The organism is Stutzerimonas chloritidismutans, from assembly GCF_051486945.1.
Lineage (GTDB): Bacteria > Pseudomonadota > Gammaproteobacteria > Pseudomonadales > Pseudomonadaceae > Stutzerimonas > Stutzerimonas chloritidismutans_B.
In genome coordinates, this window is the sequence record NZ_JAHVDX010000006.1 from 1 (window position 1) to 56,462 (window position 56,462).

Below are 56,462 nucleotides of genomic sequence, written 5' to 3' on the forward strand. Positions count from 1 at the left end.
GGGTTTGCGCGGCACAGCCAATCTTCGGAGCGATGGCCTCAATGGCTGCCCACTCGGACGGATAGTCGTTCAGGTGTTCCAGAACCATGCGCACAGCACGTTCACGGACTTCAGGGGAGTAGGTAGTAGTCTTTCTCATGGCCTCATCTCTCAAGAGCTGAGGCCTCCACGAAACCCGGGGCGATTCAGAGTCGCTTCCTGCGACCGGCTGTAAGCCGCTCAGGAAGCGCAGTGGAACATCACCCAGTATCGGACATCATCACAGTACCTGACCGTCGTTACAGCTGGATCAGCAAGCATCAAGTCATTCATGAGCTAAATCTGAGACGGCCGAAGCAAGCTTGACTCTCTGTCCAATATAGGTTGACCGCTAAAAAGCAACCATCTTCAAGAGGGCCTCGGTCGCGGGGTGTAAGAGGGGGATGTTAAGTAAGTCATCCAGTGGGAGGTTCTGTTGGTCGCATTTCCAGAATCCGGGAATGTCTCGAATGAACTCTACTGAGACCACCGCTAAGGTGTGGGTGACAAGAGTAATGGGCGAGCCCGGCCCGATATTGGCTCGCTCTTTCGTACCGCGCGATACCCAGATTAAACATCAATCGCCGATATACTCGCAGCCACTCGTGCAAGTCTCATGGATTCGTATACGAGAGAGTTCAGGTAGCAAAGGCTTTAATTGCTGCCAGATCCAGCGTGCCAAGTTTTCGCTGGTTGGATTCTCCAGGCCTGGCAGATCATTTAGATAGTTGTGATCGAGCTGCTCGTAGAGTGGCCTGAAGATTTCCTTGATTTCGCTGAAATCTCGAATCCAACCAGTATGCGGGTCTACATCGCCTTTTATATACAGTGCGACCCGGAACGAATGCCCGTGCAGGCGGCCGCACTTATGGCCGGCGGGTACATGGGGCAGGCGGTGTGCTGACTCGAAAGTAAACTCTTTGAAGATTTCCACGAAACAATCCGGCCGAGCTGAGTAAAGATAAGCCCGGATTCTACGCTGTTTGAGCTTGCATTGCTGCTGTCAGCGCGCTCGTCGTTTTTGACAGTACTTCACCGTTAGGGCAAAGTACTGCGCTTTTTGCAGCCGACTAGGGAATCTGAATGAACGCGGTAGTGGCAGCAGTCGGCATTATGCTGATCTTGAGTTTGTGTCGAGTACACGTGGTGGTGGCGCTCATCGCAGGCGCGATTGCTGGGGGGCTGGTAGGTGGTCTGGGCCTGGAGGGTAGCTTGGCAGCTTTCAATAAAGGCCTCGGGGGAGGCGCGACGGTCGCCCTCTCGTACGCGCTTTTGGGCGCGTTTGCCGTTGCGATTGGCAAGAGTGGGCTGGCCAACGCGCTTGCTGATCGTGCACTTGCGATGGTGGGGTCGCAGGATTCGCAGGCGGCCGGCTCAGTCAAATGGATCATGATCCTCCTGCTGCTCGTTGTTGCGGTATCTTCGCAGAACATTCTACCTATCCATATCGCGTTTATTCCGCTCCTTGTACCGCCACTGCTGTGCGTACTGAGCAAGCTTCAGATCGATAGACGTTTGATTGCTTGCGTATTGGCTTTCGGGCTCGTTACTCCGTACATGTTCCTTCCGGTTGGTTTCGGCAGCATTTTTCTTAATGAAATTTTGCTTGCCAATGTCGACCAGAACGGAGCAGACATCAGCTCCGTCAATGTAAGTCAGGCGATGCTTATTCCGGCGATCGGGATGTGCACTGGGCTGCTTGTAGCCTTATTCAGCTATCGCAAGCCTCGAAAATATGAGCTGGCGAAAATCGAGAAGGTCGAGGCGCGCGGTGCGCGCTACAGCGGCTTGACCTTGATGGTAGCTGCCATTGCTGTCGGGGCTGCTTTCATTGTTCAACTATGGCTCGACTCGATGATCCTGGGTGCCTTGGTTGGTTTTGTTATCTTTTCCGTATCTGGCGTGGTGCGCTGGAGAGAGGCCGATGATCTGTTCACGGAAGGTATGAAAATGATGGCCATGATCGGTTTCATCATGATCGCGGCCGCAGGTTTCGCAGAGGTCATGCGTGCTACTGGAGAAGTGAAAGCTCTGGTGGATGCATCGACGGCCTGGATTGGTAGCAGCAAGGCTGTCGGAGCGCTGATGATGCTGTTGGTAGGCCTTCTGGTCACCATCGGTATCGGTTCGTCGTTCTCCACCGTGCCGATCATCGCGGCAATCTTCGTTCCACTAGGCCTGGAGTTGGGGTTTAGTCCCTTGGCCATTGTCAGTCTCGTAGGCACCGCCGGCGCGCTCGGTGATGCAGGATCACCAGCTTCGGACTCGACACTTGGTCCAACCGCAGGTTTGAACGCAGACGGGCAACATAACCATATCTGGGACACGGTCGTCCCGACGTTCCTGCATTACAACCTGCCCTTGCTAGGTTTCGGCTGGATTGCCGCGATGGTGCTCTAAACCTGGGGGCTGGCTCCGCAGCCCCTCATTGCTCCAGCACTCCTGAGCGCAATCGCTGACTAATGAACAGTCCCGTCAGCGATAGGAACATCACGAGTGAATACGACCCTGGAGCAAAAAGTCTTTCTGGCGCTGTTGCTCGTCGTATCCGTCGCATTTGGCTGGATTCTTTACCCGTTCTATGGCGCAGTGTTCTGGGCCGTAATTCTCGCCATTATCTTTGCGCCGCTGCAGCGTTGGCTTTACAAGCGACTCGGCAACCGGCGCAACCTGACTGCTTTAATCACGCTGCTGGTCTCGCTGATGGTCGCCGTTCTGCCAGTGATCTTCATCACGGGGTTGTTAGTTCAGGAAGGCGCATCGCTATATCGGCAGATCGAAAGCGGTGAGTTGGATATCGGCGGTATTGTGGAAAGTGCGAAAGATCTGTTGCCTGCTTCGGTACAAGGCCAGATGCAGCGCTTTGGGTTTGGCGATATCGATCAAATACGGAATCGCCTAGCCAGTGGCGCGTTGGAGGGGAGCCAGTTCCTTGCGACCAAGGCGTTCAGCTTCGGACAGGGTACGTTCCAGTTCGTAATCAGCTTTTTCGTCATGCTCTACCTTCTATTCTTCCTAATTCGCGACGGACGCGAACTGGTCGGCAAGGTACGCCGTGCACTGCCATTAAGTGATACGCAGAAGCGCAGGCTTTTCAGCAAATTCACACGAGTGGTGCGAGCGACAGTCAAGGGCAACATCGTTGTCGCCGCTACACAGGGCTTCTTAGGTGGGGTGATTTTCGCTGTTCTGGATATTCCAGGCGCGTTGCTCTGGGGCGTGCTGATGGCGTTTCTTTCGTTATTGCCGGCAGTGGGGGCTGGCATCATATGGACCCCCGTCGCCATCTACTTTCTCATGCAGGGCATGGTCGTTCAGGGTGTCGTGCTGACACTCTACGGAATCTTGGTGATCGGGCTAGTGGACAACATTCTTCGGCCGATTCTGGTGGGCAAGGATACGAAGATGCCTGATTACGTAGTGTTGATTTCAACGCTCGGTGGGCTTGCGTTGTTCGGTCTGAATGGCTTCGTGATTGGGCCGTTGATCGCGGCACTCTTTATCTCAGCCTGGGGTTTGTTCACCTCTCCTGAAAACGATTCACCGGTTTAGGTGCGCCGGCTGGGCGCACCTGGTTTCCCGAAGGTCAGAGCACCCGGCCACCGTCCGTGCGACGGATGATTACAGTCGCCGAGCGTGGGCGCCGTCCGGGGCCGTCCGGCCAAACGCTGGTGAACTGGGTTGGCGTCGAACCCTCGCCCGGGTGCTGAACGTTGACGAAGACCGTCCGGAAGTCCGGCGTCGACGTGATACCCGTGATTTCAGCTCCAAGCGGGCCAACCAGGAAGCGCTTCGTCTCGCCGGACTTCGGATCGGATACGAGCATCTGATTGTTACCGAATGGACCCGAGCGCAGTTGGCTGCCACTCATGTCAGTCTGGATCCACAGACGACCTTCATCATCGAACCAAAGCCCATCGGGGCTTGCCAGGATGTTACTGGCGTCGAGCGCATTGCCGCGCGGATCGCGGCTGTCGCTTTCCGGTCCGGCGAGCAGGTAGAGATCCCAGCTAAACCGCGTACCGATGTTATTACGGCCGTCCTCACGCCAGCGGATGATATGTCCGTACGGGTTTGGCGAGCGCGGATTGGCTGCGTTCGGCTCCTGACGGGCCGAGTTATTGGTGAGTGTGAAATACACTTCGCCTGAATCAGGGTGCACGGCTCCCCACTCGGGGCGGTCCATTTTTGTTGCGCCGACGATATCCGCAGCAAGCCGGGTGTTGATCAGCACCTCTCCTTGATCGCGAAACTGTACGCCAGCGGCCAAACACGCCTGCTGGAAGTTCGTGTCCTCGATATCCAACGCAAGCCAGTCGCCGCTACCGTCCGGATTGAAGCGCGCTACGTACAGCGTCCCTTCATCGAGCAGGCGGCTGTCGCCACGAAGTGGGCGGTACTTGTCTCGGCTGATGTATTTGTAGATGTACTCGTTCTGGGAATCGTCGCCGGAATAACACACGACCGGCCAACCGGCTTTGGCCGGCGCAAAGACCAACCCTTCATGGGCGAAGCGGCCAAGAGCAGTGCGCTTCACCGGCGTGGAATCCGGGTCGAATGGATCGATTTCTACAATCCAGCCAAAGGTGTTGGGCTCGTTTCTATAGTCGGCGCGAGGATCGTTGCCGGTGATGGTCGCATCGAAACGCTGGAATTCGTCCCCCGGTACGGTTTCCCATCCATAGCGGCCGGTCGATTGCACACCATAGCGATCGAGGTGTCTGGGTAATTCGGTGTCGCGGCTGGCAAAGTAACCCGCCCAGTTCTCCTCGCAGGTCAGATAAGTGCCCCACGGGGTATAGCCGTTAGAGCAGTTGTTCAGTGTGCCTCGAGCGGTAGTACCGCTTGGGCTGTAGCGTGTTTTCATGAGGTCATGGCCGCGCGCTGGGCCTTCGATGCGCATCGGCGTCGCACCGGTGATGCGGCGGTTGCGAGCAGAAGGCAGCACCGCCCAGTCGCCGCGTGCGTTGCGCTTGATTTCAACGACCGAGACGCCATGGGCATTGATTTCCTTGCGAACTTCTTCCGCTTTTGTGCGCTTGCCATCCTGGACCGTCGGTCCGTTCGGATGCAGCAACGCACTATCGACGTACTCGTGGTTCAGAGCCAGCAAACCATGGTCGCTCTTTCGTCCCTTGAATCGCGCGTCCATTGGAAAGAAGTGCATGCCGTCGTGGTGCATGCCGGTCTGCTGTGCCTGATCTTCGGCGCTGTTGCTTGCGTCCTCGAGATAAGCAGGATAACTACCGCAAATGGGCGTACCCCACGGAATGAATACTTCTGCGGTATAGCCTTCTGGGACCGTGATAGCGTCAGCGCGCGTAACCCCTACGGCACCAAAGGGGAGACGGCTGCGGCGTTGAAAGGCCGGCGCTTTGCCTTGAGGTGCGGCGGCTTGAGCGATCGCCGGCATCCCGCCCAGGAACGCCAGTGCACCCAGCGCGGCGCCGCCGGCGAGGATTTGGCGTCGCCCTAGGGCGATCACATCCTGGATATGCGGGTTGGTGGAACGGTTGCTGGGGCGTTCATCACCATTGCCGAACATGATGCTGTGATTATCGTCAGTCACGATTGAGGCTCCATTAGGCTAATCGACGGAGCCATGACGCTATAGGGTGCACGCGACAAGTTAATGACAGGCTTGCGCCGGCCGACGAGAGGTTTGCTGACGCAAAAAAAAGCCCCGGCACAAGGCCGGGGTTGGGAAATTTATCCGGCCCGGCTCACCCGGGCCGGCACCATGATCAGTGGAATTGGTTCATGGTGTTGTCTTTGCCGCTGGCCTTCAGAGCCGCTTCGCCAGCGAAGTACTCTTTGTGGTTATCACCAATATCGGAACCGGCCATGTTCTGGTGCTTGACGCAAGCGATGCCCTGGCGAAGCTCCTCACGCTGGACGCCCTTGACGTAGGCCAGCATGCCTTGGTCGGCAAAGTAGCCCTTGGCCAGATTGTCGGTGGAGAGTGCGGCAGTGTGGTAAGTCGGCAGGGTGATCAGGTGGTGGAAGATACCGGCGTGGGCCGAACCGTCGCGCTGGAAGGTACGGATCTTCTCGTCGGCAACCTGGGCGAGCTCGGTCTCGTCGTATTCAACGCTCATCAGCTTGGCGCGGTCGTAGGCGGACACGTCCTTGCCCTCCGCAACGAACGCATCGAACACCTGTTGACGGAAGTTCAGGGTCCAGTTGAACGATGGGCTGTTGTTGTAGACCAGCTTGGCGTTCGGGACGACGTGGCGGATGCGGTCAACCATGGCCTTGATCTGGCCTACGTGCGGCTTCTCGGTTTCGATCCACAGTAGGTCAGCGCCATTCTGCAGCGAGGTGATGCAATCCAGGACGCAGCGATCTTCGCCGGTGCCCTTGCGGAACTGGAAGAGGTTGCTCGGCAGGCGCTTGGGCCGCAGCAGCTTGCCTTCACGCTTGATGACCACGTCGCCATTACCCAGTTCGGCTTCGGAGATCTCTTCACAATCCAGGAACGAGTTATACAGGTCGCCGAGGTCGCCCGGCTCCTTGGTCACGGCGATCTGCTTGGTCAGGCCGGCCCCCAGCGAGTCGGTACGTGCAACGATCACGCCGTTGTCGATGCCCAGCTCGAGGAAGGCGTAGCGGACGGCCGCGATCTTGGCGAGAAAGTCAGCGTGCGGAACGGTAACCTTGCCGTCCTGGTGGCCGCATTGCTTTTCGTCAGAAACCTGGTTCTCAATCTGGATGCAGCAGGCGCCTGCTTCGATCATGCGCTTGGCCAGCAGATAAGTGGCTTCAGGGTTACCGAAGCCGGCATCGATGTCGGCAATGATCGGGACAATGTGCGTTTCGTGATTGTCGATCTGGTTCTGGATCTCGTTGGCCTTGGCGGTATCGCCAGCGGCACGGGCAGCGTCCAGAGCGGTGAACAGCAGGTCCAGTTCACGAGAGTCAGCTTGGCGCAGGAACGTGTACAGCTCCTCGATCAGGTCGGAGACAGCCGTTTTTTCGTGCATCGACTGGTCCGGCAGCGGACCGAACTCCGAACGCAGAGCCGCAACCATCCAGCCGGACAGGTAGAGGTAGCGCTTGTTGGTGGTCTTGAGGTGCTTCTTGATAGAGATCAGCTTCTGCTGGCCGATGAATCCATGCCAGCAACCAAGCGACTGCGTGTACAGCGACGAGTCCGCATCGTACTCGGCCATATCCCGGCGCATGATGTCCGCGGTGTATTGAGCGATTTCCAGGCCAGTCTTGAAGCGGTTCTGGGCGCGCATGCGGGCCACGGACTCAGGGTTGATCGCGCTCCAACTGCTTCCAGCTGCTTCTTTCAGCGCGGCAACGGCTTTGATGTCGTTTTGATAAGCGGACATGGTCAATCCTTTCGAGAGAAATTCGTGTTTGGTTGAGCACCGACTGTTCCCACCGAAACCTGCATGCTGGGCTCATCATGCGAGCAACATGCGGCAGAGCGTCGAAATACCGACCGAGACGAGATTGACCAGGAGGAGGGTGTGCAGTTACGACCGCAAGAAGAGCAAGGCAACTAAGGGAATGGTCGTGGCATTCCAACACACTGGCAGGCGCCATGAGTGGCTTAGCGGACTGATCTTCATGCTGTACGTCAATCGCTTCCCCGTCCCTCAGGACGACTCGTTCCAGTCGCAACCTCGTCAGTCCGCCTTGTGGGCAGTGCAGTCACGGAACGCTTGCTGGTTGGCCGAGCGATCCGGAGACCCTTTAAGGGCCCCTGGTTAGCGGGAGCGGGGCCATGATGCGCCGGGCACATTGCTTCGTCAAATGTTTTGTAGTGGTTTTTTTAAGGCACTACATATTTCGCGGAAGGAAGATGGGAGGGGACGTTAATCGAGGCGTTCGACCTTGAGGCGAAGCGAGTGGTCCTGCTGCCCGTTCGTGGAGTAGCGACGCAGCGAGCCTCGCTGCTCGGAGGTAGCGCTTTCGTTAACGCCGCCTAGCGAAATCCATTCGCCCAGCCGGCCGCTGACCCGCGTATCAGTTTCCTGAATGTCGATCACATCAGGGTGGGCACTGTTAAGGCGGTCGTTGTGGCTGCTGATGGTAACTTGGACGCGCTCGCCCTGAACCGTGGCGGTCGCATAGAAGCCACGAGACACGTCGCGATATTGAGTTTGTTGGTAGATCTGGCCGTAGCCGTCGGTACTACGCGTAGTGATCGGAACGCTCTGGCCGACCTGAATCAACGCCGGGTAGCCCTCGGTTGCCTGCACTTGCTGGATGCCGCCCCCTTGGCTTTGCGTGCTGTGCCGAATGATGCGGACCTCGTCCCGCCCCCTGCGCTCGCCCTGGCCTGTCTCGATGCTGACATTGCCGCCACGAATCGCCCCATCGACCTGATAGCCGCTGCCGGCATCGCTCGCGGTGTTCTGAGTGTCGACGCTGATCAGTAGGCGCTTCGGCTCGGTGTCCAACTGTGACAGTACCTGCCGAAGCTCACCAATCACCTCATCGGGGGCATTCACGATCAATTGGTTGCCATAAGCGTTGACCTTCCCCTGATTGCCTACCACCGACTGGGCGATGGGCAGAACGTCTTCGGCCATTCGGAAGTCCAGCGGAATCACTTCGGTTGCCGCCTGGGTGGACAGGCTTATCAGAAAAACTGAAATCGCAGCAAGGCGGCACCGGCTCATAGCAAGAAGCTCCTCAGGTCAGGGTCCGGCAGGCTGTGGGCCCAAGCGGAGTCGAACATCTGCTGGCGTTGGCGTGCCCGGGCTGCGTCCTGGTACACCGCGTATCCGGCAAATAGCTCAGGGCTTGGCCGGATCAGCACACCCTGTTCATCAACGATCAGGAAAGTGCTTTGCTCGATCGGATAATCCGGGTTGAGTCGGCGAATATGCAAGTTGCTTGTCAGCCTTCGTGACAGGGCAAGCAGGCGATGGCTCTCGCGTATTGCCCGAGACGAGTCGGCGAGCAGGATGCGCATACGATTTCGCGGATGCGCGCGCAGCAAGCGGGCGCAGGCTTGCTGGATTTCCACTCGGCTGTACAGCCAGGATTCTAGGTCCGTGCTGTACAGGGCAAGGTTGCGACGCGCCTGTTGCATCAGGCTTAGCGCATGGTGCCTGGCCTGTTCAGCCGTCTCGAAGGGGTGGCGCTCAGCAGAACGATCGGCCAGTGCGCTAGCGGGTGCCGAAGCGGGGAGTGTGGCTCCGCGCGGGAAGCGACCCGGCGAATCGAACTCTATCGCCGGCAAGTCGCTTGTGTCCTCGCTTCGATCCGGATCGCCTCCGCTCATGTCATTGGCTCTTGCGTAGCATGTCGACGTGGGGAATACCCGCCTCGAGGAACTCGTCGCTGGTCACCTCGAAGCCCAGCCGCTCGTAGAAAGAGGTTGCGTGGACCTGTGCCGTCAGATGTTGCTCATCGAGCCCGCGCCGTTCGGCCTCGCTGATCACTGCGCGCATCAACGCCTCGCCGACATTCAAGCCACGCCAGTCCCTTAGTACTGAGACGCGGCCAATGTGCCCATCGTCCAGCAGGCGCGCGGTGCCAATGGCATAGCCATCTTCCAGCGCCAGGAAATGCACCGCGTCGGCATCGTCAGCGTCCCATTCAAGCTCCGGAGGGACAGACTGTTCGGCAATGAACACCGTTTCTCGAATCCGGCGCAGTTCGGCGTTGTCTCGCTGCCAGTCGGCGATACGTACTTCAATCTCACTCATCAGCGAACTCCAGACTTCCTTGTTTGACCAGTTGCCAGATCAGGTTACGCCCATCCTCATCGGCGAGCCACGGGCTGAGGTTGTCTTCATGCAGCGCGTCGGCCGAGCATATCAGCTTGAGCAAATCCTTCAGGTGTGCCGGTAGCAGGCGGCTCTGACCACTTGCGAACAGCAACAGCCCGATGTCAACCTCGCTCCAGGCGAGGCGGGCACTGAGGTTGCGAACCAGCACGGCGCCATCGCCTAAGTTGTCCAGCAACTCGTCCTGCTCGAGCTCGTTGTTCTGTACTCGCTCAGGGTAGCGTGGTTCGGTCATGAACTGGCCGAACCAGGTCAGCAGCAGGCGCTCATCGCCCATGTGTTCGGTGAGCATCGCACGAAGGCGATCAAGGGCGTCGCTCTGGATCTGATAAGGGTCATCCGCGGGTTTCAGGTCAGGATCGCTGTAGCGTTCCTCGTCCGGTAGGAATTGCGCAAGAAAGTCGGTGAAATGCGTCAGAACCTCAGCTGCGCTCGGTGCTCGGAAGCCGAGGGAATAGGTCATGCATGCGTCTTCCGCTGAGCCGTAGTGGGCCAGGTGAGGCGGGAGGTAAAGCATGTCGCCGGGCTCCAGCACCCATTCGTCACCGCACCGGAAGTCGGCGAGGATGCGCAGATCCTGATGAGGCAGCATCGCACTGTCCGAGTCGCACATTTGGCCGACACGCCAGCGCCGCTTGCCGTGCGCCTGCAGCAGGAATACGTCGTAGTTGTCGAAGTGCGGGCCAACACCACCGCCCGGTGCGGCATAGCTGACCATCACGTCATCGATACGCCAGTTCGGTAGGAAGCGGAAGTGCTCGATTAGCTGCGCTACCTCAGGAACGAGCTGATCGACGGCTTGAACCAATAGCGTCCAGTCCTGTTCGGGCAGATCCTGATAGGTGGTCTCGGTGAAAGGGCCCCGCCGCAGCTCCCACGGACTTTCGCCGTGCTCGATCACCAGTCGCGATTCGACTTCTTCCTCCAGCGACAGCCCGGCCAGCTCATCGGGCGAAACTGGACTTTCGAAGCCTGGGATGGCCTGGCGGATCAGCAGCGGTTTCTTCTGCCAGTAGTCCCGAAGAAATTCGCGCGCGCTGATACCGCCAAGGATTTGCAGAGGGATGTCGGATGTCATGAGAGCACCTTGCTCGATGGGCGAGCGGCCAATAAAAACGCCCGGCACAGCCGGGCGCGTACTAGAGAGAAAAGGTTCAGATTCGCTTGGCTTGTGCTGCCGCATTTCCAATGTAGGACGCAGGGGTCAGCTTGCGCAGTTCCTGCTTTGCCTCGGCCGGAATGTCGAGATCGTCGATGAACTTCGCCAACGCATCAGGGCTGATGCCCTTGCCGCGGGTTAGCTCCTTGAGCTTCTCGTAGGGGTTCTCTACGGCATAACGGCGCATGACCGTCTGGATGGGCTCGGCCAGCACTTCCCAACACGCGTCCAGGTCTTCAGCGATGCGAGGCGCATTGAGCTCCAGCTTGCTGATGCCTTTCAACGTTGCTTCGTAAGCGATCACGCTATGGGCGAAGCCTACACCCAGGTTGCGAAGGACCGTCGAGTCGGTCAGGTCGCGCTGCCAGCGTGAAATGGGCAGTTTGCTGGCAAGGTGCTGAAGCAAGGCATTGGCAATGCCCAGATTGCCCTCGGAATTCTCGAAATCGATCGGGTTGACCTTGTGCGGCATGGTCGAGGAGCCAATTTCGCCGGCAACGGTGCGCTGTTTGAAATAGCCGAGCGAGATGTACCCCCACACGTCCCGATCGAAGTCGATAAGGATGGTGTTGAAGCGCGCCACCGCATCGAACAGCTCAGCGATGTAGTCATGCGGTTCGATCTGAGTCGTATAGGGGTTCCACGTGAGGCCCAGGTCGCCCTCGATGAACTCACGTGCGTTGGCTTCCCAATCGATGTCCGGATAGGCGGACAAATGAGCGTTGTAATTGCCCACCGCACCGTTGATCTTGCCGAGCAGCGGCACGGCTTCGACCTGGGCAATCTGGCGCTCGAGGCGATAGACCACGTTCGCCAGTTCCTTGCCAAGCGTGGTCGGTGAGGCTGGCTGGCCATGCGTGCGGGACAGCATGGGCACATCCGCATGATCGACCGCCAGTTGCCTGATCGCATCGGCGAGCTGCCGCATCAGCGGCAGCAGTACCTGATCCCGGCCTTCACGCAGCATCAGCGCGTGAGACAGATTGTTGATGTCTTCGCTGGTGCAGGCGAAGTGGATGAACTCGTTAACCTTCGCGAGCTCCGGCAATTGCTTGGCCTGCTCTTTGAGCAAGTATTCGACCGCCTTCACGTCGTGGTTGGTTGTGCGCTCGAAGGCTTTGACTCGCTCGGCGTGCTCGATCTGGAAGTCTTCGGCGAGCTTGTTCAGGAGCGCATTGGCTTCGGCGGAAAACGGTGCGACTTCGGGAACGCCATCATGCGCGGCCAGGCGTTGAAGCCAGCGCACCTCTACCAGAACGCGGCAACGGATCAGACCGAACTCGCTGAAGATCGGGCGCAACGCGCTGGTTTTGCCGCCATAGCGGCCGTCGACAGGGGATACGGCGGTGAGCGAGGAAAGCTGCATAGAGGGCATTCTCGGACGTTCGAGCACTAAAAAGAGGGCGACGATTATACATGAATCCCACCCGGGGAATTTTACCGGGCCGTGATCGAAGGACGGCCGTTCAACCCGCGCGCACCAGCGGATAGAGAGCGTCGAGCATCTTTCTACGGCTGAATATCATCTGCCAGCGATGCCCGCCTAGCTGGCGCCAGAGCCGCGCAGCTCGGATACCCCCCAGCAGTAACGCACGAATTTTCGCGGCGTTGTTCGGCTGCTGCAGATGACGCATGTCGCCCTGCACCTGGATGCGTTGGCGGAACGTGCTAAGCGTGTCTTGATAGAGGCCTCCGAACGAGGCGATCACGTTTTCATGGGTCAGGCCGAAATGGTCCGCTTGCGCCTGTATCTGGTCCAGTCGGCTGCCGATGACTTGAAGCATGTCGCGGCGCTTGTCCAGTTGACGTTCGAGCCCGATCATCGCCAGCGCATAGCGCAGCGGTTCGCGTTGCAGGCTGCTGGTGTCTCGCTCGAGCGCGCCGACTAATGCCCGATACCCTTCCCGCAAGTTAAGATCGTCGCCGCCGTAGATGTCCAGCGCGGGCAGTTCTTCACGGATGAGCAGGCTACCCAAGAGGCTGGAGAGCGCTGCATTGGGCGCTTGCCCGGTGCGCGCGATGCGGTCGACGAGCGCCGCCGCTTCGAATACGGCGCCGAGCGCAACGAGTTGTTCCTGTAGCGGCGTCATGGGCGCGCTCCGGTTTGCCAAGGCTCGGCGGTCTCGATCACGCCGCCGCCCAAGCAGACATCGCCGTCATAAAGGACGACCGACTGCCCCGGTGTCACTGCGCGCTGCGGCTCGTCGAACACGACGCGATAGCCCGTTTCGGTGCGTTCGAGCGTGCATGCTTGGTCGGTCTGGCGATAGCGCACCTTGGCACTAAGCCGCTTCGGCCCGCTCAGCTCGATTGGATTGACCCAGTAGATGTCCGAAGTTAGCAGGGCGCGCGAGAAGAGCAGAGGGTGGTCGTTGCCCTGGCCTACGATCAATGTGTTTCGCGTCAAATCCTTAGCGAGGACATACCACGGGTCGTCACCGGCATCCTTGAGCCCTCCGATACCTAGCCCCTGGCGTTGGCCGATGGTGTGATACATGAGGCCGTGGTGGCGGCCAATCAGCTGCCCATCGACCGTTTCGATGTCGCCGGGCTGGGCTGGCAGATACTGCTTGAGGAAGTCACTGAACCGGCGCTCGCCAATGAAGCAAATACCAGTCGAGTCCTTCTTCTTGGCAGTAGCGAGCCCATGCCGTTCGGCAATGATGCGAACCTCCGGCTTCTCCAGCTCGCCGACCGGAAACAGCGTTCTACTGAGCTGCGCTCCACCGACAGCATGAAGGAAATAACTCTGGTCCTTGTTCGGGTCGAGCCCCTTGAGCAGCTCGCTGCGACCGTGGCTATCCCGACGCCTTACGTAGTGGCCCGTGGCAATGAGGTCGGCGCCCAGTGTCAGCGCATAGTCAAGGAAGGCCTTGAACTTGATCTCCCGGTTGCAAAGGATGTCCGGATTGGGGGTTCGCCCAGCCTTGTATTCGGCCAGGAAATGCTCGAACACATTGTCCCAATACTCCGCGGCGAAGTTGGCGGTATGCAGCGGGATGCCAATCTTGTCGCAGACTGCCTGGGCGTCCGCTAAGTCTTCCTTAGCCGTGCAGTATTCGGTGCCGTCATCTTCTTCCCAGTTCTTCATGAACAGGCCTTCGACCTGGTAACCCTGCTCCATGAGCAGCAAGGCTGAGACCGAGGAATCGACGCCGCCGGACATGCCGACGATGACGCGCAGGTTTTCGGGGGTGGGGCTGGCGGAGACAGGCATACGGGCTCAGGGCGAACGATGAAAGGGCGGAATTCTAGCAGGCTTGGCGCGTTTCGCGCGCGGCGCCCCGGTCAGTCGCGAATGACCGCCAGGGCGTGGATCGGCCCGGCGAGATAATCGTCAATGCAGCGCAGAATCAACTCGCTGCGCCAGCGAGCGCGCTGCGCGAGCAGTTCCTCTCGGGTGAGCCAGCGAGCAGCGACGATGCCTTCGTCCAGCGGCCGCGCGGCGTCATGGTGAAGCGCGGTTGCGGCAAAGCACACGCGTTGATAGGTCACGCCGTTGCTCGGTGCGGTATAGAGATAAACGCCGACCACGCCGGTCAGCTCGACGCTCCAGCCGGTCTCTTCGAGGGTTTCACGAATCGCGGCCGCCTTGAGCGTTTCATTTGGCTCCAAGTGGCCGGCGGGTTGGTTAAAGACCAGTTGACCGCCTTTGGATTCCTCCACCATGAGGAAGCGGCCGCCTGCTTCGACGATGGTGGCTACGGTTATATGGGGTTGCCATGTCATCTTGGTGGCGCCTTGAGTTGAGTAAAACAAAAAGCCCCGACAGTGCCGGGGCTTCTTTGGGTGCAGCTTATGCCAGGCTGATCAGCCGAGCGAGGCGAGGGCGCTGTTGAAGGTCGTGCTCGGCCGCATGACCTTGCTCGTCAGCTCGGGGTTGGAGCGGTAATAGCCGCCGATATCAACCGGCTTGCCCTGGACCTCTGCCAGTTCCGCAACGATTTTTTCCTCGTTTTCGCTCAGTTGCGTGGCCAGCGGCGCGAACTGTGCCTGCAGGTCCAAATCCTCGGTCTGCGCGGCCAGTTCCTGTGCCCAGTACAGCGCCAAATAGAAGTGGCTGCCGCGGTTGTCCAGCTCACCTGTGCGGCGCGACGGCGACTTGTTGTTGTCGAGCAGCTTGCCGGTGGCAGCATCCAGGGTCTTGCCCAGCACCTTGGCCTTCGCGTTGTCGGTCTTGATTCCTGTTTCCTCGAGCGATACCGCCAGTGCCAGGAACTCGCCGAGCGAATCCCAGCGCAGGTGGTTTTCCTCGATCAGTTGCTGGACATGCTTGGGAGCCGAACCGCCCGCGCCGGTTTCGTACATGCCGCCGCCCGCCATCAACGGAACGATCGACAGCATCTTGGCCGAGGTGCCGAGTTCCATGATCGGGAACAAGTCGGTCAGGTAGTCGCGCAGCACGTTGCCGGTCACGGAAATGGTGTCCAGGCCACGAACGAGGCGCTCCATGCTGACGCGGATGGCTTCGTTGTAGCCCATCATGCGAATGTCCAGACCGGTCAGGTCGTGATTCTGCAGGTAGGCTTCGACCTTCTTCTGCAGCTCGCGGTCATGCGCACGCTCTGGATCGAGCCAGAAGATCGCAGGGGTGTTGGACTGGCGTGCACGGGTGACGGCCAGCTTGACCCAATCGCGGATCGGCGCGTCCTTGGTCTGGCAGGCACGCCAGATGTCGCCGGCTTCGACCTGATGCTGCATGAGCACGGTGCCGTCAGCGAGCACGACGCGCATCGTACCGTTGGCGGTCATTTCGAAGGTCTTGTCGTGTGAGCCGTATTCTTCGGCCTTCTGCGCCATCAAGCCGACGTTCGGCACGGTGCCCATGGTGGTTGGGTCAAACGCACCGTTGGTTTTGCAGAAGTTGATCATCTCTTGATAGATTCGGGCGTAGGTGCTTTCTGGCATCACCGCCTTGGTGTCTTTCAGCGTGCCGTCCTTGCCCCACATCTTGCCGGAGCTGCGGATCATCGCTGGCATCGAGGCGTCCACGATGACGTCGCTCGGGATATGCAGGTTGGTGATGCCCTTGACGGAATCGACCATCGCCATTTCCGGGCGGTGGCTGTAGCAGGCGTGAATGTCGTCCAGGATCTCTTCCTGCTGCGAGGCGGGCAGGCTCTTGATCTTGTCGTGGACGCTAGACAGCCCATTGTTCGGGTTGACGCCGAGCTCCTTGAACAGGTCGGCGTACTTATCAAAGACTTCCTTGTAATAGACGCTGACTGCATGACCGAACACGATCGGGTGCGACACCTTCATCATGGTCGCCTTGACGTGCAAGGACCACATGACGCCAGTTTCCTTGCAGTCCTGCAGGGTTTGTTCGAAGAACTGGCGCAGTTTGTTGCAGCTCATGAACATGCTGTCGAGCACTTCGCCCTTTTCAAGCGAAAGCTGCTTCTTGACCTCAACCTGGCCATCGTTACCCACGAACTCGATGCGGACGTCGCCAGCTTCGGCCATGGTGATGGACTGTTCGCTGGAAAAGAAATCGCCGCCGCGCATGTAGTCGGCATGGGACTGCGAGGCCATGCTCCATTTGCCCATCGAGTGGGGATGCTTGCGTGCATACGCCTTTACGGCCGCAGGGGCCCGGCGGTCGGAGTTGCCTTCGCGCAGAACAGGGTTTACGGCGCTGCCGAGTACCTTGCTGTAGCGGGCGCGAATGTCCTTCTCCTCATCCGTGCGAGGATCTTCAGGGAAATTCGGTACATCGAAGCCTTGCGCCTGGAGTTCGGCGATGGCGTTGCGCAGTTGGGGAACCGAGGCGCTGATGTTCGGCAATTTGATGATGTTGGCTTCAGGAGTGGTGGCCAACACGGCCAGCTTTGCCAGGTCGTCTTCGATGCCCTTGTCGGCACCCAGGCGGTCGGCGAAGGCGGCAAGGATGCGCCCCGCAAGAGAGATGTCACGTGTTTCGACGGCGATGTCTGCGGCACCGGCAAATGCCTCAACGATAGGCAGGAGCGAATAGGTGGCCAGCGCCGGGGCTTCGTCGGTGAAGGTATAGATGATCTTCGAGCGGGTGGACATGTAGGGTTAACTCTCTCTTGCTGAGCGTACACAGATCCTCGATATGCGCAGGTAGGCGCTCTGGCAGCTGTCTGGCATGCCAGAACTCGAGGATTCGCCGCGATGATGTTGGTTGCACCACTAGAGTGTCGAGCATTCGAGCCGTCCGGCTGCGATGGCAATCGAACGGTTTCAGGACAGGAGTCTCTATAGTTGACCGCCTGGGACCTATGACTCGTTAGTCACCTAAGCAGTATATCACCGCACGTCATGTACGAAGAATGGCCTGCCTCTAAGACCAATGAACATCTGGTTTCGGCGAAATCAACTAGGTTACCCTCCGAGAGGATGACCACTGTTTTTAACCAACAAAACGGAGTCCAGCATGGGATACCAAAAGATCCAGGTGCCTGCCGGCGGTGACAAAATCACCGTCAATGCCGATAACACCCTGAATGTGCCAGACAACCCAATCATTCCTTATATCGAGGGAGACGGGATCGGCATCGATATCAGTCCGGTGATGATCAAGGTAGTCGATGCGGCCGTCGAGAAGGCTTACGGTGGTCAGCGCAAGATTTCGTGGATGGAAATCTATGCCGGGGAGAAAGCGACGCAGGTTTACGACCAGGACACCTGGCTACCGAAAGAAACGCTCGATGTGGTGCGTGATTATGTCGTTTCGATCAAGGGGCCGCTCACTACCCCCGTTGGGGGCGGCATTCGCTCGCTGAACGTAGCCTTGCGTCAAGAGCTTGATCTGTACGTCTGCCAGCGCCCTGTTCGCTGGTTTACGGGTGTCCCCAGCCCTGTGAAGAAGCCAGCTGATGTGGACATGGTTATTTTCCGCGAAAACTCGGAAGACATTTATGCCGGCGTCGAGTGGAAGGCTGGCTCCCCTGAGGCGGAAAAGGTCATCAAGTTCCTCACGGAAGAAATGGGCGTCAAGAAAATTCGCTTCACCGAGAACTGCGGCATTGGTGTGAAGCCCGTATCGCTAGAAGGCACAAAGCGCCTGGTTCGCAAAGCGCTTCAGTATGCCGTGGATAATGATCGCCGCTCTGTCACCCTTGTGCACAAGGGCAACATCATGAAGTTCACCGAGGGGGCCTTCAAGGAGTGGGGGTACGAAGTGGCGCGGGACGAATTCGGTGCTGAGTTGCTCGATGGCGGCCCGTGGATGCAGTTCAAGAACCCCAACACTGGGAAGAACATTGTCGTCAAGGATGCGATCGCTGATGCGATGTTGCAGCAAATTCTGCTGCGACCAGCAGAGTACGATGTCATCGCCACCCTCAATCTGAATGGCGACTACCTGTCCGATGCGCTGGCTGCTGAAGTGGGTGGTATCGGTATCGCGCCGGGCGCCAACCTATCGGATACCGTCGCCATGTTCGAGGCCACTCACGGTACGGCGCCCAAGTATGCGGGGCAAGATAAGGTCAACCCCGGTTCGCTGGTCCTATCTGCCGAGATGATGCTGCGGCATATGGGGTGGGTGGAGGCGGCTGACTTGATCATCAAGTCGACCGAAGGCGCCATCGCGGCAAAAACAGTGACCTATGACTTCGAGCGCTTGATGGACGGGGCAACGTTGATGTCGTGCTCCGAATTCGGCGACGCCATGATTTCCCACATGTAAAAAGCAGAGCAGCACAAAAAGGCCGATCGAAGATCGGCCTTTTTGTTTATTGCATCAGGCGTCGACAGTCGAATTCTGCGAGGCGGTCGCAGTCACTTCGGCAGTCGTCGGCAACGACCTGATATTGGTTGCGTGCAGGCCCTTCGGACCTTGCAGGATATCGAACATGACCGCCTGGCCGGCTTTGAGCGTTCTGTACCCGTCCATCTGGATAGCCGAGTAGTGGGCGAACAGGTCCTCATCGCCGCCGTCTGCTACGATGAATCCATAGCCCTTGGCGTTGTTGAACCACTTGACCTTACCGCTTAGCATGCTGTTGTCCCTCTGCAAAGGAGTCCATCACTGGAGTAACATCCATTTCATTCCGCGCTGATGCAGCACATAGGCCCCATGCGCGCAACCTGTTGCCGTTGTGGCAATTACTGTTTGTATCATCGTTTTGCCGTTAGTCAAGGCGACTCGTCAGGTGGCTGTGAAGCCTTTCCACTTACCCGGCCTCGGCGCCCCGATCCAGAACCGTTATCCGCATGCGTGCATTCCCCGAGATTCGACTAGTATTCAACCAGGATCGTCCCAGTAGAGCTGACGATGATTCGTCTGGGCTGGCCGTTGAAGAGGCCAAGCCAGCGCTGAAGGCACCTCCCATGTTCAAAGTTGTCATGTTTAATGATGACTACACGCCGATGGATTTCGTCGTCGAGGTGCTCGAAGGAATTTTCAACCACAATCGGGAGCTCGCCACCAAGATAATGCTGGCGGTTCATACCGAAGGGCGAGCCGTTTGCGGCATCTACACCAGGGATGTCGCGGAAACCAAAGCAATGCAGGTCAATCAATATGCACGGGAGTGTCAGCATCCGTTGCTTTGTGAGATCGAGAAAGACGGTTAACCCCCGACTGTTGGGTAAGAGGTGAAAGCTATGTTGAACCGTGAGCTCGAAGTCACTCTGAATCTGGCTTTCAAGGAGGCACGCACCAAGCGTCATGAATTCATGACGGTCGAGCATCTCTTGTTGGCCTTGCTTGACAACGAGGCCGCCGCAACGGTGCTGCGCGCCTGTGGTGCCAGCCTGGACAAGCTCCGTCACGACCTTCAGGAGTTCATCGACTCCACCACTCCATTGATTCCGCAGCACGACGAAGAGCGTGAGACCCAGCCGACGTTGGGTTTCCAGCGCGTGCTTCAACGGGCTGTGTTCCATGTCCAGAGCTCCGGAAAGCGCGAGGTTACCGGCGCAAACGTGCTCGTGGCGATCTTTAGCGAGCAGGAAAGTCAGGCGGTGTTCCTTCTCAAGCAACAGAACGTCGCGCGAATCGATGTCGTCAATTTCATTGCTCACGGAATATCCAAGGTTCCAGGCAGTAACGGCAATCCGGAAAGCGATTCGGACATGCAGGACGAAGAGGGTGGTGATGCGTCAACCGCGGGCAACCCCCTCGACGCCTATGCGAGCAACCTGAACGAGTTGGCCCGCCAAGGGCGTATCGATCCTCTGGTAGGGCGAGAGCACGAGGTTGAGCGTGTCGCTCAAATATTGGCTCGACGCCGTAAGAACAACCCGCTGTTGGTCGGCGAGGCCGGTGTCGGCAAAACAGCCATTGCCGAAGGCTTGGCGAAGCGCATCGTCGATAATCAGGTTCCCGAACTACTCGCCAATGCGGTGGTTTACTCGCTCGACCTGGGCGCTCTACTCGCCGGAACCAAATATCGCGGCGATTTTGAAAAACGGTTCAAGGCCCTGCTGGGTGAGCTCCGCAAGCGCCCGCAAGCGGTGCTCTTCATTGACGAGATTCATACCATTATCGGCGCAGGCGCTGCCTCCGGTGGCGTGATGGATGCGTCCAACCTGCTCAAGCCGTTGCTTTCGTCGGGTGAGATACGCTGCATAGGGTCCACTACTTTCCAGGAGTTCCGCGGCATATTCGAAAAGGATCGTGCGCTGGCTCGGCGCTTCCAGAAGGTGGATGTCTCGGAGCCATCGGTTGAAGACACGATCGGAATCTTGCGTGGTCTCAAAGGGCGCTTCGAACAGCACCACAATATCGAATACAGCGACGAGTCCCTTCGAGCTGCAGCGGAGCTGGCATCGCGCTATATCAATGATCGCCACATGCCCGACAAGGCGATAGACGTCATTGATGAAGCGGGGGCTTTCCAGCGCCTACAGCCGGAAGACAAGCGTGTATCGCGCATCGACGTGGAGCAGGTCGAGGATATCGTGGCGAAGATCGCGCGTATTCCGCCGAAGCACGTCAGCACTTCGGATAAGGAGTTGCTGCGCAATCTCGAACGTGACCTGAAGCTGACGGTGTTCGGTCAGGATGATGCAATCGATTCGCTTGCAACGGCGATCAAGCTATCCCGTGCCGGACTCAAGGCTCCCGATAAGCCGGTGGGTTCGTTCTTGTTCGCCGGACCGACGGGTGTTGGCAAGACGGAAGCGGCCAGGCAGCTGGCCAGGGCCCTGGGTATCGAGTTGGTGCGCTTCGATATGTCAGAGTACATGGAGCGTCACACCGTATCTCGTTTGATCGGGGCTCCGCCTGGCTATGTCGGGTTTGACCAGGGTGGTCTTCTGACAGAAGCGATTACCAAGCAGCCGCACTGTGTGCTGCTGCTGGACGAGATCGAAAAAGCGCATCCCGAGGTCTTCAACTTGTTGCTGCAAGTGATGGATCACGGCACGCTGACAGATAACAACGGCCGCAAGGCTGACTTCCGTAATGTCATTCTGATCATGACCACTAATGCCGGTGCCGAGACGGCTGCCCGTGCTTCGATCGGTTTTACCCATCAGGACCATGCATCTGACGCCATGGAGGTTATCAAGAAGAGCTTCACCCCCGAATTCAGGAACCGCCTGGACACGATCATTCAGTTCGGCCGGCTCAGCCATGAAGTCATCAAGAGCATCGTCGACAAGTTCCTCATCGAGCTCCAGGCTCAGCTGGAGGACAAGCATGTCACGCTCGAGGTGACGGACGCGGCGCGCAGTTGGCTGGCGGAGCGGGGGTATGACGTTCAGATGGGCGCTCGCCCCATGGCGCGTCTGATCCAGGATAAGATCAAGCGCCCGTTAGCTGAGGAAATTCTCTTCGGCGAGTTGGCGGAGCACGGCGGTGTCGTTCACGTCGATGTGCGTGACGGTGAACCGTTCTTCGAATTCGAAACGACTGCCGAGCTGGCTTAACGACTACGAGCCAGCTTGATGTACAAACGCCCGGCTTGCCCGGGCATTTTTTTGTCTATGCAACTAACTCTGAGCACAAAAAAGCCCGGTCGGACCGGGCGTTCTTCTCGCGACCCTTTAGCGGGCGCGGTAGGTGATGCGACCCTTGCTCAGGTCATACGGTGTCAGTTCCACGCGAACCTTGTCACCGGTAAGAATCCGGATGTAGTTCTTGCGCATTTTTCCAGAAATATGCGCAGTAACGACGTGCCCGTTTTCCAACTCCACACGAAACATGGTGTTAGGCAGGGTGTCGACGACAGTACCTTCCATTTCGAAGCTGTCTTCTTTCGACATTCAGTAAAGTCCTCGGTATTCAAAAATTGACCCGGCGCCAGGGTGCCTGGGTAAAAGCGGCAAGCATTGTGCCTGAAAGGGCCTCTTGAGCCAAGGGTTCAGCTAAGAACAATCCAGCGTTGATTCACCAACAGTTCGATCGGCCGATATTCGGTCTTGTAATTCATTTTCCGGCAATTCTTGATCCAGTAGCCCAGATAGACTGCGTTCAAGCCCAACCGGGACGCTTCACTGATTTGCCAGAGAATGGCTAAGCGGCCCAGGCTGCGACGTTCTTCTCGTGGATCGTAGAAGGTGTAGACGGCAGACAACCCATTCGGCAGCACATCGGTCACCGCGAGTGCCAGCAGCCGTCCCTGAAGGCGGAACTCATAGAAGCGCGAAAAGGGAAGGTCCCGTACGAGAAACGTATGAAATTGATCTCTGCTAGGCGGGTACATGTCGCCATCGGCATGGCGTTGCTCGATATAAGTTGCGTATAGCGCGTAATACTCTTCGGTGAACGCCGGGCGCGTCGCAGTAACAGTGAGGTCGGCGTTCCGCTTTAGTATGCGCTTCTGCTGGCGATTGAGCTGAATGCCCTCGGCCGGGATGCGCGCCGGTATGCATGCAGTACACCGCTGGCAGTGAGGGCGGTACAGGTGGTCGCCGCTGCGCCGGAAGCCAATCTCTGACAGCTCCGCATAAACCTGGACGTCCATGGGCTGGCTCGGGTCGAGAAAAAGAGTCGTAGCCTGTTCATCGGGCAGGTAGCTGCACGCATGCGGTTGCGTGGCATAGAACTTGAGGCGAGCCAGTGAAGTCATGGTCAACTCTCGGGAAACATGCACTCAGTTTAGGTCAGCCTCGCGCCCTCTACTAGGAATCCCATCGGGGTGAGCTGGGCGCATCCAAGTACCGAGCCAGGGCCTCGGCGAATACGGTGCGAGGTATCGAGCGAGCGCCGAAATTGGCTAGGTGTTGCGTGTGCATCTGGCAGTCCATCATTTTGAATCCCCAGTCTTGAAGACGTTCCACCAATGTCACGAAGCCCACTTTGGATGCATCGGTCGTATGGCTGAACATCGATTCACCGAAGAATAGTTGACCCATAGCCAGGCCATAGAGGCCGCCGACCAGCCGTTCTTCCTGCCAAACCTCTACAGAGTGGGCCAGGCCTCGCTCATGCAGCTCGAGGTAGGCGGCCTGCATGGCAGAGGTGATCCAGGTGCCATCGGCATATGCGCGCGGCGCTGCGCATTGGCGTATCACGTCGCTGAATGCGCGGTCCAGGGTTACCAAGAAATCGCCCTTGCGAAGTGTCTTGCGCAGGCTGCGCGATACATGCAGTTCAGTGGGGAAAAGGACGGTGCGGGGGTCTGGTGACCACCACAGGATCGGTTGCCCATCCTGGTACCAAGGAAAACAGCCGTGCCGATACGCGGCTACAAGGCGCGCGGGTGACAGGTCGCCGCCGGCAGCTAGCAAGCCGTTCGGTTCTCGCATGGCCTTTTCCAAGGGGGGGAAGGACAAATCGTCTCGCTGCAACCATGTCAGCATTCGCTAGGGCTCGAAAAGGAGCGGGCAGGGCCCGCTCACTGCTTCATAGGTCGAGATACTTTTCCGCATCGAGCGCAGCCATGCAGCCTGCCCCCGCCGAGGTGATTGCCTGGCGATAGACATGATCAGCCACATCGCCTGCGGCAAAAACGCCCGGAATGCTGGTGCAGGTTGCGTCGCCCTCACCGCCGCCGCGTACCTTTAGGTAGCCATCTTTCATCTCGAGCTGACCCTGGAAAAGATCGGTGTTGGGTTTGTGGCCGATAGCGATGAAGACACCCGCCAAGTCGAGAGTATTCTCCTCGCCCGATAGGGTGCTCTTGAGGCGTATGCCTGTGACGCCGCTGGCGTCGCCCAACACTTCCTCCAATGTGTGGTTCCAGTGAAGGCGAATGTTCCCACTTGCCGCCTTGTCCATGATCTTGTCTTGCAGGATTTTCTCCGAGCGCAGCTTGTCGCGGCGGTGGACCAGGTGGACTTCCTTGGCGATGTTGGAGAGATACAGTGCTTCCTCGACAGCCGTGTTGCCGCCGCCGATAACCGCGACCACCTGGTTACGGTAGAAGAAGCCGTCACAGGTCGCACATGCAGAAACACCTCGGCCGGCAAAGGCTTCCTCGGACGGGAGGCCCAAGTACTGGGCGGATGCGCCAGTGGCGATGATCAGAGCATCGCAGGTGTAGACGCCGCTATCGCCCTTCAGCGTGAATGGCCGCTGTTGAAGATCAGCAGTATGGATGTGATCGAAGACGATCTCAGTGTCGAAGCGCTCGGCGTGCTTCTGCATGCGCTCCATCAGCGCGGGGCCGGTCAGACCCTCGACGTCGCCGGGCCAGTTGTCGACCTCGGTCGTAGTGGTGAGTTGGCCGCCCGGCTGAATGCCCGTGATCATGAGTGGCTTGAGGTTCGCACGGGCCGCATAGACCGCAGCCGTATACCCGGCCGGGCCCGAGCCGAGGATGATCAGCCGCGAATGCTTGACTTCGTTCATAAAAAGCCCTCATAAGTCTTTGTTGCCAATAGGGAAGCGTGCTCTAGTCGAGGCCCGCTGAAAAATCTGGCGTTTATGCTACACCGAAGCATCCAGAAAAGACCAAGCCGGCACGGAACCGGCATGTCTTCCTGTCGACAAACCCGTACAATGCCCAGGTTCTGGCTGATACGGTTCATAGATCGCGCCGCTGGCGCAGGAAATTAAGCGTTTTGAAGAATTCCTCATCTACCGCGCCAGCTTCCGTCTGGCGTCAGCAACTGCATTACCGTCTCAAGGAAGGCGCCTTGATCGCGCTTGGCGCACTGTGCGCCTACCTCTGGATGGCGCTGCTGACTTACGATCCCTCCGATCCGGGCTGGACCCACACCAGTAATGTGCAGCACGTTCAGAACGCGGCGGGCCGCGCAGGGGCCTGGTTCGCGGACGTCCTGTTCATGGTGCTCGGCTATTTTGCGTACCTCTTTCCGCTGTTGCTCGCCATCAAAACCTTGCAAGTGTTCCGTGCGCGGCATCAACCGTGGACGTGGAATGGCTGGCTATTTTCCTGGCGGCTCATTGGATTGGTGTTCCTCGTCCTATCGGGTTCGGCGCTTGCTTACATTCATTTCCAGTTTGCCAATAACCTGCCGGCCTCCGCGGGTGGCGCGTTGGGTGAAAGCCTCGGTCAATTGGCCGAGGCTGCGCTCAACGTCCAAGGCAGTACCTTGTTATTGCTGGCTTTCTTCCTGTTTGGGCTGACGGTCTTCACGGACCTGTCCTGGTTCAAAGTGATGGACCTTACGGGCAAGATCACGCTCGATCTGGTCGAGTTGATCCAGAGCTTTTTTGCTCGCTGGTGGGCGGCACGGAACGAGCGCAAGCAAGTCGTTGCGCAGCTTCGACAAGCCGATGAGGTCGTCAACGAAGTCGCTGGGTCACTGTCGGATCAGCGTGAGCGGTCGCGTGTCAAGGAGCGGTTGCTGGAGCGCGAGGAGTCGCTTAACAAACACATGAGTGAGCGGGAGAAGCGCCCGGCGCCGGTCATTCCTCCAGCGCCTCCTCCAAAACCGGTCGAGCAGAGCAAGCGTGTTCTGAAGGAAAAGCAGGCGAACCTGTTCGTCGATCCGCTTATCGAGGGCAGTCTGCCACCGCTGTCCTTGCTGGATGTCGCGGAAAAGCAGCAGAAGCAGTACTCGCCCGAATCGCTCGAGGCCATGTCGCGTCTACTCGAGATCAAGCTGAAGGAATTCGGCGTCGAAGTGATCGTGGAATCCGTCCATCCGGGGCCTGTCATTACCCGGTTCGAAATCCAGCCGGCGGCAGGGGTGAAGGTAAGCCGCATCTCCAACCTGGCGAAAGACCTGGCTCGTTCGTTGGCCGTCATCAGCGTTCGCGTCGTCGAGGTCATACCGGGCAAGACCACGGTCGGTATCGAGATTCCGAACGAAGACCGGCAAATCGTGCGCTTCTCCGAAGTCCTGTCATCTGCACCCTACGACGACGCCAAGTCACCCGTCACCATTGCGCTGGGCCACGATATTGGTGGCAAGCCCGTCATCGCCGATCTGGCGAAGATGCCGCACTTACTCGTTGCCGGCACCACCGGCTCGGGTAAGTCGGTAGGCGTCAATGCCATGATTCTGTCGATCCTGTTCAAATCCACGCCGGACGACGCGCGGCTGATCATGATCGATCCAAAGATGCTCGAGCTCTCGATCTATGAGGGCATTCCGCACCTGCTTTGCCCGGTCGTGACCGACATGAAAGAGGCGGCCAACGCGTTGCGTTGGAGCGTCGCCGAGATGGAGCGCCGTTACAAGCTGATGGCGGCCATGGGCGTCCGTAACCTCGCGGGATTCAACCGCAAGGTCAAAGAGGCCGAGGAGGCGGGCACCCCTCTGACCGATCCGTTGTACCGGCGCGAAAGCATGGACGACGAGGCGCCGCTGCTGAAGAAGCTGCCAACCATCGTTGTAATCGTCGATGAGTTTGCCGACATGATGATGATCGTCGGTAAAAAGGTCGAAGAACTCATTGCGCGGATCGCGCAGAAGGCCCGTGCTGCTGGTATTCACCTCATCCTGGCGACGCAGCGTCCATCGGTCGACGTCATTACCGGCCTGATCAAGGCCAACATTCCGACGCGCATGGCTTTCCAGGTATCGAGCAAGATCGATTCACGAACGATCCTTGACCAGGGCGGCGCCGAGCAGTTGCTCGGCCACGGTGACATGCTCTACCTACCACCGGGTACAGGCCTGCCGATCCGTGTTCACGGCGCATTCGTCTCCGACGATGAAGTGCATCGCGTCGTCGAGGCATGGAAGGCGAGAGGCGCGCCTGACTACATTGAGGAAATCCTGGCGGGAGCTGAAGAGTCTGGCAGCGGCTTCGATGGTGGCGGTGAAAGCGGCAGCGGTGAGGGCAGTGAAGAGGATCCGCTGTACGACGAGGCTGTGCGCTTCGTGACCGAAAGCCGTCGCGCGTCGATTTCTGCTGTGCAGCGCAAGCTCAAGATCGGCTACAACCGTGCGGCCCGCATGATCGAGGCGATGGAGATGGCCGGCGTCGTGACTTCCATGAATACCAACGGCTCGCGGGAAGTAATCGCTCCGCCGCCCATGCGCGACTAATCGCACCGAGGTCTTATGCAATTGATTCGCTTGTTTGTTGCGTCCGCCTTGCTGTTTACGCTGGCTCCGGCTCATGCCGACCAGGCGTCGACCAAGCGCTTGACCGAACTGCTACAAAAAGCCGAGACGCTGACAGGCCGGTTTTCCCAGCTTTCGCTCGATGGCAGCGGTACACAGCTTCAGGAAACCTCCGGCGAGATGGCACTGAAGCGTCCGGGCCAGTTCCGCTGGCATACTGACGAGCCGATGGAGCAGTTACTCGTATCCGACGGCAAGAAGGTTTGGCTGTACGACCCAGATCTTGAGCAGGTCACTATCCAGACCCTTGATCAGCGTTTGACCCACACCCCGGCGTTGTTATTGTCGGGCGACGTTTCGGCCATCAGCGAGAATTTCGATGTCAGCCACAAGGAGGCGGGTGGCGTGGTCGATTTCACGCTTACGCCAAAAGCTAAGGACACGCTCTTCGATAACTTGCGATTGTCCTTCCGTGACGGTGTGATCAATGACATGCAGCTTGTCGATGGCGTGGGCCAGCGCACCAATATCCTGTTCCAGGGCGTCGAGCTGAATGCGCCGATCAAGGCCGACCAGTTCAAGTTCGAGATACCTGAAGGGACCGATGTGATCACCGAGTGATCGTGCTCCTTCGCAACCCATACGGCCTGCTCTGTGCAGGCCGTTTGCATCATACATAGGCCGCTCATGGACCTGTTCAGCCACGAACCCGTCGCGCAACCCCTAGCCGCGCGCCTGCGTGCTACCTGTCTCGACGACTACGTCGGACAGGAGCACTTGCTGGCGCGGGGCAAGCCGCTCCGTGAAGCGCTGGAGCAGGGTGCGCTGCATTCGATGGTTTTCTGGGGGCCGCCCGGGGTTGGCAAGACGACCCTGGCCAAGCTGCTGGCCAAGGTATCCGATGCGCATTTCGAAACCGTCTCGGCCGTACTTGCGGGTGTCAAGGAGATCCGCCACGCCGTCGAGGTCGCCAAGCAACAGGCCGCTCAGTACGGGCGCCGCACCATCTTGTTCGTGGATGAGGTGCATCGGTTCAACAAGTCCCAACAGGACGCCTTCCTGCCCTATGTCGAAGACGGCACGCTGATTTTCATCGGGGCGACTACCGAAAACCCCTCGTTCGAACTCAACAATGCGCTTTTATCGAGGGCGCGCGTCTACGTGCTCAAGAGCCTGGACGAGGCAGCAATGCGCAAGCTGGTCCATCGTGCCCTCAGCGAGCCACGGGGACTCGGCGAGCTGGGCCTGAGTCTTCCGGAAGATAGCTTCCAGATGCTACTTGCCGCCGCGGATGGTGACGGGCGTCGCCTGCTTAATCTGTTGGAGAACGCGTCGGATCTTGCCGAAGAAGGCGGTGAGATCAGCGCCGAACTGCTGCAGGATCTCCTGGGTGACAGCCGCCGTCGCTTCGACAAGGGTGGCGAAGCCTTTTATGACCAGATTTCAGCCCTGCACAAATCCGTGCGGGGCTCCAATCCCGATGCGTCGCTGTACTGGTTCGCACGCATGCTGGACGGCGGTTGCGATCCGCTCTACATCGCGCGCCGCGTGGTGCGCATGGCAAGCGAGGAGGTCGGTAACGCTGACCCTCGCGCGCTTGGCCTTTGCCTCTCGGCGTGGGACGTGCAGGAGCGGCTCGGCAGCCCCGAGGGCGAGCTCGCCGTCGCGCAGGCAATCATCTACCTGGCATGTGCGCCAAAGAGCAACGCGGTTTACAGCGCCTTCAACGCGGCCAGGCGTGATGTGGCCGAGAACGGCTCCGCCGAAGTGCCGTTGCATCTTCGCAACGCTCCGACCCGCCTGATGAAGGATTTGGGCTATGGCGATGGCTATCGCTATGCCCACGACGAACCCGATGCCTATGCCGCAGGAGAGGATTATTTCCCGGATGCGGTCGAGCCGCGGCGCTACTATCAGCCCGCCCCGCGTGGACTCGAAGCTAAAATTCGCGACAAGCTCGATCATCTGGCCCGTCTGGATCGCGAGAGCCCACGTCAGCGGAGGAAACCATGATGCGCATGTGGCTCGCAGTCGTCGCTGGCGGTGTGCTGGGTACGCTGATCCGCTTTGGTGTGTCGACTTGGGTCGCATCGAGCTGGCCGCGGCATTTCTACCTTGCGACGCTGGCAGTCAACCTAGTCGGTTGCCTCGCCATCGGCTACCTCTACGCCACTTTCCTACTGCGTCCGGAATGGTCGCCAGAGTTGCGTAACGGCCTGATGGTCGGATTGCTCGGCGCGCTGACGACGTTCTCCAGTTTCTCCCTCGATGGCCTGCGCTTGTTCGAGAGCGGGCAGGCAGCGACGGCCGTCGCTTACGTCGGTGTCAGCGTAATCGGGGGGCTGCTGGCTGCCTGGGCCGGGCTCGCGCTTGGCAGGTTATGAACCTGGCCGCTATCGAAGTAAACTCCGCAACCGCTGCGCCAATTCCTATCGAAGCTTTCACAGACGAGACTCACCATGCTTGATTCGAAACTGCTCCGTACCCAGCTGCACGACGTCGCCGAACGGTTGGCTACTCGCGGCTACCAGTTGGACGTGGCGCGTATCGAGGCGCTGGAAGCACAGCGCAAGACCGTCCAGACCCGTACCGAGCAGCTGCAGGCCGAGCGCAACGCCCGTTCCAAGTCCATCGGGCAGGCAAAGCAGCGTGGCGAAGACATCGCGCCGCTTCTAGCCGATGTCGACCGGATGGGGTCCGAGCTAGAGGCGGGCAAGGTCGAACTGGACGCCATCCAGAACGAGTTGGACCAGCTGATGCTCAGCCTGCCCAATCTTCCGCATGAATCCGTGCCGGTAGGCAAAGACGAAGACGACAACCTTGAGGTGCGCCGCTGGGGTGAGCCAAAAGCCTTTGAATTCCCCGTCAAGGATCATGTCGCCCTTGGCGAGCAGCACGGTTGGCTGGATTTCGAGACGGCCGTCAAGCTATCCGGTGCCCGTTTCGCCTTGATGCGCGGACCGATTGCACGCCTGCATCGCGCGCTGGCGCAGTTCATGCTCGACCTGCATACCCGCGAGCATGGCTACGAAGAAGCGTATACACCGTATCTGGTGCAGGCGCCTGCGTTGCAGGGAACCGGCCAGTTGCCGAAGTTCGAAGAAGATCTATTCAAAATCAGCCGTGAGAATGAAGCCGATCTCTATCTGATCCCGACTGCCGAAGTGTCGCTGACCAACATCGTGGCCGGCGAAATTCTCGATGCGAAACAGCTCCCGCTCAAGTTCGTCGCGCATACGCCCTGTTTCCGAAGCGAGGCGGGCGCGTCCGGTCGCGACACCCGGGGCATGATCCGCCAACACCAATTCGACAAAGTTGAAATGGTGCAGATCGTCGAGCCCGGTGCCTCCTTCGAAGCCCTGGAAAGCCTCACGGCCAATGCCGAGGCTGTCCTGAAGGCGCTGGAGCTTCCCTATCGGGTGCTTGCACTGTGCACTGGCGACATGGGGTTCGGTGCGACCAAAACCTATGATCTTGAGGTCTGGGTACCCAGTCAGGACAAGTACCGCGAGATTTCGTCCTGCTCGAACTGTGGAGACTTTCAGGCACGGCGCATGCAGGCGCGCTACCGCAACCCTGAAACGGGCAAGCCCGAGCTCGTCCATACGCTCAATGGTTCAGGGCTGGCCGTCGGCCGCACGCTGGTTGCCGTTCTTGAGAACTACCAGCTAGCGGACGGTTCCATTCGGGTTCCAGCCGTACTCAAGCCCTACATGGGCGGCATAGAAGTAATCGGCGGTTGATTGGACATATGTGTTTCTGGCCGATTGGCTAGGCTGCCCGATTTGCCAGGTTTGCTGCTCCGCTCACCTGGCTGACCGGCGAGATGCGGATCGAGAGTGACCACTGAAGGCGCGCCGATTCGAAGATCGGCAACCTTGATTGCCGACAAGGGCGTGGCGGGCGTTTGACGCTGTGATGCCCCAACCCCCGTTTACAGGATTCGCTATGGATTTTCTGCCGCTGTTTCATAACCTCAAGCGCCAGACCGTGCTGGTGGTCGGCGGCGGAGAAATTGCGCTGCGCAAGGCCCGCCTGCTCAGTGAAGCCGGAGCGGTGCTGCGTGTGGTCGCTCCGGAGATCGAGCCTCAACTGGCCGCGCTGGTGGAGGGGGGCGGTGGTCGCCTTCTCAGGCGGGGCTACGCCACCAACGATTTGGATGGTTGCGTGCTTGCCATCGCCGCGACCGATGACGAGGCGCTCAATGCGCGGGTTTCCCAGGAAGCCCGGTCACGCAGCCTGCCAGTCAATGTGGTCGATTCTCCTCAGCTCTGCAGTGTGATCTTTCCCGCCATTGTCGACCGCTCTCCGTTGGTGATTGCCGTCTCCAGCGGTGGTGATGCGCCCGTGCTGGCACGGCTGATTCGCGCGCGTATCGAAACCTGGATCCCCGCGGTCTATGGGCAACTGGCCGGCCTGGCCAAGCGTTTTCGCGCCCAGGTCAAGGCAAGCCTGCCGGACGTACAACAGCGCCGCGTTTTCTGGGAGGAGGTGTTCGACGGCCCAGTGGCCGAACGCGCGCTGGCCGGCCAAATGCAAGAAGCCGAGCACATGCTCGAGGACAAGCTCGCCGGCGCCTTGCCTAGAACGCTGGGCGAGGTTTATCTGGTTGGCGCGGGGCCGGGCGATCCGGATCTGCTCACGTTTCGTGCACTGCGGCTGATGCAGCAAGCCGATGTTGTTCTTTACGACCGGTTAGTCGCGCCGGCGATTCTGGATCTCTGTCGGCGTGACGCCGATCGTGTTTACGTGGGCAAGCGCCGCGCCGAACATGCCGTACCGCAGCAGGAAATCAATCAGCTGTTAGTTTCCCTGGCAAAGGAGGGCAAGCGGGTGTTGCGTCTCAAGGGCGGCGATCCGTTCATCTTCGGACGTGGCGGGGAAGAGATCGAGGAGCTGGCGGCACACTCTGTGCCCTTCCAGGTGGTGCCTGGCATCACGGCTGCCAGCGGCTGCGCAGCGTATGCCGGCATTCCACTGACTCACCGGGACCATGCGCAATCGGTTCGTTTCGTCACCGGGCATCTCAAGGATGGCAGCTGCGATCTTCCATGGGGCGAGCTCGTTGCGCCGAGCCAGACGTTGGTGTTCTACATGGGGCTAGTCGGCCTTCCGGTCATCTGCCAGCAACTAATTGCACATGGGCGCTGCGGGGACACGCCAATTGCGCTGATCCAGCAGGGCACCACGTCGAACCAGCGCGTATTCACTGGAACCCTGGCGGACCTGCCTGGCCGGGTCGCGAGCGAACAGGTGCAGGCGCCGACGTTGGTCATCGTGGGCGAGGTAGTGCAGCTACGCGACAAGCTTGCCTGGTTCGAGGGTGCGGCTCACCGCCAATAGTGCAAAGGGGCTTTTGCTTCGATCAGCGCTGCCAAATGCCCTTACTGGGCAGGCGCTCACGGTCGTGCGGGGCATCGAACGCCAGATGTGGGCCGCGCGGCACGACACCGGTCGGATTGATGTGCCGATGACTGGCGTAATAGTGGTGCTTGATGTGGATCAGGTCGACGGTATCGGCGACGCCTGGCCACTGGTAAAGCTCTCGCAGCCAATTCGACAGGTTAGGGTAATCCTGGATGCGTCGCAGGTTGCACTTGAAGTGGCCGTAATAGACCGCATCGAAACGCACCAGGGTGGTGAACAGACGCCAGTCGGCCTCGGTCAGGTATTCCCCGGACAAGTAGCGTGAGCGGCCGAGCTGAGCCTCCAGCTCGTCGAGCTCATTGAACAGCGGGTCGAACGCCGCTTCGTAGGCCTTCTGGCTTGAAGCGAAGCCGGCCCGGTACACGCCGTTGTTCACTGCCGGGTAGATGCGTGCGTTGAGCCGGTCGATTTCCGGCCGCAACGGTTCAGGATAAAGATCGAGCGTCGAGCCTGTGATGTCGTCGAAGGCATCGTTGAAGATGCGGATGATTTCGGCGGACTCGTTGTTCACGATGCGCCCTGCCTGACGATCCCACAACACGGGAACGGTGACGCGACCGGTGTAGTCCGGATCGTCCGACGTGTAGCGTCGGTGAAGATACTGCAACCCATCCAGCGCGTCGCCACTGGAGCCGGTAGCCGTATCGAAGGTCCAGCCGTTCTCCCCCATTAGCCAGCTGACGACCGATACCTCTATGGCCGTTTCGAGCTGTTTGAGCGTGCGATAGATAAGCGTGCGGTGAGCCCAGGGGCAGGCGAGCGAGACGTAAAGGTGAAAGCGGCCGGTCTCGGCTTTTACCGCTTCCTGGCCGTCCGGCCCGGCAGCGCCATCGCGCGTCACCCAGTTTCGGCGCTGCGCTTGCTCGCGCTGAAATTCGCCGTCACGGCTGTTCTCGTACCAACGATCCTGCCACTGCCCGTCGACCAGAAGCCCCATCTGCATCTCTCCACGACTCGTTAGATGCTTGAAGTTTAGGTCGATGCTTCGCCGGGAATGGTCGCAATGACCGGTACTACCTATCGTTCAGTTCGATGAGTTACGGTGCCGCCACAAGCGTTGGGCATGTTCGAACGCGGCCTCGCGGGGCTCACCCAGGCCGCGCAGCCCCAGCGCGATGGTCGACATGACGGCCAGTTCGCCGTACTGGTCCGTTTCGACCCCACGCCACACGGCCAATAGGTGCTGCGGATCGAGCTGGGCCGGCTTGACGTGGCGCTGTGGTGACAGCGACGGCCAGTCCTCGTCCCAGTTTTCGCCTGCCGCGGTGCCGTAGAGGTGAGAGACGCCGTCCGGGTTGACCTCGATCTCGCCGCCTTCACCCTTGATGACGATGGCGCTGTCACCGAGCAGCCGGCTGGCTTCGCGATGGTTGGCCTGGTAACCGGGGTGGAAGATGCTCTGCAGTCCGCAACGAGCCTGCAGCGGATTGAGGGTGCGGGCCAAGGAGTGGATAGGCGATCGCAGTCCGAGAATGTTGCGCTGGTCGATCATTCGCTGCAGGCCTGGCATCCAGGCTCCAAGCGGCATGAAGGCCAGGCGCTCTTGCGCCAGCGCTTCGCCTACCTCAGGCCAGGTCTCGCAGCGGCGGATGTTCAGCAAATCGAGCAGTTGCTCTGTGTACAGGCGGCCTGCCGTGTGGGCGCCGCCGCCGTGCATGAAGATGCGAATACCGCTTTGCGCCAGGCACTTGGCGGCCAACAGATACCAGGGCAAATGCCGTTTCTTGCCGGCATAGCTGGGCCAGTCGATATCGACCTCGAGCGCTGGTGCATCGAGCCGTGCGCGAACCGCTTCGGTGAAGCCGGCAAGCTCCGCGGCGCTCTCTTCCTTGTGCCGCAGCAACATTAGGAATGCGCCGAGCTGTGTATCTTCGGTTTTGCCGTCGAGGAGCATGCCCATCGCATCACGGGCCTCATCACGGGTCAGGTCGCGAGCGCCGCGTTTACCTTTGCCGAGGATTCGGACGAATGGGGCAAAGGGATGTTCTTCTGGCGTGACGATCATATGCAATTGCTCGGTTTCGGCAGCCCTGCAAGCTTGGCGGCGAGCTTGGCCGGTGTGCCCTTGAACAGGCGGTTCAGGTGGACGCTGTTACCTTTCTCTGCACCCAGTTTAAGCGCGGTGTATTTGATCAACGGGCGCGTCGCGGGCGACAGCTGGAACTCTGCATAAAAGGCTCGCAGCACATGGAGGATTTCCCAGTGTGCGTCGCTCAGCTCGATGCCTTCGGCATGGGCCAGGGCAACGGCTACGGGTTCGCTCCAGTCGTTCAGGTCGACCAGAAAGCCTTCCTTGTCGACAGCAATCGAAGTGTCATCCAATAGACGGGTATTCATAGCCAGGCGTTCGTTCTTGCATAGCGGCAGCAGAGTTCGACGAACCGTGCATAGTCGATCGCCTCGACCCTCCCCGGTAACGAGAGGAGGCCGCGCGCGGTGACATCTTCGGCGAGCGCAAACAGCGCGATGGCCTCGTCCAGCTGCTCCAGGGCCGCACGTGGTGCGGTGCCCGCCAGAAGCGCGTGGACCGCATCGCCGGTGAGCAGCAGGGCGTCGCCTGGTGCGATCAGGCGCAGGCAGCTATCCAGGCGGCCATCGGCGAAGGGCGAGTGGGACATCAGGTGCAAGGTCGACATCAGAGCGTGATCACATAGTCGTAGCGGTTGAGGAGGGCGCTGAGGTCGCTGTCATCGATCGGTTCGACTGGCAAGGTCAGCTCCGTGGCATCGAGTCCGCGTTGTAGCAGGCTGCTGCGCGCAATATAAAGCGCCTCGACCCCGAACATCGGCAAGGCCTGGAGGTTGGCCGTCAGATCCTTTTGCTGTAGTGCGGCCGCATGCTGGGCGGGGGCGAGCTGGAAGACACCGTCGTCGAGAAACAGCAGCCCGAGGGGCAAGTCGAACGCGCCGCCGGCAAGCACCAGATCGAGCGCCTCACGAGCCGATGGCCCCGACCAGGGCGCTTGCCGCGAGATGATGAGCATCGAGCGCGCCATCAATGGCCTCCAAAGCAGACCAAGCGGTCGGCCTGTTGCGCGGCTTCATGCAACTGCCCAAGACCGGAAAGCTCCCAGCCTGGCGCCAGGTTGGCCGCGGCGCGCTCGTAACGACTGGCTTCTTGCCCGTCGAGCACGCCCCGGCGCAGGCCGGCCGCGATGCAGACAACTCCATCGAGTCGGTGTCGGCTGACGAACTGTGACCATTGCGCTGCGAGGTCCGGTTCGTCTTGAGGCATCACGACATTGGCCGAAGCGCTGTGTACGCCGTCCTGGTAGAGGAATAACCGGGTGATCTCATTGCCACTTTCAAGCACCGCGTCAGCGAAGCGCAATGCGCGCCGCGAGGCGGGTGAGTGAGCCGGGGAAAACAACGCGATAACGAATTTCATGAGGCACCTGAAAAGATCAGGGCGACATAATACGCCAGCCGTGGAAACGAAAAAGCCCGCCGAAGCGGGCTTGATCCCATGGTCGACGGTCAGTCGTCGCCGCCCATGATGCCCATCAGCTGGAGCAGGCTGATGAACAGGTTGTACAGCGACACGTACAGGCCGATGGTGGCCATGATGTAGTTGCGCTCGCCCCCGTGGATGATCGCGCTGGTCTGATAGAGGATGCAGACCGACGAGAACAGCACGAAGCCAGCACTGATAGCCAATTGCAAGCCGCTGATCTGGAAGAAGAAGCTCGCGACCATCGCACCCAGGAGCACGAAGAAGCCGGCCGTGATGAAACCGCTGAGGAAGCTCATGTCCTTGCGGGTGATCAGCACGAACGCCGACAAGCCGAAGAACACCAGGGCGGTCATCGAGAGTGCAGAAGCGATCAGCTCACCGCCGTTGGCCGTGCCCAGGTACATGTTCAGGATCGGGCCCAGCGTGTAACCCATGAAGCCGGTGAGGGCGAAGGTAGAGAGCAGGCCCCAGGCGGAGTTGCGCAGCTTCACGGTCAGGAAGAACAGCCCGTAGAAGCCGATCAGCACGACGAAGATGTTCGGGTAGGCCGCATTGGCCTGCATGGCCATATAGGCGACCAGGGCGCTGAAGCCCAGGGTAATGGCCAACAGGCCATAGGTATTGCGCAAAACGCGGCTGACTTCCTGTTGTTCAACCTGCGTATGCGTAGCGGCGTACTGTTGCTTGAGCATGGCGACACTCCTGTAGATGAATTCAGCCCGAAGACGAATTGCCTCGGATCATAGCAGAGCTTTGAATCGGGACTAACGACAGTGTTTGACAGTGTGTTTCGTTCGGGTACTATGGCGCCCGCTCTCTGCGGAGGAGTGGCAGAGCGGTTGAATGCAACGGTCTTGAAAACCGTCGAAGGGGAAACTCTTCCGTGAGTTCGAATCTCACCTCCTCCGCCATATCAAGCGAAAGGCCCCGTACTCCGGGGCCTTTCGCGTTTCTGGCAGGCTGAAAACCGATAACCGTCATGCAGTCTCGCTGGCTGGCTTCTGGCTGGCTTAGTGTCGATCGGCCAGGGTTTCAGCGTAATGACAGGCAACCTGCCGACCGTCGACCGGGCGGAAGGCAGGGACTTCAGCGCTGCAGCGTTCGGTCGCATACGGACAACGGCCATTGAATGGGCAGCCAGACGGCGGATCGAGCGGGCTGGGTAGCTCGCCGCTGGCCTTGAGCCTGTTGTTGGACCGATCGGCAGCGAAGCTCGGTGTCGCGGCCAAAAGTACTTGCGTGTATGGGTGTAGCGGGCGGCGATAGACCTCTTCAGCTGGCCCCATTTCCATCGGACTGCCGAAATACATGACCAGTACCTGGTCGGCCACGTGCCGCACCACCGCCAGGTCGTGCGAGATGAATACGTACCCGGCCTGGAACTGCTCCTGTATATCCATGAACAGATTGAGGACCTGCGCCTGGATCGATACGTCGAGCGCCGAGGTCGGTTCGTCGGCGACAAGCACCTTGGGCTTGAGCATCATCGCCCGTGCGAGCGCGATGCGTTGGCGCTGGCCACCGGAGAACATGTGCGGGTATCGCTGGTAGTGCTCCGGGCGCAGGCCCACCTGCTGCATCATCGCCTGTACCTGCTCGCGTCGCTCCGCGCGTGAAAGTGAAGTATTGATTACCAGCGGCTCGGCCAGCTGGTCGCCAATCTTCTGCCGGGGATTCAGCGAGGCGTATGGGTTCTGGAAGACCATCTGCACGTCGCGGCGTAGGCGTTTGCGTTGGGCACCGTCAGCCTGGGTTACGTCTTGCCCAGCGATTTGCAGCGACCCTGACGTCGGCTCCTCAATCAGGGTCAGGGCGCGGGCCAGGGTCGATTTGCCGCAGCCTGATTCACCGACCACGGCAAGCGTCTCGCCAGCGTTCAGTTCGAAGGAAACGCCGTTCAGGGCCCGCACGGTGGCGCGTGGCTTGAACATGCCCCGAGACACCTCATAGTGGCGCGCGAGGTCGCGCGCCGACAACACGCACTGTGTTGGCTCAGTAGGCATGATGATCTCCTGGCGGTGTTTGTTGACGTTGTGTGTCGGGCAATACCTCTGGTGCTTGCTCGGCCGTGAGGTTGCGTGGATAGAAGCAGCGCACTTCGCCACGCTCATACGGCTCGAGGGAAGGGCGCTCCGCGCAGTGCGGGCGCGCATAGGGGCAGCGTGGCGAGAGCAGGCAGCCGGAGGGACGATCGTAGCGACCCGGCACGATGCCGGGCAGCGTCGCCAAGCGATGCCCAGTGCAACGTTCTGGAATGGAGGCCAGCAGCGCTTCGGTGTAGGGATGCGCCGGCGCATCGAACAGCGCGGGCACGTATCCGGTCTCGACGGCCTGGCCCGCATACATCACGCAGACGCGCTGCGCCGTCTCGGCGACAACCGCCAAGTCATGGGTTATCAAGATCAGCGCCATGCCCTGGTCGCGCTGCAAAGCGAGCAGCAGGTCCATGATCTGCGCCTGGATCGTCACGTCGAGCGCGGTGGTCGGTTCGTCGGCAATCAGCAGTTGCGGCTCGCCCGCGATCGCCATGGCGATCGCGACACGCTGGCTCATGCCACCCGATAGCTGGTGTGGATAGGCATCGAGGCGGCTGGCCGCGGCGGGAATCTCAACGCGTTCGAGCAGCTCCAGCGCCCGCTGGCGAACCGCCTTGCCCTTGAGGCCGAGATGCTGGCGCAGCACTTCGCCGATCTGGAAGCCCACGGTGTAGCTGGGATTGAGCGCCGTCATCGGGTCCTGGAAGACCATTGCCAGGTCCTTGCCGATCAGCCGGCGCCGTTGCCGCCCCTTGAGCGTAAGCAAGTCGTGGCCGGCAAAGTGCAGGCGGTCGGCCTGGACGCGTCCGGGCGGGTCGATAAGGCCCATCAGGGCCATCATGGTGACGGACTTGCCGGAACCGGATTCGCCGACGATGGCCAGAACATCCCCTCGATCGACCCTGAGGTCGAGCCCGTCGACCACAGGCGGTGCGCCCGCGTCACCGAAACGCACGCTTAGGTTGCGGATATCCAGCAGGCTCACGGGTTCACCTCCATCGGGTTACGGGGCATGGATGGGCTCCTCATGTGGCGTTTTTCAGCTTGGGATCCAGCGCATCGCGCAGGCCGTCGCCGAGCAGGTTGATCGCCAGCACGCTGAGCAGGATCGCCAGGCCAGGGAGCGACACGACCCACCAGGCGCGCTCGATGTAATCGCGCGCCGATGCCAGCATCGTGCCCCACTCAGGCGTTGGCGGTTGCACGCCGAGCCCAAGGAAGCCCAGTGCAGCCGCATCAAGGATGGCCGACGAGAAACTGAGGGTTGCTTGTACGATGAGCGGTGCCATGCAGTTAGGCAGTACGCAGACGAACATCAGCCGCAGGGTGCCGGCGCCGGCGAGGCGAGACGCTGTGACGTAGTCGCGGTTGAGTTCGCTCATCACCGCGGCGCGAGTCAGCCGCACGTAGGAAGGCAGTGACACGATAGCGATGGCGAACACGGTATTGATCAGCCCGGGGCCAAGTACGGCGACGATGGCTACGGCCAGCAGCAACGATGGCAGCGCCAGCATGATGTCCATCAGGCGCATGATGAAAGGGCCGAGCCGGGTTGGCGAGAAGCCGGCCAGCAGGCCGAGCAGGATGCCTGGTAGCAACGAGACGATTACCGAGGCCAGGCCGATCAGCAGCGAAAGCCGTGCGCCATGTATCAGGCGTGACAGCATGTCACGACCCAGCTCATCGGTGCCGAGCAGAAAGCGCGTGGCGCCGCCTTCCTGCCAAGCCGGGGGGGTTATCAGGAAGTCACGAAATTGCTCGGTGGGGTCGTAGGGTGCCAACCAGTGGGCGAAGAGGGCACAGATCACCAGCAACCCCATGTAGATCAGCCCGACGAGGGCACCGCGGTTGCGGCTGAAGGCGGTCCAGAATTCACGAAGCGGAGAGGGGTAGTAGGTAGTCGGCTCGGCGGCCGGCAGTGTTTTGAGACTGCTCATGGCGGCGTCCTCAGCGCTGGTGTCGGATACGGGGATTGGCCAGCCCGTAGAGAATGTCGACGATGAAATTGACCAGGATGACCAGGCAGGCGACAAGCAGAATGCCGTTCTGCACCACCGGGTAATCCCTCGCGCCGATGGACTCGATCAGCCACTTGCCGATCCCGGGCCAGGAGAAAATCGTTTCGGTCAGCACGGCGCCGGCGAGCAGGGTGCCGATCTGTAGGCCGAACACGGTAAGGACCGGAATGAGCGCGTTGCGCAGCCCATGGACGAATACCACCCGATTCGGCGACAGGCCTTTCGCGCGCGCGGTCCGCACGTAATCCTCGCGGAGCACTTCGAGCATGGCCGAGCGAGTCATGCGGGCAATGACGGCCAGCGGAATGGTCGCCAGTACGATGGCAGGCAGGATCATGTGGCGCACGGCATCGAGGAATGCGCCTTCTTCACCGCTGAGCAGCGTGTCGATAAGCATGAAGCCAGTCACGGGCGGCACGTCATAGAGCAGGTCGATACGCCCCGAAACGGGTGTCCAGCCAAGGCTCACCGAGAAGAACAGAATGAGGATCAGCCCCCACCAGAAAATTGGCATCGAATAGCCGACCAGGGAAAGTCCCATCACGCCATGATCGAACAGCGAGCCGCGCTTGAGGGCAGCAACGACGCCTAACAGCACACCGAGAGTGCCGGCGATGAGCAGAGCCGCCAGTGCGAGTTCGAGCGTCGCGGGAAACAACGTAGTGAACTCGTTCCAGACGCTGGTGCGGGTGCGCAACGATTCGCCCAAGTTGCCCTGCGCGAGGTTGCCGATGTAATCGAGGTACTGCGCGTAGAGTGGTTTGTTTAGTCCGAGGCGCTCCATTGCCTGGGCGTGCATTTCCGGGTCGACCCGGCGTTCGCCCATCATCACCTCGACAGGGTCGCCGGGGATCATGCGGATCAGTGCGAAGGTGAGCAGGGTTACGCCGAAAAAGGTCGGGATCAACAGGCCCAGACGGCGCGCGATGAAGCTGAACATGGTAATGCGTACTCCTGGTCGAACGGCTTCGCGGATGCGTAGCCGTGGCGGGTCCCGGTGGTGCTGATAGCCCGGGGCGGGCACTGGGCCCGCCCCGGTCACCTAGCGCTGGTTTTCCACGCCATAGAAGGAGTTGCGGCCGAAGGGGCTGATCTCGAAGCCCTTCACGCTCTTGCGCATTGGCTGGTACACGGTGGAATGCGCGATCGGGGTGATCGGCAGCTGTTCCTGCAGGATCGCCTGAGCCTTCTGGTACAGCTCGGTACGCTCGCCTTGGTCGGTGATGCGCTTGGCCTGTTTGACGATCTGGTCGTACTCGGCATCGCACCATTTCGACCAGTTGTTGCCCTCCACGGCATCGCAGCCATACAAGGTGTTGAGCCAGTTGTCAGGGTCACCGTTGTCGCCGGTCCAGCCGATCAGCATGGCGTCGTGCTCGCCGGCGTGGCCGCGCTTGATGTACTCACCCCATTCGTAGCTGACAATGCGGGCCTTGATACCGACCTTGCCCCAATCGGACTGAATCATTTCAGCCATCAGCTTGGCGTTGGGGTTATAGGGACGCTGCACCGGCATCGCCCACAAGGTGATCTCGGTGCCTTCAGCTATACCCGCCTGCTTGAGCAGTTCACGGGCCTTTTCCGGGTTGTACTCGGTGCCCTTGATGCTCTCGTCGTAGGACCACTGCGTCGGTGGCATTGCATTGACCGCGAGTTGGCCTGCGCCCTGGTACACCGCCTCGATGATGGCCTTTTTGTCTACTGCCATGTCCAGCGCCTGGCGCACCTCTAGCTTGTCGAGCGGCGCGTGCTCGACGTTATAAGCGATGTAGCCGAGGTTGAAACCCGGCTGGCTGGGCACGGCGAGGTTGGGGTCTTTTTTCAGCGCCTCGAGGTCGGCAGGGCGCGGGTTGAGGGTGATCTGGCATTCACCGGCACGTAGCTTCTGCGCGCGGACTGAAGCGTCGGTGGTGATGGCGAAGATCAGGTTGTCGATCTTCACGTCCTCCGGTTTCCAGTAGTCCTTGTTGCCCTTGAAGCGAATCTGCGCGTCCTTCTGGTAGCGCCCGAATACGAACGGGCCGGTACCGATGGGCTTCTGGTTGATCTGCTCGGCCTTGCCCTCGGCGAGCAACTGGTCGGCGTACTCAGCCGAATGAATCGCAGCGAAGTTCATCGCCAGATTCTGAATGAAGGCTGCGTCGACATGGTTGAGTACGAAGCGTACGGTCAGGTCGTCGACTTTTTCGATGCGGGCAATGTTCTTGTCCATCCCCATGTCGGTGAAGTAGGGGAACTCGCTGGGGTATGCCTTGCGGAAGGGATGATCCTTGTCGAGCATGCGCTCGAAGGTGAAGACCACATCGTCAGCGTTGAATTCGCGGGTTGGCTTGAAATAGTCCGTGGCGTGGAATTTAACGCCGGGGCGCAGATGGAAGGTGTAGGTCAGGCCGTCTTCGCTGACATCCCATTTGGTGGCAAGCGCCGGCAGCGCGCGGGTGCCGCCGCGTTCGAACTGGGCGAGGCGATTGAACACGGTTTCGGAAGCCGCGTCGAAATCCGTTCCAGTGGTGTACTGACCCGGGTCGAAGCCAGCTGGGCTGCCCTCTGAGCAGTAGACCAGGTTGCTGGCGGCGAAGCCCAAGGGAGAAGCGACGAGCAGACCCGCGGCGAGCAGGGCCCGGATGGACGTGTTGTTTCGCATGCAAACCTCATTCTTTTTTATGTTCATCGAGGGTTGGTCTTGTGGACCCCAGGGCGTCACTGCATGCCGCTCGCAACGGTGTTTCCCCGTGCGGCGCTTGATCGTCCCGTGGCGGCTGCTTCACCTTAGGTACGCAGCCAAGCCTGCCCCGAAATTAAGTCATGCTGAAAACTGGGTCAATCGAAATTAAGCAGGGCTGAATTTGCGAGACGCAGCTCAACGTGTTTGTCGAAGCAAAGCGGGTGCCAGGTCTGATCAGCGAGTAACCAGATCGTCGAACAGACCCATGGTAGTGACGGTCAGCACTTCCGCAGGCTGGTCACCAACGTTCGCGAGATAGTGCGGTTTGCCTGCATCGAAATGAATCGAGTCGCCGATGGCGAGGGGGTAGCTGCGACCGTCAACCGTGTAGACGATGCGGCCGCTCAGCACATAGGCGAATTCCGATCCCTCATGAGCGATCAGCTCCGACTGGTAGCCGACCGGCATGCTGACTTTTACAGCGTTCAGCAAGTTGCCGGGAAAGCTCGTAGACAGGCGTTCGTAAGCAAGCGGCTGGCCTTCGATCGTGTAGCGGACCCGCTCACCCTGGTGCGAATCGGGCTGGGCTTGCATGGGTTGGTCGAACAAGGCGTTCAACGGGACGCCAAGGGATTTAGCGATGTTCGCCAGCGACGAGATCGACACGCCGGTCAGGTTGCGCTCAGCCTGGGAGAGAAAGCTTGCGGTGAGGCCCGCCTCTTTAGCCACCTGGTTCAAAGTCTTGTTGGCGGCACGCCTGTAGCGCCGCAAGCGCTCGCCGATGCGATTGTCTGTCATGGGATTCGCTCATGCTGGAGTGTGGCCAGTATACGGCCAGCGCAACGCTACTAGACCAGCCGTTAGGCCTGCGGATGAAGTCATGCTTAAAAAAGCTTTGCGTGAAAATTTAAGCTGTACTTAAATCTTGCCACTTCCTTACAGCTACCAGGAGAACGGCATGACGATCGGCGTTGGCGGCAGTACACCCGAGCAAGCACTCGCACGGCTGCGGAACATGCTCGAGGGCGTCGAGCCGATTGGGTTGAGCGAATACCAGGCGCGGATCGAGCGCGCACAGGCACGCATGTGTGAACTTGGCATCGACGCCATTTTCATCGGCGCAGGGAGCAATCTCGAGTATTTCAGCGGGGTGCGCTGGAGCCCGAGCGAGCGCCTGGTTGGTGCGTTGCTGCCCGCCGATGGTGCGCTGGAATACATCGCACCGGCGTTCGAGGAGGGCACCATCCGCGACTTCATGGTCGTAGACGGCCCGGTTCGCGGTTGGCAAGAACATGAAAGCCCGTACCGCCTGGTCTTCGACAGGCTGGCGAGCATGGGAATCAAGCCGAACGTCCATGCCCGACCAAGGATCGGCATCTGCCCGTCGCTTCCGTTCTTCATGTTCGACGGCCTGCGCCAGCTCGACCCGGGCTATGCCTTTGTCGATGCCGCTGCGGTCAGCGGTTATTGCCGCCAGCGTAAGTCGCCGCAGGAGATCGCGCTGATGCAGCGGGCCAAGCTGATGACGCTGGAAGTCCAGAAGGCCGCCGCGAGCATCCTCCACGAGGGCATCAGTACCGTCGAGGTTGCGGATTTCATCCAGCGTGCGCACCGAGCGGTGGGCGCGACGGGTTCGGTGTTCTGCATCGTGCTGTTTGGCGAGGCCAGTGCGTTTCCGCATGGGGTCAGTTACCCGCAACGCCTGAAGCAGGGCGATATGGTGCTCATCGACACCGGTTGCCGGGTGCACAGCTACCTGTCGGATATCACCCGCAGCTATGTGTTCGGCAAGCCCAGCGAGCGTCAGCGAACCCTCTGGGGTTTCGAGCAGGAGGCGCAGCTTGCCGCGTTTGCAGCGGCCCAGTTGGGCGTGCCGTGCGAGCAGGTGGACGAAGCGGCGCGCAGTTCGCTTGAAGCCTGCGGCCTTGGGCCGGGCTACACGCTGCCTGGCTTGCCTCACCGGACCGGTCACGGCATCGGCCTCGACATTCATGAAGGGCCGTATCTGGTGCGTGGGGACTACACACCGCTCGATGTCGGCATGTGCTTCAGTAATGAACCCATGATCTGCGTGCCGGGCGAGTTCGGCATCCGGCTGGAGGATCACTTCTACATGAGCGCGAGCGGCCCGCGCTGGTTTACTGAACCGAGTCCGAGCGTTGACGATCCGTTCGGCCTGGGCTGATCGCTCCGATAGCCCTAACTGCACCGGTAAACGAATGGCCGACTGTGCTTAGCGGCGCCAGCGGCCAGTGCCTAGAATGAAGGGCCAACCCTCTCTCGCCGGGCGCCCCGCATGCCATCACGTCCTTTTCCGTTGCTGTTGGTGGGTGCCTTCGCTGCGCTCTACCTCATCTGGGGCTCAACCTATTTCGTCATCCGCATCGGGGTCGAGTCCTGGCCGCCGATGCTGCTCGCTGGGCTGCGGTTCGTCATTGCCGGTAGCCTAATGTTCGCCTGGTTGCGGTGGCGCGGTGTGCCGGTACCGAGCGCGCGCCAATGGCGGTCTTGCACGCTTGTCGGTGTGCTGCTGCTGAGTTGTGGGAATGGCGGTGTGACAGTTGCGGAACACTACGGTGTGGCCTCGGCCGTGGCTGCGCTGGCGATCGCCACCGTGCCGCTGTTCGCGCTTCTGTTCGGCTTGATCTGGGGTCAGAAGACAACCGGGCTGGAGTGGGGCGGCATCGTGCTCGGCCTTACGGGGATCGGGCTGCTCAACCTCGGTCATAACCTGCAGGCGAGCCCGGCCGGTGCCGTGATAGTGCTGCTGGCCGCCGCGAGCTGGGCGCTCGGTTCGATGTGGAGCCGCCAGCTCGATCTGCCCGGCGGCGCCATGGCCAGCGCGGCGCAGATGCTTGCCGGTGGCGCGGTGCTGCTGATCGGCAGCGCGCTGAGCGGCGAGCGTCTCGAGCAGATGCCTACGCCGTCTGGCTGGGCGGCCCTGGCTTATCTGACGCTGCTCGGCTCCATCGTTGCGTTCAGTGCTTATCTCTACCTGCTCAAGCACGTCCGGCCGGCCGCGGCGACCAGCTATGCCTACGTCAACCCAGTAGTGGCTGTGCTGCTGGGTATCAGCTTCGCCGGTGAGCGTATCGGCCCGGTCGAATGGATAGCGATGATGGTCATCCTCAGCGCCGTCGTGCTGATCGGCTTGCCCAAGTGGCGTCGTCCCGCGCCGAACGTCGCGCCGCGTCAGGTGTGACCACAGACTTGTAAGTCAGTTGTATGATGAGTTCGCCATGCGCAGGGATTTACCGGTTCGCTCGTAGGTCATAGTCCTAAGCGCGCCACCGGCCTTGGCGACCACCATCCCGTTTCCTCAATGACAGGCGCACTCATGCCCGCTGCGAAAGAACCTGCTGCCAACGACACCTTTTTCATCCTTTCGCTGGTCGTGTTCAACTTCATTTCCTTCATATCCATTGGTATTCCGCTGGCGTCGCTACCCGGCTACGTGCATGAAACGCTGGGCTTCAGCACAGCCATCGCCGGTATCGTCATCGGCGCGCAATATCTCACCACGCTGCTATGTCGCCCCCTGGCCGGGCGCCTGGCGGACGAGCGCGGCGCAAAGCAGACCGTGCTGATCGGCATGGCATCCGGACTGGTCAGCGGCGCGCTGTTGCTGGTTTCGGCGCAGCTGGCTGACTGGCCCATGGCAAGCATCGGCGTGTTGCTAGCGAGCCGATTGATCCTGGGCTTTACCCAGAGCCTGATCGGTATTTCAGCGATCAGCTGGGGTATCTCCCGCCTCGGACCGCAGAGCACGGCACGGATGATTTCCTGGAACGGCATCGCGGCGTATGGCGGGGTTGGCATTGGCGCGCCGCTGGGCGTCTATCTGCAACAGTCTCTGGGGCTGTGGAGCCTAGGCGTGGCAACCATGGTGCTCGCGACTACTGGCCTGGCGCTGGCCTGGCGACGCGGCGACGCACCGCTCAACCCGGGCGCGCGCTTGCCGTTCGGCAAGGTTCTGTGGAAGGTCGCACCGCCAGGCATCAGCCTGGCACTGGCGACGATCGGCTACGGCACGCTTACTGCCTTTATCGCGTTGTACTACGACATGCGAGGGTGGGACGGCGCCGCGTGGTGCCTGACGGCCTTTGCCTTCGCCTTTATCGGCACGCGCTTGCTGTTCCCCAACCTGATCAATCGAGTAGGCGGCTACACAGTGGCCGTGGCCTGCCTGGTGATCGAGATCTTCGGGCTCGTCATGCTCTGGCTCGCCGAGGCGCCCAGCCTTGCACTGGCGGGCTCGGCATTGACCGGTTGCGGGCTGTCGCTGCTTTACCCGGCGCTGGGTGTGGGTGTGGTGTCACGCGTCGGGGTGGCGAACCGCAGCTCCGGGCTGAGCGTATTCGCGATGTTCTTCGATCTGGCCCTTGGCTTATCAGGTGCGATCATGGGTGCGCTGGCGACCTACATTGGCATGCAGAGCATTTTCCTAGGTGCCGGGGCGATGGCCGTGGTGGGGTTGTCGATCGTCTGGGCCTTGCTGCGGCAGGAGCGCAAGACCGAAGGGCAGGGCGCGTGAAGCGGGCGGTGCGCTAGGCGCGCACCGTGTTCGAGAGAGCCGCATCCAGCGAGGCGCGACGAGCAAGGGCCGCTGCGCTGGGCCGGTAGCTCCGGTGGTCACGCTGCTTCCACAGTTCCAATGGCGCTTTGAAGCTGTTATCCGATTGGCGGACCAGATTTTCCAGGGTCTTGCTGCTCATGCGGGGCCTCCAGTGCTCGGTCGAGTGACGTTCGTCATGATGGAGCCGCGTCCTTGCGCCAGCCGTCGTGGCTTTCCTGAGTTCGAGAATGGCTGCCTCTCGTTACAGCCTGTTGACATATCCAGGCGCCGGATGAACGGTCATGGGCGTCGCGGTTTCGGTTAAGTCGCAACCGCTGCGTTTCTTTCACAAGCGATTTTTCGGCAAGCGGCGTCATCGCCGTGCTTGGCGTTTCGTTGCTATTTAAATGCAACTATCTATAAACGGTCTTGATATCAAAATGGCCATGATCCGTTCATCGACCGATTGAAGGAAAGTTCGAACTCTCGGGCGGTATCTGCTTTCGGACATAGTGAGGCGGCTGCACCAAGCGTCGCATCTTTTAAGTACCATCAAGTAACTGGAGTAATCTCATGTCGAATGATAAGAGCGGAAATCCGGGTAACTTTGCAAACGACCGCGAGAAGGCCTCCGAAGCAGGACAAAAGGGCGGTCACAACAGCGGCGGCAACTTTGCCAACGATCCGCAACGCGCATCCGAAGCAGGCCAAAAAGGCGGCCAGAACAGCGGTGGCAACTTTGCCAATGATCCGCAGCGCGCTTCCGAAGCCGGCCAGAAAGGCGGCCAGAACAGTGGCGGGAACTTCGCTAACGATCGCGAAAAAGCATCGGAAGCCGGTCGCAAGGGTGGCGAGAATAGCCACGGCGGTGGCCGCAATTCGTAAGAGGTGATGCTATATAGCTAATCACTTGCGATATATAAAGCGGGGCCTGATGATTCGGGTCTCGCTTTTTTATGCGTGTAAATAGTTCATTGATTAATTGCCAATATTAATCGATTGCCCTTGATTACATTGATGCCTGTTAATAACGGTGCCCTCTGGCATTTCGCCTTTTGTGGATGACTAATTTCGCCCAGACAATGCATTCGTACGAGGTGTTTCGCTTGTTTCGCTGAACTCATCGTGACGAATGGGGCCGAAACAGACAGATACAAAAACACGACGAAGGGCATGGCTCAGATTTTCCCCCGTTCGGCTGACATGTGGCTGCGCTTGGCCTTGCTCATCTTGTTTGGTGGGATGGCTTGTCTGCTCGTGACGCTCATGGTGTTGGATCGTTCGGATTACAACAGCGGCAAGGGTTGGGTGGTGCGCCAACCGGTGCCCTTCAGCCATGAACACCACGCCGGGGCGCTCAAGATCGACTGCCGCTATTGCCACGACAGCGTCGAGGCGAGCGCTGTCGCCGGGCTGCCGCCGACCGATACCTGCATGACCTGCCATTCGCAGATCTGGACGGGCGCCGACATGCTCGCACCTGTCCGCCAGAGTCTGGTTGAGGGTAAACCGCTGCGCTGGAACCGCGTTACTGAGCTGCCGGATTACGTCTATTTCCGTCACAACGTCCACGTCAACGCAGGGGTGGGTTGCGAAACCTGCCATGGCCAGGTGGACACCATGCCGCTTATGTATCGCGCCGAGTCCTTTTCGATGAGTTGGTGCCTCGACTGCCATCAGGACCCAGCGCCACGGCTGCGTCCGCGTGATGCGGTGACCACCATGGGCTGGACCACCAAGCTCAATCGTCGCGCCGTCGGTGAGCAACTGATCAAGGAGCACCACATCGATACCCAGAACCTGACTCACTGCTACGTCTGTCATAGGTAGCCCATGGATCGTATGCCGCTCGACTACGCCGCCATCCGCCAGCGCCTCGAAAGCCAGCACGGCCCACGCTACTGGCGCAGCCTCGAGCAATTGGCGGACGAGCCGGAGTTCGCCGCATTCGTGGAAGCCGAATTTCCAGGCATCGCGCCAGAAATGGACCGACGGCGGTTCCTGCAACTCATGGGGGCCTCCATGGCGCTGGCCGGGTTGGCCGGTTGCGGGCAGGAACCGGAGCAAGGCGTGACTTATGTGAAGCAGCCCGAGCACATCATTGCCGGGCAAGCCCGTTGGTTCGCCAGCGCGGTGCCATTTGCCGGCTATGCGCAGCCAGTGCTAGGCCGGACGCACGTCGGCCGGCCAACCAAGCTCGAGGGCAACCCGGATCATCCCGTCAGCCAGGGCGCTGCGACGGCGTTTACCCAGGCGGCGATTCTTCAGCTCTACGATCCTGACCGTTCGCAGGCGCCTAAACATGAAGGGCATAGCAGTACCTGGAACGCATTCCAGCGCACGGCCATCGAGCAGGCGACGCGTGCCGATGCCGCTCAGGGGCGCGGTCTGCATGTGCTATTGGGTGCCAATAGTTCACCGACGCTACATCGCCAATTCGCCGTGATGCGCGAGCGCTGGCCGCAGGCGAAGCTCTATCGTTTCGAGCCCTGGGAGGGTGACGCCTATATGGCCGCCGAGCGGGCTACAGGCCGGGCGCTTGAAACGCACTACCATTTCGATCGCGCGGAGTGGGTCGTGAGCTTCGAGCACGACTGGCTTGGCTCGGGGCCGCGAGAGCTCTCGCAGGCAATGGCCTGGGGCGCTCGCAAACGTCGCGCCGCGGACGGTGAGGGCGAGGCGCGACTGGTCGTCGTTGAGTCCTTGTCTACCGTCACCGGCGCCAAGGCAGCCAACCGGCGGCGCGTCGAACCTGCTGAACTGCATGCTTATGTCCGGGGATTGGTGGCGGCTCTGGGCGGTGGTGCGGCACCAACGCTGCCAGACGACATTAGACAATGGGTCGACGAGCTCGCTGGGCAGTTGCAAGCGCGTCGGGGGCGGTGCCTGGTTACTGCTGGCGAATACGCGCCGCTGGATGTTCAGGCGGCTGTTCACTGGATCAACCAAACGCTCGGCAATATCGGCAAGACGCTGAGCTACAGCGAGCCTGTCACCTGGCTTGAAGTCGGCAGCGAGCGTCTGTCCGACCTAACCGAGCTGGTCGCCGCCATGCAGGCCGGGGACGTCGAGACGCTGCTGATGCTTGACTGCAATCCGGCGCATACCGCACCCGGCGACCTTGCGTTCACGGACGCCATGAGCCGAGTGCCGCTGCGCATTCACGCCGGCCTCTATTACGACGAAACGGCAGCACACAGCCATTGGCACCTGCCGCTGACGCACGCCTTGGACGGTTGGTATGACAGCCGGGCGGCGGATGGAAGCGTCTGCCTGATCCAGCCTCTGGTGCGGCCGTTCTATAGCAGCCGCACACTGGCTGAGGTGGTGGCGCTGATGATGGGTGAGCTGTCGCCGGATGCTCGCGCATTGGTTCGTCAGACCTGGTCAGCGCTCGATGACGATGCCTGGCGCAAGGCCCTCGAGCTCGGCTTCATCCAGGGCAGCGCATTTGCGCCCGTCGAAGCCAGGGCGCGCCTTCCAGAATGGGACGAAGAGCCGGCTGGCGGTGGGCTGAGTCTGCTGTTCAGGCCAGACCCGAGCGTGTGGGACGGCCGCTTCGCCAATCTCGGCTGGCTGCAGGAGCTGCCCAAGCCAATCAGCAAGCTCACTTGGGATAACGTCATTGGCCTCTCGCCCACACTGGCCGAGCGGGAGGGCATTGCAAGCGGAGATCGCGTGCATGTCACGCTTGGCCAACACCTGGTCGAAGGCCCGGCCTGGATCATGCCGGGCCAGGCTGATAACACGCTGAGCCTGTTTGGTGGCTACGGGCGCGACCGGGCTGGGCGCGTCGGTGACGGGCTGGGGTATGACTTGACGCCGCTTCGCAAGGCGGCAGAGCCCTGGTCGCGTTATGGTGCAAAGCTGACCCGGTTGGAAAGCCACACTCGCCTGGCATCAACCCAGCCGCATCATCTGCTGCATGGCAAGGAGCTGATCCGCAGCCATCCAAGAGCAGCAGCCTTCGAAGAGGTTGCCCCCAAAGCCGAGCCGGTCACGCTGTATCCGCCACCAAAGCGGGGCGATACCGCCTGGGGCATGGTCATCGATCTGGACCAGTGCATTGGCTGCAATGCCTGTGTGGTCGCATGCCAGGCGGAGAACAACATCCCCGTAGTCGGCAAGGAGCAAGTCGAGATGGGGCGCGGCATGCATTGGTTGCGCGTCGACCATTACTACGGCGGCGATCCCAGAGAGCCGACATCCGCGTTTCAGCCAGTGCCCTGCATGCACTGTGATCAGGCTCCGTGCGAAGTGGGGTGTCCCGTGAATGCAACGGTTCATGGACCGGATGGGCTGAACGAGCAGGTGTACAACCGCTGCATTGGCACGCGCACCTGCTCGTCGTACTGCCCGTACAAGGTGCGTCGCTTCAACTGGTTCGATCTCACCGAAGATGATCCGCCCTCGATCCAGCACCAGCGCAATCCCAACGTCACGGTGCGTTCGCGCGGGGTCATGGAAAAGTGCACCTACTGCGTGCAGCGCATCAGCGAAGCGCGAATCACCGCCCGTATCGAAGACCGTGACATCCGGGATGGCGAGGTCAAGACGGCCTGCCAGCAGACCTGCCCAACGCAAGCGATCGTGTTCGGCAACCTTGAAGATCCCCAGGCAGCGGTTAACCGCGAGCGCCATACCCGGCGCCATTACGCATTGCTCGAAGAGCTGAATACACGCCCGAAAACGACCTATCTGGGGCTGGTTGAGGAGCCGGCGGCATTACCCGGCGATGCAGAGCCCTTGCAGGTGCAATCGGCCAGGGGTGAGCGCGATGGCTGAGCGGCCGCACTTCTTGCCGGCCGGGATGCCGCTGGGCGCGGTATCCGAGCGGGTGCTCGATGTGCCGACCGGATTCGATCGTTACCGGCGGGCTTGGTGGATGCTATTCACTGTTAGCTGCCTGTTGCTGGGTCTTTTCGTCGCCGCGTCAGCTGTTGTGCTCTGGCGGGGTGTAGGCGTCTGGGGCAACAACATTCCGGTGAACTGGGGGTTCGCCATCCTCAACTACATGTGGTGGCTTGGTATCGGCCACGCAGGCACCTTTATTTCTGCCTTGCTGTTGCTGCTCAACCGCCCATGGCGAAACTCGCTCAACCGCCTCGCCGAGTTGATGACGCTCATGGCGGTGGTGTGCGCTGGCATTTATCCGATCCTGCATCTCGGGCGGCCCTGGCTGTTCTACTGGACAGCGCCATACCCCAACACCATGGAGCTGTGGCCGCAGTTCAAGAGCCCTACGGCCTGGGACTTCTTCGCCGTGCTGGGCTATCTCGCTGTCTCGGTACTGTTTCTCTACGTAGGCTCAATTCCTGACTTTGCCTCCGCACGAGACCGCGCGACCAAGCGGCACTACCAATTCTTCTATGGGCTGCTTGCGCTCGGCTGGCGTGGTGCGTCCTCGCATTGGAGCCACTGGCGCCGCACCTATCGGTTCATTGCGTTGCTGGCGGTCCCGCTGGTGTTCTCGGTGTCCAGTGGCTACTCGTTCCTGCTCGATCTTGCACCGGAAACGGGGTGGCACTCGACCGTATTCCCGCCTTACTTCGTCGCCGGTGCGGTGTTTTCCGGTTTCGCCATGGTGATCGTGATTGCGCTCGGGCTTAGGCGATTCTTCGGTTGGCATGAGCTGATTACCGACAGCCACCTGGACATGCTCGGGCTGCTGCTTCTAGCCACCAGCTGGATGACCAGCTACGGCTATTTCGTCGAGCCTTTCATCGCGTTCTATTCGGGAAAGGAGCACGAGATCCTGGTGACCATGAACCGAATCGCGGGGCCGACCGCCTGGAGCTTCTGGACCGCGATAGTGCTGAATCTGGTGGTGACGCAAGCGCTCTGGTGGCCGGCGGTGCGCCGTAATGGTCGGGCCATGCTGTTGATTTCGTTCGGTGTGCTGGTCGGCATGTGGTGCGAGCGCTACATGCTGATCATCCAGCCACCGACACGGGACTACCTCGTCTCCAGCTGGCATGAGTACAGCCCCTCGTTCTGGGACTGGGCACTGTTCATCGGTACCTTCGGCCTGTTTCTTGTGCCGTTCTCGCTGTTCATGCGGTTCCTCCCGATGATCTCCACGTTCGAGCTCAAGGAAGTGCTACATCGCCACCGTGGAGGCGACGATGAGTGAACGGCACTACGGCATGTTGGCCGACTTCACCAGTCCCGAGGCAATGCTCGACGCCGCGCGCGCCGCCCGTGCTGCGGGCTATCGGCGGATCGAAGCCTACAGCCCGTTCCCCGTCGAAGGCATCGAGCAGATGCTGGAGCACCGCAGTAACCGCGCGTACCTGTTGGGCATCGTCGGGGCATTGGTCGGTATCGCCATCGGGCTGGGCATGCAGGTGTATGCCAACCTCAGCTACCCGTTGGAGGTCGGTGGGCGACCACTGATCGCACTGCAGAGCTTCAGCGTCGTCACTTTTTTGCTGATGGTGGGCTTTGCCACGCTATTTGCGGTGTTCGGCCTGCTCTGGCTATGCCGGCTGCCGTTGCTCTGGCACCCACTGCATGATGCGCGCGCGTTCGAGCGCGCCACCGATGATCGTTTCTTGCTGTGCATTCGCGCCGACGACCCGCTGTACGACCGTACCGGCACGGCGCTCTGGCTGGCCGATCGCGCGGTGTCGGTCACCGAGGTGCCCGCATGATTCGCTGCCTTCTGCTCTGGGCGCTGCTGCTCAGCCTGGTCGGCTGTGACGACATGGCCAAACAGCCCCGTGCAGATGCACAAGAGGCCAGCATCTTTTTCCCAGACGGAAAGGTCAATCAGGTCCCGCCTGCGGGAACCGTGGCGCGGGGTGATCTGGCGCGAGCGTCCGTACTGGTCGAACGCCCGGCCTTGACCGTGCAACTCATGCAGCGCGGCCGCGAGCGTTTCGACATCTACTGCTCGCCGTGCCATGGGCTCGCCGGGGACGGCCAAGGCACTGTGGTCGCGCGCGGCTTTCCGCAGCCGCCGGACTTGACGGTGCCCAGGCTGGTGAACGCACCGGACCGGCATTTCATGGATGTGATCGCGCACGGCTACGGCCAGATGTACAGCTACGCGGCGCGCGTACAGCCAGCTGATCGTTGGGCCATCGTCGGTTATATCCGCGCGCTGCAGTTCAGCCGTCGAGCACCGCTGGATAGCCTGCCCGAGATCGATCGCAACACACTGGAGCAACTGCCGTGAGCGCGCGAAGACTGGCAGCGGTCGCCGCCGCGCTGGGTGCGCTCGTATGGTTGGGGTGTCTGCTGTTGGCCAGCCGGGAAACGGTGGCGGCAAGCCTGGCCAGCTTGCTGGGCATGGCCGGCATTCCGCTGGGTGGCCTGTGTCTTGGCCTAAGCGTGGCGATGGTCAGTGGCAATGCACGGGACCAATTATGGATGTGGTCGGTATTCACGGCGGGCGCCATGCCCATGCTGGCGCTCATCGCTCTGCCGGTGCTGGCGGGTGCTGGCGTGCTCTATGAGTGGGTTGGGCAGGAGGAGGGCGGCTTTCGCGGTTTCTGGCTTGCCTGGCCGAGCTTCGCGGTGCGCGGCGCGGTCTACCTGGCGCTGTGGTGGGCCTTGGCCCGATGGGTATTGCCGCTGAGTGTACGAAACCCTGCCGGGGCTGGCCTCGGCCTGATCGCCCTTGTGCTGAGCACAACATTGGCCTCGGTGGATTGGGCGATGTCGCTCGACCCGCATTTCAAATCCAGCCTCTTCGGCCTGGTCTGGTTCGGCCGGCTGATGCTTAGCGGTGTGGCGTTCTGTTGCCTGCTGGCGCTGGGGCTGGGCAGCGACCGCCTGGGTGACGGTAGGTCGGGCCGCGATAGGTCGGACCGTGATAGTTCGAACCGCGACAGGCCGGGCGTGCTGCGCGGAATGTTGGCCGCCGCGGCCTTGGCCTGGCTCTATCTGCATTTCATGCAATACCTGGTGATCTGGTACGGCAATTTCCCAGAGGAAATCCGCTGGTATCAGCATCGCGGCGAGGGCGTCGGGTTGTGGCTGACGTGGCTGCTCGGCGCCGGCCAATCGTTGGTGTTCATGCTGTTGCTCTGGCCATTTTCGCAGCGGCGCCGCGTTCTGACCGCCCTTGCAGCGGCCACGCTGGTGATGGGGCTGATAGAGGGTGCCTGGTTGAGCCTGCCGGGTTTGAACGCGCTACAGCTGCTACCGCTGGTGCTAGCGTTGGTCGCCGCCTGGGTGGCGGGGGCCGGCCTGCTGGCGCTGGCCTTGTTGCCGAGGAGGTTTCGATGAGCGTGCCGGTTGATCCGGCTTCGAAAGAAGACGGCTTCGAGCATCACGACGCCAACGTCAGGGTGCTGCTGATGATTGGCTTCGGCATCTTCGCGACCTTACTGGTGGCCGGCCTGGGCGTGGCGGGCCTGCTTTGGTGGTACGACCTGCAGCCGGACAAACCGGTTACCGCACTCGAGCGGCGAACCGAGGAACCGCCGGAACCGCGGCTGGAAAGCGATCCGCGGGCCGGTGGTAACCACGTCGCCGCGGCGGGGAGAGCGTTGATCGAACACTACGGCTGGGCCGATCGCGATGCCGGGTTCGCAAGGATTCCAGTCGATCGCGCCATCGTGCTGCTGGCGCAGCACGGGTGGCCTTCACAGGCGGAGCCTGACGCAGGCGAAACCGTCCCGCCACGGGAGCAGCAGGCTAGAGAGAGGGCAACGCCGTGATGCAACGCAGGCTCGCCCCGGTACGCCTCATCGCTGCCCTGTTGTTGGTGTGTGCGGCACTGTCCACTGCTGCGCCCGTCATGGCCGAGGCGCCTTTCGACCCCTTTGCCGCGGCTGGCATTGAGCAAAAGCCCGGTGCCCAGGTCCCGCTCGGGCTGCGCTTCGTCGACGCGAGCGGCGACCGCGTCGTGCTAGGGGACCTGCTCGGCCAGCGTCCGGTGATTCTCGCGCCGGTCTACTACCGCTGCCCGAATGTGTGCGGAGCGCAACTGGCGAGCCTGTTCAATCTCCTCTCGGCGCTTTCGTTCGAGCTGGGCAAGGACTATGAGGTGATCGCTTTCAGTATCGACCCGCGCGAAA

The 56,462-nt window shown here is 60.4% G+C and carries 54 protein-coding genes, 1 tRNA gene and 1 pseudogene (1 of these 56 running past the window's edge); 24 read left to right on the top strand and 32 right to left on the bottom strand.

Annotation, left to right across the window (positions count from 1 at the left end; translation table 11 throughout):
- Positions 1-139, bottom strand: a pseudogene (locus KXR72_RS19325) (IS3 family transposase); the annotation flags it as partial.
- A gap of 456 nt (positions 140-595) precedes the next feature.
- Positions 596-952 (bottom strand): 6-carboxytetrahydropterin synthase QueD, encoded by a 357-nt coding sequence (gene queD, locus KXR72_RS19330; RefSeq protein ID WP_437422724.1) that lies wholly within the window; start codon positions 950-952, stop codon positions 596-598.
- 149 nt (positions 953-1,101) lie between these two features.
- Here queD and KXR72_RS19335 point away from each other — a divergent pair, with 149 nt between their 5' ends.
- Together KXR72_RS19335 and KXR72_RS19340 are read left to right on the top strand one after the other, a co-directional pair.
- Positions 1,102-2,418 carry a Na+/H+ antiporter family protein gene (locus tag KXR72_RS19335; protein WP_437422725.1) on the top strand — a complete coding sequence of 439 codons (1,317 nt, stop codon included), beginning with the start codon at positions 1,102-1,104 and terminating at the stop codon, positions 2,416-2,418.
- Between the two features lie 96 nt (positions 2,419-2,514).
- Complete coding sequence (locus KXR72_RS19340; protein WP_437422726.1) at positions 2,515-3,570, top strand: AI-2E family transporter; 1,056 nt, start codon at positions 2,515-2,517, stop codon at positions 3,568-3,570.
- Between the two features lie 34 nt (positions 3,571-3,604).
- On the opposite strand, the gene KXR72_RS19345 is transcribed toward KXR72_RS19340, so the two are convergent.
- The 11 genes from KXR72_RS19345 to KXR72_RS19395 form a co-directional block, all read right to left on the bottom strand.
- Positions 3,605-5,563, bottom strand: a complete 1,959-nt coding sequence (locus KXR72_RS19345; protein ID WP_437422836.1) for a PhoX family protein — start codon at positions 5,561-5,563, stop codon at positions 3,605-3,607.
- A 199-nt stretch (positions 5,564-5,762) separates the two neighbouring features.
- Positions 5,763-7,358, bottom strand: a complete 1,596-nt coding sequence (locus KXR72_RS19350) for an isocitrate lyase (RefSeq protein ID WP_437422727.1) — start codon at positions 7,356-7,358, stop codon at positions 5,763-5,765.
- Between the two features lie 489 nt (positions 7,359-7,847).
- Positions 7,848-8,657, bottom strand: coding sequence for a secretin N-terminal domain-containing protein (locus KXR72_RS19355; protein WP_437422728.1), 810 nt, complete (start codon positions 8,655-8,657; stop codon positions 7,848-7,850).
- Complete coding sequence (locus KXR72_RS19360) at positions 8,654-9,265, bottom strand: histone acetyltransferase HPA2 (RefSeq protein ID WP_437422729.1); 612 nt, start codon at positions 9,263-9,265, stop codon at positions 8,654-8,656. Before KXR72_RS19360 ends, KXR72_RS19355 begins: the two co-directional genes overlap by 4 nt.
- A gap of 1 nt (position 9,266) precedes the next feature.
- Complete coding sequence (locus tag KXR72_RS19365) at positions 9,267-9,692, bottom strand: GNAT family N-acetyltransferase (RefSeq protein ID WP_437422730.1); 426 nt, start codon at positions 9,690-9,692, stop codon at positions 9,267-9,269.
- Complete coding sequence (locus tag KXR72_RS19370) at positions 9,685-10,851, bottom strand: JmjC domain-containing protein (protein ID WP_437422731.1); 1,167 nt, start codon at positions 10,849-10,851, stop codon at positions 9,685-9,687. The genes KXR72_RS19365 and KXR72_RS19370 overlap by 8 nt, the downstream gene beginning before the upstream one ends.
- Before the next feature lie 76 nt (positions 10,852-10,927).
- Positions 10,928-12,298 (bottom strand): adenylosuccinate lyase, encoded by a 1,371-nt coding sequence (gene purB, locus KXR72_RS19375; protein ID WP_437422732.1) that lies wholly within the window; start codon positions 12,296-12,298, stop codon positions 10,928-10,930.
- Between the two features lie 100 nt (positions 12,299-12,398).
- Positions 12,399-13,022 (bottom strand): high frequency lysogenization protein HflD, encoded by a 624-nt coding sequence (gene hflD / locus KXR72_RS19380; protein ID WP_437422733.1) that lies wholly within the window; start codon positions 13,020-13,022, stop codon positions 12,399-12,401.
- Complete coding sequence (mnmA, locus tag KXR72_RS19385; RefSeq protein ID WP_437422734.1) at positions 13,019-14,149, bottom strand: tRNA 2-thiouridine(34) synthase MnmA; 1,131 nt, start codon at positions 14,147-14,149, stop codon at positions 13,019-13,021. The genes hflD and mnmA overlap by 4 nt, the downstream gene beginning before the upstream one ends.
- A gap of 71 nt (positions 14,150-14,220) precedes the next feature.
- The gene (locus KXR72_RS19390; protein WP_437422735.1) at positions 14,221-14,661 is read right to left on the bottom strand and encodes an NUDIX hydrolase; all 441 of its coding nucleotides are present in this window, start codon (positions 14,659-14,661) and stop codon (positions 14,221-14,223) included.
- Between the two features lie 81 nt (positions 14,662-14,742).
- The gene (locus KXR72_RS19395) at positions 14,743-16,968 is read right to left on the bottom strand and encodes an NADP-dependent isocitrate dehydrogenase (RefSeq protein WP_437422736.1); all 2,226 of its coding nucleotides are present in this window, start codon (positions 16,966-16,968) and stop codon (positions 14,743-14,745) included.
- A 364-nt stretch (positions 16,969-17,332) separates the two neighbouring features.
- Between KXR72_RS19395 and icd the strand changes: the two genes are divergently transcribed.
- Positions 17,333-18,589, top strand: a complete 1,257-nt coding sequence (gene icd, locus KXR72_RS19400) for an NADP-dependent isocitrate dehydrogenase (protein ID WP_437422737.1) — start codon at positions 17,333-17,335, stop codon at positions 18,587-18,589.
- A gap of 54 nt (positions 18,590-18,643) precedes the next feature.
- Here the strand turns inward: icd and cspD are convergent, their stop codons facing one another.
- Positions 18,644-18,901, bottom strand: coding sequence for a cold shock domain-containing protein CspD (gene cspD, locus KXR72_RS19405; RefSeq protein WP_437422738.1), 258 nt, complete (start codon positions 18,899-18,901; stop codon positions 18,644-18,646).
- A 215-nt stretch (positions 18,902-19,116) separates the two neighbouring features.
- Here cspD and clpS point away from each other — a divergent pair, with 215 nt between their 5' ends.
- Together clpS and clpA are read left to right on the top strand one after the other, a co-directional pair.
- Positions 19,117-19,479, top strand: a complete 363-nt coding sequence (gene clpS / locus KXR72_RS19410) for an ATP-dependent Clp protease adapter ClpS (RefSeq protein ID WP_437422739.1) — start codon at positions 19,117-19,119, stop codon at positions 19,477-19,479.
- A gap of 30 nt (positions 19,480-19,509) precedes the next feature.
- Positions 19,510-21,780 (top strand): ATP-dependent Clp protease ATP-binding subunit ClpA, encoded by a 2,271-nt coding sequence (gene clpA, locus KXR72_RS19415; protein ID WP_437422740.1) that lies wholly within the window; start codon positions 19,510-19,512, stop codon positions 21,778-21,780.
- A 117-nt stretch (positions 21,781-21,897) separates the two neighbouring features.
- Here the strand turns inward: clpA and infA are convergent, their stop codons facing one another.
- The 4 genes from infA to trxB form a co-directional block, all read right to left on the bottom strand.
- On the bottom strand, positions 21,898-22,116 hold the full coding sequence (infA, locus tag KXR72_RS19420) for a translation initiation factor IF-1 (RefSeq protein WP_002553999.1): 219 nt from the start codon (positions 22,114-22,116) through the stop codon (positions 21,898-21,900).
- Between the two features lie 98 nt (positions 22,117-22,214).
- A complete protein-coding gene (locus tag KXR72_RS19425) occupies positions 22,215-22,922 on the bottom strand; it encodes an arginyltransferase (RefSeq protein ID WP_437422741.1) in 708 nt (235 codons plus the stop codon).
- A gap of 52 nt (positions 22,923-22,974) precedes the next feature.
- Positions 22,975-23,655, bottom strand: coding sequence for a leucyl/phenylalanyl-tRNA--protein transferase (gene aat, locus KXR72_RS19430; RefSeq protein WP_437422742.1), 681 nt, complete (start codon positions 23,653-23,655; stop codon positions 22,975-22,977).
- Positions 23,656-23,698: 43 nt separating this feature from the next.
- On the bottom strand, positions 23,699-24,646 hold the full coding sequence (trxB, locus tag KXR72_RS19435) for a thioredoxin-disulfide reductase (protein ID WP_437422743.1): 948 nt from the start codon (positions 24,644-24,646) through the stop codon (positions 23,699-23,701).
- Between the two features lie 161 nt (positions 24,647-24,807).
- Here trxB and ftsK point away from each other — a divergent pair, with 161 nt between their 5' ends.
- From ftsK to cysG, 6 genes are all read left to right on the top strand, one after another.
- Positions 24,808-27,261, top strand: a complete 2,454-nt coding sequence (ftsK, locus tag KXR72_RS19440) for a DNA translocase FtsK (protein WP_437422837.1) — start codon at positions 24,808-24,810, stop codon at positions 27,259-27,261.
- A gap of 15 nt (positions 27,262-27,276) precedes the next feature.
- Positions 27,277-27,900 carry an outer membrane lipoprotein chaperone LolA gene (lolA, locus tag KXR72_RS19445; protein ID WP_437422744.1) on the top strand — a complete coding sequence of 208 codons (624 nt, stop codon included), beginning with the start codon at positions 27,277-27,279 and terminating at the stop codon, positions 27,898-27,900.
- A 66-nt stretch (positions 27,901-27,966) separates the two neighbouring features.
- The gene (locus KXR72_RS19450; RefSeq protein ID WP_437422745.1) at positions 27,967-29,292 is read left to right on the top strand and encodes a replication-associated recombination protein A; all 1,326 of its coding nucleotides are present in this window, start codon (positions 27,967-27,969) and stop codon (positions 29,290-29,292) included.
- Entirely contained in the window at positions 29,289-29,663 is a 375-nt protein-coding gene (gene crcB / locus KXR72_RS19455; protein WP_437422746.1) for a fluoride efflux transporter CrcB, read from the top strand. Before KXR72_RS19450 ends, crcB begins: the two co-directional genes overlap by 4 nt.
- 75 nt (positions 29,664-29,738) lie before the next feature.
- Positions 29,739-31,022, top strand: coding sequence for a serine--tRNA ligase (gene serS, locus KXR72_RS19460; protein WP_437422747.1), 1,284 nt, complete (start codon positions 29,739-29,741; stop codon positions 31,020-31,022).
- 205 nt (positions 31,023-31,227) lie between these two features.
- Positions 31,228-32,622: a siroheme synthase CysG gene (cysG, locus tag KXR72_RS19465; RefSeq protein WP_437422748.1), complete on the top strand. Its 1,395-nt coding sequence runs from the start codon at positions 31,228-31,230 to the stop codon at positions 32,620-32,622.
- Between the two features lie 22 nt (positions 32,623-32,644).
- Here cysG and KXR72_RS19470 read toward each other — a convergent pair whose 3' ends face one another.
- The 7 genes from KXR72_RS19470 to KXR72_RS19500 all read right to left on the bottom strand — a co-directional run bounded on the left by KXR72_RS19470 (position 32,645) and on the right by KXR72_RS19500 (position 36,851).
- On the bottom strand, positions 32,645-33,643 hold the full coding sequence (locus KXR72_RS19470; RefSeq protein WP_437422749.1) for a glutathione S-transferase family protein: 999 nt from the start codon (positions 33,641-33,643) through the stop codon (positions 32,645-32,647).
- 87 nt (positions 33,644-33,730) lie between these two features.
- Positions 33,731-34,711: a glycosyl transferase family protein gene (locus KXR72_RS19475; protein WP_437422750.1), complete on the bottom strand. Its 981-nt coding sequence runs from the start codon at positions 34,709-34,711 to the stop codon at positions 33,731-33,733.
- Entirely contained in the window at positions 34,708-35,043 is a 336-nt protein-coding gene (locus tag KXR72_RS19480; protein WP_437422751.1) for a TusE/DsrC/DsvC family sulfur relay protein, read from the bottom strand. The genes KXR72_RS19475 and KXR72_RS19480 overlap by 4 nt, the downstream gene beginning before the upstream one ends.
- A complete protein-coding gene (gene tusB, locus KXR72_RS19485; protein ID WP_437422752.1) occupies positions 35,040-35,342 on the bottom strand; it encodes a sulfurtransferase complex subunit TusB in 303 nt (100 codons plus the stop codon). The genes KXR72_RS19480 and tusB overlap by 4 nt, the downstream gene beginning before the upstream one ends.
- Positions 35,342-35,701 carry a sulfurtransferase complex subunit TusC gene (tusC, locus tag KXR72_RS19490; protein ID WP_437422753.1) on the bottom strand — a complete coding sequence of 120 codons (360 nt, stop codon included), beginning with the start codon at positions 35,699-35,701 and terminating at the stop codon, positions 35,342-35,344. Before tusC ends, tusB begins: the two co-directional genes overlap by 1 nt.
- A complete protein-coding gene (tusD, locus tag KXR72_RS19495) occupies positions 35,701-36,093 on the bottom strand; it encodes a sulfurtransferase complex subunit TusD (RefSeq protein WP_437422754.1) in 393 nt (130 codons plus the stop codon). The genes tusC and tusD overlap by 1 nt, the downstream gene beginning before the upstream one ends.
- Before the next feature lie 89 nt (positions 36,094-36,182).
- Positions 36,183-36,851, bottom strand: coding sequence for a Bax inhibitor-1/YccA family protein (locus KXR72_RS19500; protein WP_437422755.1), 669 nt, complete (start codon positions 36,849-36,851; stop codon positions 36,183-36,185).
- Between the two features lie 129 nt (positions 36,852-36,980).
- On the opposite strand from KXR72_RS19500, the gene KXR72_RS19505 reads away from it, so the two are divergent.
- Positions 36,981-37,070: transfer RNA gene (locus KXR72_RS19505), tRNA-Ser, on the top strand.
- A 99-nt stretch (positions 37,071-37,169) separates the two neighbouring features.
- Here the strand turns inward: KXR72_RS19505 and KXR72_RS19510 are convergent.
- From KXR72_RS19510 to KXR72_RS19535, 6 genes are all read right to left on the bottom strand, one after another.
- Positions 37,170-38,162, bottom strand: coding sequence for a peptide ABC transporter ATP-binding protein (locus tag KXR72_RS19510; protein WP_437422756.1), 993 nt, complete (start codon positions 38,160-38,162; stop codon positions 37,170-37,172).
- A complete protein-coding gene (locus tag KXR72_RS19515; RefSeq protein ID WP_437422757.1) occupies positions 38,152-39,180 on the bottom strand; it encodes an ABC transporter ATP-binding protein in 1,029 nt (342 codons plus the stop codon). The genes KXR72_RS19510 and KXR72_RS19515 overlap by 11 nt, the downstream gene beginning before the upstream one ends.
- A gap of 40 nt (positions 39,181-39,220) precedes the next feature.
- Positions 39,221-40,132: an ABC transporter permease subunit gene (locus tag KXR72_RS19520; protein WP_437422758.1), complete on the bottom strand. Its 912-nt coding sequence runs from the start codon at positions 40,130-40,132 to the stop codon at positions 39,221-39,223.
- A 10-nt stretch (positions 40,133-40,142) separates the two neighbouring features.
- Complete coding sequence (locus tag KXR72_RS19525) at positions 40,143-41,153, bottom strand: ABC transporter permease subunit (RefSeq protein WP_437422759.1); 1,011 nt, start codon at positions 41,151-41,153, stop codon at positions 40,143-40,145.
- Between the two features lie 102 nt (positions 41,154-41,255).
- The gene (locus KXR72_RS19530) at positions 41,256-42,857 is read right to left on the bottom strand and encodes an ABC transporter substrate-binding protein (protein ID WP_437422760.1); all 1,602 of its coding nucleotides are present in this window, start codon (positions 42,855-42,857) and stop codon (positions 41,256-41,258) included.
- Between the two features lie 255 nt (positions 42,858-43,112).
- On the bottom strand, positions 43,113-43,676 hold the full coding sequence (locus KXR72_RS19535) for a cupin domain-containing protein (RefSeq protein ID WP_437422761.1): 564 nt from the start codon (positions 43,674-43,676) through the stop codon (positions 43,113-43,115).
- A gap of 160 nt (positions 43,677-43,836) precedes the next feature.
- Between KXR72_RS19535 and KXR72_RS19540 the strand changes: the two genes are divergently transcribed.
- From KXR72_RS19540 to KXR72_RS19550, 3 genes are all read left to right on the top strand, one after another.
- The gene (locus KXR72_RS19540) at positions 43,837-45,063 is read left to right on the top strand and encodes a M24 family metallopeptidase (RefSeq protein ID WP_437422762.1); all 1,227 of its coding nucleotides are present in this window, start codon (positions 43,837-43,839) and stop codon (positions 45,061-45,063) included.
- A 111-nt stretch (positions 45,064-45,174) separates the two neighbouring features.
- Positions 45,175-46,080 carry a drug/metabolite exporter YedA gene (yedA, locus tag KXR72_RS19545; RefSeq protein WP_437422763.1) on the top strand — a complete coding sequence of 302 codons (906 nt, stop codon included), beginning with the start codon at positions 45,175-45,177 and terminating at the stop codon, positions 46,078-46,080.
- 135 nt (positions 46,081-46,215) lie between these two features.
- Positions 46,216-47,412, top strand: a complete 1,197-nt coding sequence (locus KXR72_RS19550; protein WP_437422764.1) for an MFS transporter — start codon at positions 46,216-46,218, stop codon at positions 47,410-47,412.
- A gap of 13 nt (positions 47,413-47,425) precedes the next feature.
- Here KXR72_RS19550 and KXR72_RS19555 read toward each other — a convergent pair whose 3' ends face one another.
- Positions 47,426-47,593 carry a hypothetical protein gene (locus KXR72_RS19555; protein ID WP_437422765.1) on the bottom strand — a complete coding sequence of 56 codons (168 nt, stop codon included), beginning with the start codon at positions 47,591-47,593 and terminating at the stop codon, positions 47,426-47,428.
- Positions 47,594-48,006: 413 nt separating this feature from the next.
- Between KXR72_RS19555 and KXR72_RS19560 the strand changes: the two genes are divergently transcribed.
- The 9 genes from KXR72_RS19560 to KXR72_RS19600 form a co-directional block, all read left to right on the top strand.
- Complete coding sequence (locus KXR72_RS19560; RefSeq protein ID WP_437422766.1) at positions 48,007-48,318, top strand: general stress protein; 312 nt, start codon at positions 48,007-48,009, stop codon at positions 48,316-48,318.
- A gap of 288 nt (positions 48,319-48,606) precedes the next feature.
- Positions 48,607-49,263, top strand: a complete 657-nt coding sequence (locus KXR72_RS19565) for a cytochrome c3 family protein (protein ID WP_437422767.1) — start codon at positions 48,607-48,609, stop codon at positions 49,261-49,263.
- 3 nt (positions 49,264-49,266) lie between these two features.
- Positions 49,267-52,218, top strand: a complete 2,952-nt coding sequence (locus KXR72_RS19570) for a TAT-variant-translocated molybdopterin oxidoreductase (RefSeq protein ID WP_437422768.1) — start codon at positions 49,267-49,269, stop codon at positions 52,216-52,218.
- The gene (nrfD, locus tag KXR72_RS19575; protein ID WP_437422769.1) at positions 52,211-53,566 is read left to right on the top strand and encodes an NrfD/PsrC family molybdoenzyme membrane anchor subunit; all 1,356 of its coding nucleotides are present in this window, start codon (positions 52,211-52,213) and stop codon (positions 53,564-53,566) included. The genes KXR72_RS19570 and nrfD overlap by 8 nt, the downstream gene beginning before the upstream one ends.
- Positions 53,559-54,086, top strand: coding sequence for a DUF3341 domain-containing protein (locus KXR72_RS19580; RefSeq protein WP_437422770.1), 528 nt, complete (start codon positions 53,559-53,561; stop codon positions 54,084-54,086). The genes nrfD and KXR72_RS19580 overlap by 8 nt, the downstream gene beginning before the upstream one ends.
- Positions 54,083-54,613 (top strand): c-type cytochrome, encoded by a 531-nt coding sequence (locus KXR72_RS19585; RefSeq protein WP_437422771.1) that lies wholly within the window; start codon positions 54,083-54,085, stop codon positions 54,611-54,613. The genes KXR72_RS19580 and KXR72_RS19585 overlap by 4 nt, the downstream gene beginning before the upstream one ends.
- Positions 54,610-55,668 (top strand): hypothetical protein, encoded by a 1,059-nt coding sequence (locus tag KXR72_RS19590; RefSeq protein ID WP_437422772.1) that lies wholly within the window; start codon positions 54,610-54,612, stop codon positions 55,666-55,668. The genes KXR72_RS19585 and KXR72_RS19590 overlap by 4 nt, the downstream gene beginning before the upstream one ends.
- Positions 55,665-56,102 (top strand): hypothetical protein, encoded by a 438-nt coding sequence (locus KXR72_RS19595; protein ID WP_437422773.1) that lies wholly within the window; start codon positions 55,665-55,667, stop codon positions 56,100-56,102. Before KXR72_RS19590 ends, KXR72_RS19595 begins: the two co-directional genes overlap by 4 nt.
- Positions 56,102-56,462, top strand: partial view of an SCO family protein gene (locus tag KXR72_RS19600; protein WP_437422774.1) — the 5' end (the start) only. 503 nt of this gene lie beyond the right edge of the window; the window shows 361 of its 864 coding nt (coding positions 1-361); the start codon lies at positions 56,102-56,104; its stop codon lies off the right edge, out of view. Before KXR72_RS19595 ends, KXR72_RS19600 begins: the two co-directional genes overlap by 1 nt.

Bases quoted from the DNA above. Each gene is read 5' to 3' on its own strand.
- KXR72_RS19335 (WP_437422725.1), top strand. From the start codon at position 1,102: ATGAACGCGGTAGTGGCAGCAGTCGGCATTATGCTGATCTTGAGTTTG.
- KXR72_RS19345 (WP_437422836.1), bottom strand. From the start codon at position 5,563: ATGTTCGGCAATGGTGATGAACGCCCCAGCAACCGTTCCACCAACCCG.
- KXR72_RS19350 (WP_437422727.1), bottom strand. From the start codon at position 7,358: ATGTCCGCTTATCAAAACGACATCAAAGCCGTTGCCGCGCTGAAAGAA.
- KXR72_RS19355 (WP_437422728.1), bottom strand. From the start codon at position 8,657: ATGAGCCGGTGCCGCCTTGCTGCGATTTCAGTTTTTCTGATAAGCCTG.
- KXR72_RS19360 (WP_437422729.1), bottom strand. From the start codon at position 9,265: ATGAGCGGAGGCGATCCGGATCGAAGCGAGGACACAAGCGACTTGCCG.
- KXR72_RS19365 (WP_437422730.1), bottom strand. From the start codon at position 9,692: ATGAGTGAGATTGAAGTACGTATCGCCGACTGGCAGCGAGACAACGCC.
- KXR72_RS19370 (WP_437422731.1), bottom strand. From the start codon at position 10,851: ATGACATCCGACATCCCTCTGCAAATCCTTGGCGGTATCAGCGCGCGC.
- purB (WP_437422732.1), bottom strand. From the start codon at position 12,298: ATGCAGCTTTCCTCGCTCACCGCCGTATCCCCTGTCGACGGCCGCTAT.
- hflD (WP_437422733.1), bottom strand. From the start codon at position 13,022: ATGACGCCGCTACAGGAACAACTCGTTGCGCTCGGCGCCGTATTCGAA.
- mnmA (WP_437422734.1), bottom strand. From the start codon at position 14,149: ATGCCTGTCTCCGCCAGCCCCACCCCCGAAAACCTGCGCGTCATCGTC.
- KXR72_RS19390 (WP_437422735.1), bottom strand. From the start codon at position 14,661: ATGACATGGCAACCCCATATAACCGTAGCCACCATCGTCGAAGCAGGC.
- KXR72_RS19395 (WP_437422736.1), bottom strand. From the start codon at position 16,968: ATGTCCACCCGCTCGAAGATCATCTATACCTTCACCGACGAAGCCCCG.
- icd (WP_437422737.1), top strand. From the start codon at position 17,333: ATGGGATACCAAAAGATCCAGGTGCCTGCCGGCGGTGACAAAATCACC.
- cspD (WP_437422738.1), bottom strand. From the start codon at position 18,901: ATGCTAAGCGGTAAGGTCAAGTGGTTCAACAACGCCAAGGGCTATGGA.
- clpS (WP_437422739.1), top strand. From the start codon at position 19,117: ATGCGTGCATTCCCCGAGATTCGACTAGTATTCAACCAGGATCGTCCC.
- clpA (WP_437422740.1), top strand. From the start codon at position 19,510: ATGTTGAACCGTGAGCTCGAAGTCACTCTGAATCTGGCTTTCAAGGAG.
- infA (WP_002553999.1), bottom strand. From the start codon at position 22,116: ATGTCGAAAGAAGACAGCTTCGAAATGGAAGGTACTGTCGTCGACACC.
- KXR72_RS19425 (WP_437422741.1), bottom strand. From the start codon at position 22,922: ATGACTTCACTGGCTCGCCTCAAGTTCTATGCCACGCAACCGCATGCG.
- aat (WP_437422742.1), bottom strand. From the start codon at position 23,655: ATGCTGACATGGTTGCAGCGAGACGATTTGTCCTTCCCCCCCTTGGAA.
- trxB (WP_437422743.1), bottom strand. From the start codon at position 24,646: ATGAACGAAGTCAAGCATTCGCGGCTGATCATCCTCGGCTCGGGCCCG.
- lolA (WP_437422744.1), top strand. From the start codon at position 27,277: ATGCAATTGATTCGCTTGTTTGTTGCGTCCGCCTTGCTGTTTACGCTG.
- KXR72_RS19450 (WP_437422745.1), top strand. From the start codon at position 27,967: ATGGACCTGTTCAGCCACGAACCCGTCGCGCAACCCCTAGCCGCGCGC.
- crcB (WP_437422746.1), top strand. From the start codon at position 29,289: ATGATGCGCATGTGGCTCGCAGTCGTCGCTGGCGGTGTGCTGGGTACG.
- serS (WP_437422747.1), top strand. From the start codon at position 29,739: ATGCTTGATTCGAAACTGCTCCGTACCCAGCTGCACGACGTCGCCGAA.
- cysG (WP_437422748.1), top strand. From the start codon at position 31,228: ATGGATTTTCTGCCGCTGTTTCATAACCTCAAGCGCCAGACCGTGCTG.
- KXR72_RS19470 (WP_437422749.1), bottom strand. From the start codon at position 33,643: ATGGGGCTTCTGGTCGACGGGCAGTGGCAGGATCGTTGGTACGAGAAC.
- KXR72_RS19475 (WP_437422750.1), bottom strand. From the start codon at position 34,711: ATGATCGTCACGCCAGAAGAACATCCCTTTGCCCCATTCGTCCGAATC.
- KXR72_RS19480 (WP_437422751.1), bottom strand. From the start codon at position 35,043: ATGAATACCCGTCTATTGGATGACACTTCGATTGCTGTCGACAAGGAA.
- tusB (WP_437422752.1), bottom strand. From the start codon at position 35,342: ATGTCGACCTTGCACCTGATGTCCCACTCGCCCTTCGCCGATGGCCGC.
- tusC (WP_437422753.1), bottom strand. From the start codon at position 35,701: ATGGCGCGCTCGATGCTCATCATCTCGCGGCAAGCGCCCTGGTCGGGG.
- tusD (WP_437422754.1), bottom strand. From the start codon at position 36,093: ATGAAATTCGTTATCGCGTTGTTTTCCCCGGCTCACTCACCCGCCTCG.
- KXR72_RS19500 (WP_437422755.1), bottom strand. From the start codon at position 36,851: ATGCTCAAGCAACAGTACGCCGCTACGCATACGCAGGTTGAACAACAG.
- KXR72_RS19510 (WP_437422756.1), bottom strand. From the start codon at position 38,162: ATGCCTACTGAGCCAACACAGTGCGTGTTGTCGGCGCGCGACCTCGCG.
- KXR72_RS19520 (WP_437422758.1), bottom strand. From the start codon at position 40,132: ATGAGCAGTCTCAAAACACTGCCGGCCGCCGAGCCGACTACCTACTAC.
- KXR72_RS19525 (WP_437422759.1), bottom strand. From the start codon at position 41,153: ATGTTCAGCTTCATCGCGCGCCGTCTGGGCCTGTTGATCCCGACCTTT.
- KXR72_RS19530 (WP_437422760.1), bottom strand. From the start codon at position 42,857: ATGCGAAACAACACGTCCATCCGGGCCCTGCTCGCCGCGGGTCTGCTC.
- KXR72_RS19535 (WP_437422761.1), bottom strand. From the start codon at position 43,676: ATGACAGACAATCGCATCGGCGAGCGCTTGCGGCGCTACAGGCGTGCC.
- KXR72_RS19540 (WP_437422762.1), top strand. From the start codon at position 43,837: ATGACGATCGGCGTTGGCGGCAGTACACCCGAGCAAGCACTCGCACGG.
- yedA (WP_437422763.1), top strand. From the start codon at position 45,175: ATGCCATCACGTCCTTTTCCGTTGCTGTTGGTGGGTGCCTTCGCTGCG.
- KXR72_RS19550 (WP_437422764.1), top strand. From the start codon at position 46,216: ATGCCCGCTGCGAAAGAACCTGCTGCCAACGACACCTTTTTCATCCTT.
- KXR72_RS19555 (WP_437422765.1), bottom strand. From the start codon at position 47,593: ATGAGCAGCAAGACCCTGGAAAATCTGGTCCGCCAATCGGATAACAGC.
- KXR72_RS19560 (WP_437422766.1), top strand. From the start codon at position 48,007: ATGTCGAATGATAAGAGCGGAAATCCGGGTAACTTTGCAAACGACCGC.
- KXR72_RS19565 (WP_437422767.1), top strand. From the start codon at position 48,607: ATGGCTCAGATTTTCCCCCGTTCGGCTGACATGTGGCTGCGCTTGGCC.
- KXR72_RS19570 (WP_437422768.1), top strand. From the start codon at position 49,267: ATGGATCGTATGCCGCTCGACTACGCCGCCATCCGCCAGCGCCTCGAA.
- nrfD (WP_437422769.1), top strand. From the start codon at position 52,211: ATGGCTGAGCGGCCGCACTTCTTGCCGGCCGGGATGCCGCTGGGCGCG.
- KXR72_RS19580 (WP_437422770.1), top strand. From the start codon at position 53,559: ATGAGTGAACGGCACTACGGCATGTTGGCCGACTTCACCAGTCCCGAG.
- KXR72_RS19585 (WP_437422771.1), top strand. From the start codon at position 54,083: ATGATTCGCTGCCTTCTGCTCTGGGCGCTGCTGCTCAGCCTGGTCGGC.
- KXR72_RS19595 (WP_437422773.1), top strand. From the start codon at position 55,665: ATGAGCGTGCCGGTTGATCCGGCTTCGAAAGAAGACGGCTTCGAGCAT.